General features: G+C 65.3%; 49 protein-coding genes (1 of these 49 cut by a window edge). 17 read left to right on the top strand and 32 right to left on the bottom strand.

Annotated elements, in window-relative coordinates; genetic code table 11:
- The 13 genes from murC to Q4E25_RS01875 all read right to left on the bottom strand — a co-directional run.
- Positions 1 to 373, bottom strand: the beginning of a protein-coding gene (murC, locus tag Q4E25_RS01935; RefSeq protein WP_303153443.1) for a UDP-N-acetylmuramate--L-alanine ligase. It extends 1097 nt beyond the left edge of the window; the window shows 373 of its 1470 coding nt (coding positions 1-373); the start codon lies at positions 371 to 373; the stop codon falls past the left edge of the window.
- Between the two features lie 85 nt (positions 374 to 458).
- Entirely contained in the window at positions 459 to 1535 is a 1077-nt protein-coding gene (gene murG, locus Q4E25_RS01930; protein ID WP_303153440.1) for an undecaprenyldiphospho-muramoylpentapeptide beta-N-acetylglucosaminyltransferase, read from the bottom strand.
- 61 nt (positions 1536 to 1596) lie between these two features.
- Positions 1597 to 3093, bottom strand: a complete 1497-nt coding sequence (locus Q4E25_RS01925) for an FtsW/RodA/SpoVE family cell cycle protein (protein WP_303153438.1) — start codon at positions 3091 to 3093, stop codon at positions 1597 to 1599.
- Between the two features lie 40 nt (positions 3094 to 3133).
- The gene (murD, locus tag Q4E25_RS01920; RefSeq protein ID WP_303153436.1) at positions 3134 to 4579 is read right to left on the bottom strand and encodes a UDP-N-acetylmuramoyl-L-alanine--D-glutamate ligase; all 1446 of its coding nucleotides are present in this window, start codon (positions 4577 to 4579) and stop codon (positions 3134 to 3136) included.
- 71 nt (positions 4580 to 4650) lie between these two features.
- The gene (mraY, locus tag Q4E25_RS01915) at positions 4651 to 5763 is read right to left on the bottom strand and encodes a phospho-N-acetylmuramoyl-pentapeptide-transferase (RefSeq protein WP_303153434.1); all 1113 of its coding nucleotides are present in this window, start codon (positions 5761 to 5763) and stop codon (positions 4651 to 4653) included.
- Positions 5764 to 5786: 23 nt separating this feature from the next.
- Positions 5787 to 7322, bottom strand: a complete 1536-nt coding sequence (murF, locus tag Q4E25_RS01910) for a UDP-N-acetylmuramoyl-tripeptide--D-alanyl-D-alanine ligase (protein WP_303153610.1) — start codon at positions 7320 to 7322, stop codon at positions 5787 to 5789.
- 2 nt (positions 7323 to 7324) lie between these two features.
- Positions 7325 to 8938, bottom strand: coding sequence for a UDP-N-acetylmuramoyl-L-alanyl-D-glutamate--2,6-diaminopimelate ligase (locus Q4E25_RS01905; RefSeq protein ID WP_303153433.1), 1614 nt, complete (start codon positions 8936 to 8938; stop codon positions 7325 to 7327).
- Positions 8939 to 9048: 110 nt separating this feature from the next.
- On the bottom strand, positions 9049 to 10917 hold the full coding sequence (locus Q4E25_RS01900) for a penicillin-binding protein 2 (RefSeq protein ID WP_303153608.1): 1869 nt from the start codon (positions 10915 to 10917) through the stop codon (positions 9049 to 9051).
- 335 nt (positions 10918 to 11252) lie between these two features.
- Positions 11253 to 12107, bottom strand: a complete 855-nt coding sequence (locus Q4E25_RS01895; protein WP_303153430.1) for a hypothetical protein — start codon at positions 12105 to 12107, stop codon at positions 11253 to 11255.
- A complete protein-coding gene (gene rsmH, locus Q4E25_RS01890; RefSeq protein ID WP_303153426.1) occupies positions 12104 to 13189 on the bottom strand; it encodes a 16S rRNA (cytosine(1402)-N(4))-methyltransferase RsmH in 1086 nt (361 codons plus the stop codon). The genes Q4E25_RS01895 and rsmH overlap by 4 nt, the downstream gene beginning before the upstream one ends.
- Before the next feature lie 176 nt (positions 13190 to 13365).
- Positions 13366 to 13800, bottom strand: a complete 435-nt coding sequence (gene mraZ / locus Q4E25_RS01885) for a division/cell wall cluster transcriptional repressor MraZ (RefSeq protein ID WP_303153424.1) — start codon at positions 13798 to 13800, stop codon at positions 13366 to 13368.
- Between the two features lie 711 nt (positions 13801 to 14511).
- On the bottom strand, positions 14512 to 14907 hold the full coding sequence (locus Q4E25_RS01880; protein ID WP_303153421.1) for a DUF3040 domain-containing protein: 396 nt from the start codon (positions 14905 to 14907) through the stop codon (positions 14512 to 14514).
- 148 nt (positions 14908 to 15055) lie between these two features.
- On the bottom strand, positions 15056 to 15502 hold the full coding sequence (locus Q4E25_RS01875) for an SAV_6107 family HEPN domain-containing protein (RefSeq protein ID WP_303153419.1): 447 nt from the start codon (positions 15500 to 15502) through the stop codon (positions 15056 to 15058).
- Between the two features lie 335 nt (positions 15503 to 15837).
- Between Q4E25_RS01875 and Q4E25_RS01870 the strand changes: the two genes are divergently transcribed.
- The 3 genes from Q4E25_RS01870 to Q4E25_RS01860 all read left to right on the top strand — a co-directional run bounded on the left by Q4E25_RS01870 (position 15838) and on the right by Q4E25_RS01860 (position 19178).
- Positions 15838 to 16416, top strand: a complete 579-nt coding sequence (locus Q4E25_RS01870; protein WP_303153417.1) for a GNAT family N-acetyltransferase — start codon at positions 15838 to 15840, stop codon at positions 16414 to 16416.
- Positions 16417 to 16488: 72 nt separating this feature from the next.
- Positions 16489 to 17595 (top strand): polyprenyl synthetase family protein, encoded by a 1107-nt coding sequence (locus Q4E25_RS01865; protein WP_303153414.1) that lies wholly within the window; start codon positions 16489 to 16491, stop codon positions 17593 to 17595.
- A 14-nt stretch (positions 17596 to 17609) separates the two neighbouring features.
- Positions 17610 to 19178 carry an alpha-(1->6)-mannopyranosyltransferase A gene (locus tag Q4E25_RS01860; protein WP_303153413.1) on the top strand — a complete coding sequence of 523 codons (1569 nt, stop codon included), beginning with the start codon at positions 17610 to 17612 and terminating at the stop codon, positions 19176 to 19178.
- Here the strand turns inward: Q4E25_RS01860 and Q4E25_RS01855 are convergent.
- Complete coding sequence (locus tag Q4E25_RS01855; RefSeq protein ID WP_368502594.1) at positions 19175 to 19567, bottom strand: Rv2175c family DNA-binding protein; 393 nt, start codon at positions 19565 to 19567, stop codon at positions 19175 to 19177. The two genes, Q4E25_RS01860 and Q4E25_RS01855, sit on opposite strands and share 4 nt — an antisense overlap.
- A 56-nt stretch (positions 19568 to 19623) precedes the next feature.
- On the opposite strand from Q4E25_RS01855, the gene Q4E25_RS01850 reads away from it, so the two are divergent.
- A complete protein-coding gene (locus Q4E25_RS01850; RefSeq protein ID WP_303153410.1) occupies positions 19624 to 20982 on the top strand; it encodes a protein kinase in 1359 nt (452 codons plus the stop codon).
- Here Q4E25_RS01850 and Q4E25_RS01845 read toward each other — a convergent pair.
- The 14 genes from Q4E25_RS01845 to Q4E25_RS01780 form a co-directional block, all read right to left on the bottom strand.
- Positions 20979 to 22367, bottom strand: coding sequence for a class II 3-deoxy-7-phosphoheptulonate synthase (locus tag Q4E25_RS01845; RefSeq protein ID WP_303153408.1), 1389 nt, complete (start codon positions 22365 to 22367; stop codon positions 20979 to 20981). The genes Q4E25_RS01850 and Q4E25_RS01845 overlap by 4 nt on opposite strands.
- Before the next feature lie 49 nt (positions 22368 to 22416).
- Positions 22417 to 22923 carry a polyadenylate-specific 3'-exoribonuclease AS gene (locus tag Q4E25_RS01840; protein WP_303153405.1) on the bottom strand — a complete coding sequence of 169 codons (507 nt, stop codon included), beginning with the start codon at positions 22921 to 22923 and terminating at the stop codon, positions 22417 to 22419.
- An 11-nt stretch (positions 22924 to 22934) separates the two neighbouring features.
- Complete coding sequence (locus Q4E25_RS01835; protein ID WP_303153402.1) at positions 22935 to 24110, bottom strand: acyltransferase family protein; 1176 nt, start codon at positions 24108 to 24110, stop codon at positions 22935 to 22937.
- Positions 24111 to 24113: 3 nt separating this feature from the next.
- Positions 24114 to 24860: a 1-acyl-sn-glycerol-3-phosphate acyltransferase gene (locus Q4E25_RS01830; protein ID WP_303153400.1), complete on the bottom strand. Its 747-nt coding sequence runs from the start codon at positions 24858 to 24860 to the stop codon at positions 24114 to 24116.
- Positions 24861 to 24940: 80 nt separating this feature from the next.
- Positions 24941 to 25897 carry an ROK family protein gene (locus Q4E25_RS01825; RefSeq protein ID WP_303153398.1) on the bottom strand — a complete coding sequence of 319 codons (957 nt, stop codon included), beginning with the start codon at positions 25895 to 25897 and terminating at the stop codon, positions 24941 to 24943.
- A gap of 90 nt (positions 25898 to 25987) precedes the next feature.
- Positions 25988 to 27109: a glycosyltransferase family 4 protein gene (locus Q4E25_RS01820; RefSeq protein WP_303153396.1), complete on the bottom strand. Its 1122-nt coding sequence runs from the start codon at positions 27107 to 27109 to the stop codon at positions 25988 to 25990.
- Between the two features lie 63 nt (positions 27110 to 27172).
- Complete coding sequence (locus tag Q4E25_RS01815) at positions 27173 to 28258, bottom strand: C40 family peptidase (RefSeq protein ID WP_303153393.1); 1086 nt, start codon at positions 28256 to 28258, stop codon at positions 27173 to 27175.
- 196 nt (positions 28259 to 28454) lie between these two features.
- The gene (locus Q4E25_RS01810; RefSeq protein WP_303153390.1) at positions 28455 to 29081 is read right to left on the bottom strand and encodes a C40 family peptidase; all 627 of its coding nucleotides are present in this window, start codon (positions 29079 to 29081) and stop codon (positions 28455 to 28457) included.
- Positions 29082 to 29947: 866 nt separating this feature from the next.
- Complete coding sequence (locus Q4E25_RS01805) at positions 29948 to 31570, bottom strand: cytochrome bc complex cytochrome b subunit (protein WP_303153387.1); 1623 nt, start codon at positions 31568 to 31570, stop codon at positions 29948 to 29950.
- Positions 31570 to 32790, bottom strand: coding sequence for a ubiquinol-cytochrome c reductase iron-sulfur subunit (locus Q4E25_RS01800; RefSeq protein ID WP_303153385.1), 1221 nt, complete (start codon positions 32788 to 32790; stop codon positions 31570 to 31572). Before Q4E25_RS01800 ends, Q4E25_RS01805 begins: the two co-directional genes overlap by 1 nt.
- On the bottom strand, positions 32787 to 33674 hold the full coding sequence (locus Q4E25_RS01795; RefSeq protein ID WP_303153383.1) for a c-type cytochrome: 888 nt from the start codon (positions 33672 to 33674) through the stop codon (positions 32787 to 32789). The genes Q4E25_RS01800 and Q4E25_RS01795 overlap by 4 nt, the downstream gene beginning before the upstream one ends.
- A 71-nt stretch (positions 33675 to 33745) precedes the next feature.
- Complete coding sequence (locus Q4E25_RS01790; RefSeq protein WP_303153604.1) at positions 33746 to 34330, bottom strand: heme-copper oxidase subunit III; 585 nt, start codon at positions 34328 to 34330, stop codon at positions 33746 to 33748.
- 578 nt (positions 34331 to 34908) lie between these two features.
- Positions 34909 to 35340 carry a cytochrome c oxidase subunit 4 gene (locus tag Q4E25_RS01785; RefSeq protein ID WP_303153380.1) on the bottom strand — a complete coding sequence of 144 codons (432 nt, stop codon included), beginning with the start codon at positions 35338 to 35340 and terminating at the stop codon, positions 34909 to 34911.
- 18 nt (positions 35341 to 35358) lie between these two features.
- The gene (locus tag Q4E25_RS01780; protein WP_303153377.1) at positions 35359 to 36438 is read right to left on the bottom strand and encodes a cytochrome c oxidase subunit II; all 1080 of its coding nucleotides are present in this window, start codon (positions 36436 to 36438) and stop codon (positions 35359 to 35361) included.
- Between the two features lie 503 nt (positions 36439 to 36941).
- On the opposite strand from Q4E25_RS01780, the gene asnB reads away from it, so the two are divergent.
- A complete protein-coding gene (asnB, locus tag Q4E25_RS01775) occupies positions 36942 to 38864 on the top strand; it encodes an asparagine synthase (glutamine-hydrolyzing) (RefSeq protein ID WP_303153374.1) in 1923 nt (640 codons plus the stop codon).
- A 146-nt stretch (positions 38865 to 39010) separates the two neighbouring features.
- Here asnB and Q4E25_RS01770 read toward each other — a convergent pair whose 3' ends face one another.
- The gene (locus Q4E25_RS01770; protein ID WP_303153372.1) at positions 39011 to 39355 is read right to left on the bottom strand and encodes an iron-sulfur cluster assembly accessory protein; all 345 of its coding nucleotides are present in this window, start codon (positions 39353 to 39355) and stop codon (positions 39011 to 39013) included.
- Positions 39356 to 39534: 179 nt separating this feature from the next.
- Between Q4E25_RS01770 and Q4E25_RS01765 the strand changes: the two genes are divergently transcribed.
- Positions 39535 to 40227 (top strand): DUF3043 domain-containing protein, encoded by a 693-nt coding sequence (locus Q4E25_RS01765; RefSeq protein ID WP_303153370.1) that lies wholly within the window; start codon positions 39535 to 39537, stop codon positions 40225 to 40227.
- A 26-nt stretch (positions 40228 to 40253) separates the two neighbouring features.
- On the top strand, positions 40254 to 41282 hold the full coding sequence (locus Q4E25_RS01760; protein ID WP_303153367.1) for a nicotinate-nucleotide--dimethylbenzimidazole phosphoribosyltransferase: 1029 nt from the start codon (positions 40254 to 40256) through the stop codon (positions 41280 to 41282).
- A 22-nt stretch (positions 41283 to 41304) separates the two neighbouring features.
- Here Q4E25_RS01760 and Q4E25_RS01755 read toward each other — a convergent pair whose 3' ends face one another.
- Positions 41305 to 42402 (bottom strand): branched-chain amino acid aminotransferase, encoded by a 1098-nt coding sequence (locus Q4E25_RS01755; protein ID WP_303153364.1) that lies wholly within the window; start codon positions 42400 to 42402, stop codon positions 41305 to 41307.
- Positions 42403 to 42513: 111 nt separating this feature from the next.
- Between Q4E25_RS01755 and Q4E25_RS01750 the strand changes: the two genes are divergently transcribed.
- Complete coding sequence (locus Q4E25_RS01750; RefSeq protein ID WP_303153362.1) at positions 42514 to 44013, top strand: leucyl aminopeptidase; 1500 nt, start codon at positions 42514 to 42516, stop codon at positions 44011 to 44013.
- A gap of 12 nt (positions 44014 to 44025) precedes the next feature.
- Here the strand turns inward: Q4E25_RS01750 and Q4E25_RS01745 are convergent, their stop codons facing one another.
- Complete coding sequence (locus tag Q4E25_RS01745; protein ID WP_303153359.1) at positions 44026 to 45300, bottom strand: glutaminase; 1275 nt, start codon at positions 45298 to 45300, stop codon at positions 44026 to 44028.
- 28 nt (positions 45301 to 45328) lie between these two features.
- Between Q4E25_RS01745 and Q4E25_RS01740 the strand changes: the two genes are divergently transcribed.
- The gene (locus tag Q4E25_RS01740) at positions 45329 to 45871 is read left to right on the top strand and encodes an isochorismatase family protein (RefSeq protein WP_303153356.1); all 543 of its coding nucleotides are present in this window, start codon (positions 45329 to 45331) and stop codon (positions 45869 to 45871) included.
- On the opposite strand, the gene Q4E25_RS01735 is transcribed toward Q4E25_RS01740, so the two are convergent.
- On the bottom strand, positions 45868 to 46275 hold the full coding sequence (locus Q4E25_RS01735) for an oxidoreductase (RefSeq protein WP_303153355.1): 408 nt from the start codon (positions 46273 to 46275) through the stop codon (positions 45868 to 45870). The two genes, Q4E25_RS01740 and Q4E25_RS01735, sit on opposite strands and share 4 nt — an antisense overlap.
- Positions 46276 to 46403: 128 nt before the next feature.
- Between Q4E25_RS01735 and sucB the strand changes: the two genes are divergently transcribed.
- From sucB to Q4E25_RS01695, 8 genes are all read left to right on the top strand, one after another.
- The gene (sucB, locus tag Q4E25_RS01730) at positions 46404 to 48440 is read left to right on the top strand and encodes a 2-oxoglutarate dehydrogenase, E2 component, dihydrolipoamide succinyltransferase (RefSeq protein ID WP_303153354.1); all 2037 of its coding nucleotides are present in this window, start codon (positions 46404 to 46406) and stop codon (positions 48438 to 48440) included.
- A gap of 177 nt (positions 48441 to 48617) precedes the next feature.
- On the top strand, positions 48618 to 49763 hold the full coding sequence (locus tag Q4E25_RS01725) for an MFS transporter (RefSeq protein WP_303153351.1): 1146 nt from the start codon (positions 48618 to 48620) through the stop codon (positions 49761 to 49763).
- An 86-nt stretch (positions 49764 to 49849) separates the two neighbouring features.
- Positions 49850 to 52711: an aminomethyl-transferring glycine dehydrogenase gene (gene gcvP, locus Q4E25_RS01720; protein ID WP_303153349.1), complete on the top strand. Its 2862-nt coding sequence runs from the start codon at positions 49850 to 49852 to the stop codon at positions 52709 to 52711.
- A 3-nt stretch (positions 52712 to 52714) separates the two neighbouring features.
- The gene (gcvT, locus tag Q4E25_RS01715; RefSeq protein ID WP_303153346.1) at positions 52715 to 53827 is read left to right on the top strand and encodes a glycine cleavage system aminomethyltransferase GcvT; all 1113 of its coding nucleotides are present in this window, start codon (positions 52715 to 52717) and stop codon (positions 53825 to 53827) included.
- 42 nt (positions 53828 to 53869) lie between these two features.
- Complete coding sequence (gene gcvH, locus Q4E25_RS01710) at positions 53870 to 54259, top strand: glycine cleavage system protein GcvH (RefSeq protein WP_303153343.1); 390 nt, start codon at positions 53870 to 53872, stop codon at positions 54257 to 54259.
- Positions 54260 to 54356: 97 nt separating this feature from the next.
- Positions 54357 to 55166: a lipoyl(octanoyl) transferase LipB gene (lipB, locus tag Q4E25_RS01705; RefSeq protein WP_303153342.1), complete on the top strand. Its 810-nt coding sequence runs from the start codon at positions 54357 to 54359 to the stop codon at positions 55164 to 55166.
- Between the two features lie 122 nt (positions 55167 to 55288).
- Positions 55289 to 56353, top strand: a complete 1065-nt coding sequence (gene lipA, locus Q4E25_RS01700) for a lipoyl synthase (protein ID WP_303153603.1) — start codon at positions 55289 to 55291, stop codon at positions 56351 to 56353.
- A 117-nt stretch (positions 56354 to 56470) separates the two neighbouring features.
- Positions 56471 to 57253, top strand: a complete 783-nt coding sequence (locus Q4E25_RS01695) for a DUF4191 domain-containing protein (protein WP_303153339.1) — start codon at positions 56471 to 56473, stop codon at positions 57251 to 57253.
- The last annotated feature ends 418 nt before the right edge of the window (positions 57254 to 57671 follow it).

Genomic DNA, 57671 nt, shown 5'->3' with positions numbered 1-57671 from the left:
AGGTCTTGCCGTGAGTGCCGGCCAGGAGCACCTGACGGTAGCCGCTCATCAGCTCAGCGAGGAGGTCCGAGCGGCGGATGACCGGAATGCCAGCCTCGCGGGCGGCGACCAGCTCGGGGTTGTCCTGCGGGATGGCCGCGAACGAGGTCACCACCACAGTGGGCTCCTGGCCTGCCAGGGTGAGGTTCTCCGCCTTGTGGCCGATGCTTACCTTGGCGCCCATCGTGCGCAGGACCTCCACCGGGGTGGAGTCCTTGACGTCGGAACCGGTGACAATGGCGCCGCGGTTGACCAGGATGCGGGCCAGCCCGGACATGCCGGAGCCGCCGATGCCCACCAGGTGGACGCGGGAGAGGTCATAAGTGTCAGTCATGGGTGAATAGTCCTTCGTCGGCCGTGATGTTTTCGCCGTGATGTCTTCTCAGGCGTGATAAATAGGTAGGAGTCTGATTATCCGGCTAGTGCTTGGCGCACGCAGCGGCGATGCGGTCCGCGAGCTTCTCGGCCACATCACCAGCGGGGCTGGCCTGGGCCGCGGCCTGCATGGCCCGCCAGGTATCGGGATGATCAAGAATAGCGCGCACCTCCTGGCTCAGGCGGGCGGGTGTAAGTTCGGCGTCGGGCACCTGGATGGCCGCCCCGGCGGCGACCTGCTCGCGGGAGTTGAGCGCCTGCTCGCCGTTGCCAATTGGCAGCGGGATGTAGATGGCCGGCAGGCCGGCGGCGGAGACCTCCGCCACCGTCATCGCGCCTGAGCGACACACCATAACATCGGCCACCGCGAGCGCCCCGGCCATGTCATCGATGTAGGGCAAGGCGGTGTAGTGCTCGTGGTGCTCGGGCGCAGCGTTCTTCTTGCCGTAGGCGTGCAGCACCTGGAAATCCTGGGTGAGATCCGCAATCGCACCGGCCACGGCGGTGTTGATGCTCACCGCGCCCTGGGAGCCGCCGGTGATGACCACCGTGGGGCGGGAATCATCCAGGCTCCAGCGCTGCCGTGCGGCCGCCGCGATGCTGCCATCGGGATCCTGGCCCAGGCCCGGACGTACCGGGATGCCCACGACCTCCCCCGGCATGCCGGAGTTGGCCTGCGCGTTGAGCCCCACGCCGCCCAGGCGCACGCCCAGCTTGTTGGCCATGCCCGCCAGGGCGTTGGTCTCCAGCACAAAGAAGGGCAGCCCCAGGGACTTCGCGGCCAGGTAGGCGGGCGCGGCCACGTAGCCGCCGGTGCCGAAGACGGCGTCGGCGCCGACGTCCTTGAGCACCTGACGGGTCTCGCGCACAGACTTGGCCACGGTGAAGGGAAGCTTAAACAGCGCCGCGTTGACCTTGCGCGGCACGGGCACCGGGGTGATCATCCGCAAGTCCACGCCGCGCGCCGGAATGATGTCTCGCTCCAAGCCCCGCTGGGTACCCAAGGCGGTAACCCGCGCCCCGTGGCGCTGGCGCAGTGCCTCCCCCACCGCAAGAGCTGGTTCGATGTGTCCGGCAGTGCCGCCACCTGCAATGACGACTGACAAAGGCGTGGAATTCATGCACTACAGGCTACCAGCGCGGGCCTGCATTCTCGGCGCTCGCCGCGCCTTAGGCGCTGGGCTATCGGCGCTCACCGCGCCCGCGGCGCCTGCCCTGCTGCTGGCCCCGGCCGTACTGCCCGGCCTGCCCGGCCCGGCGGCGCTGCCCCGGCTCGCGCGGCTCCTCCTGGCGCGGCGCACGGGTGGTTACCGCCTGACCAAAGCGGGCCTCGCGGCGGCTGCGACCTTCGCGCTCGCCGCGGGCGGAGCCCTGCACGCGGCGCTGGTGGCGGCCGCTGCGCCGCGTGCTCTTCTCACCCGGGGCCTGCGGCTCCGGGATGAAGAAGATGCGGTCAAAGACGGGGCGGCCGTAGCTCTGCATGGCGGAGATCTGCATTGGCTCGTGGCGTGCGACGTTGCACAACAGGCCCATCGAACCGATGGTGATGATCGCCGCCGTGCCGCCGGCGGAAATCATGGGCAACTGAATGCCGGTGACCGGCAGCACACCGATCACGTATCCGATATTGATGAAGGCCTGCACCACCACGCCCACGGTCAGCGTGGCCGCCATGAGGGACTGGTACTGGTTCTGCGCGCGCTTGGCCGTGCGCAGGCCCACGTAGCCCAGCACGGCGAACAGACCGATAACCAACGCGCCGCCCCACAGGCCGAGTTCCTCGCCAATGATGGCGAAGATAAAGTCGTTCTTGGCCTCCGGGAGGTAGAACCACTTGGCACGGGACTGGCCAAGCCCCACGCCCCAAAAGCCACCGTCAGCAAGCGAAAGAAAGCCCTGGTAGGCCTGGAAGCCGGTGTCCTGGGTATCGGTGATGTTTCCGCGCAGGGCGTCGAAGTAGGTGTGGAAGCGATCCGAGCGGAAGCCGCCGCCCAAAAAGACCGCGACCATGCCCACCGCACCTAGGCCCAGGATGACCGCTGGTACGCGCCAATCCACCCCGGCGAAGTAGAGGGTAAAGACCACCATGATGGCAAAGGAGGCGGCCATGCCGGCGTCGCCCTGCAGCACGATGAGCAGCAGCATGAAGCCCGCGATGAGCGAGTACATGATGAAGGGATCACTAATCGTGTTCTTCTTGTGGCTCTTATCCGCCAGCGCGGAGGCACCGTAGAGCCCCACCGCCACGCGGGCGATCTCCGAGGGCTGGAAGGAGAATCCACCCACGCTGATCCAGGACTGCGAGCCCACCTCCGCGCGGCCGGTGCCCACGCCGGGGATGAGTACGGCGATGAGCAAGAGTATGGACAACAGCAGGAACCACGGGATGAACTTGCGCAGCGTGGCGGGCGGAATGCGCAGGCCTAGCCAGAACACCACCAGGCCCAGCGCCACCAGGATGCACTGGCGGATGGCGGCGGACCACGGGTTTTGGCTCTCAGTGACGGAGGTGGCCATCGAGGAGGAAAAGGCCATGAGCACGCCGATGCCTACCAGGGAGAAGATCACAATGCGCAGCATCTGGTAATCAAAGCCCGGCTGGGAGCTGAACTGGGCGCGCAGGCCGCGCAGACCACGCCCGGTGCTCGGCGGGCGCTGCTGCGAGGAAGTGACTGTCACGGTGACTCCTAGGGTTGCGTGCGAGGGTTGCGTGCGGGATCTAGCGTGCAAGGCGGCGAACAGCCGCGGCGAAGAAGTCTCCACGCTGCCCCATGCCGGAATACATATCCAACGATGCCGCAGCCGGCGCCAAAAGTACGGTATCGCCGGCTTCGGCGTGTTGCACCGCGGCGGCCACCGCCTGCTCCATGGCCTCAGCGGGGTCCGTGGAGTCGATGACGCTGACCGGCACGGTGGGCGCGTACTTTGCCAGGGCGTCGACGAGCAGCTGCTTATCGACGCCCATCACCACCGCCGCCTTCATCTGCAGGCCGTGGGTGCGCAGCAGCTCGGTGACGTCCGCGCCCTTGAGCTGGCCGCCGGCCACCCACACCACGGAGTCCAGCCCGCGCAGGGCCGCGGCGGCGGCGTGGGGGTTGGTGGCCTTGGAGTTATCGATGTAGCTGACCCCGTCGGCGTTGTGCACCACCTCGCCGCGGTGCCCGGCCACGGTATAGGCGGCCAGCCCCGCACTGATGGACTCCGCCCCAGCACCGGCGGCAGCAGCGGCGGCGGCCGCTGCGCCCGCGTCAAGGATGCCCGCCAGGCCCGCCGGCTCGATGCGGGTGACGTCCTCGACCACGGTGGCCGTCATCCCGGCGACGTCGTTGATGAGCAGCGCTCCTGCGCGCACGCCCACCTCGCCGGGCGCGGGCTCGCCGGCGCTAAAGGCGTAGGCCGGCTCCATCTCGGGGCCGCGGAAGCGAGCGGCGTAGTCGCGCACGTGGGCGTCGTCGCGGCCAATCACGGCGCGCTCGCCGCGCAGGATCTTGGCTTTGTCGCTGGCGTAGTTCTCAAAGGAGCCGTGCCAGTCCAGGTGATCGTCGGCCAGGTTGAGCAGCACCCCGACCTCCGGGCGCAGCTGGGAGGACCAGTGCAGCTGGAAGGAGGAGAGCTCCGCCACCAGCACGTCGATGCGCGGGGTGGCCGCCAAGGCGTCGAAGGCGGAGACCCCGATGTTGCCCACGGCCTGGGCCCGGCGCCCGCTGCGGGTGGCATCGGCCTCCATGATTGCGGCCAGCATGCCAGTGGTGGTGGTCTTGCCGTTGGTGCCGGTCACCGCCAGCCACTGGCGCGGGGCGCCGAAGACCTCGGCGCGGTCGAGGCGGTAGGCCAGTTCGACGTCGCCCAGCACCTCCAGGCCCACCTCGTGGGCCGCGCACAGCAGCGGGGAGCTCGGTGCCCAGCCCGGAGAGGTGACCACGCGGGAGAACTCGGAGAGCTCGGCCAACCCCAGTGCGGCCGGATCCACGGTGTCCACCTCCAGCTGGGCGCTGAGCGCCTGGCGGGTCGCGGAGTTGGAGTCGGCCACGGTGACGTCAGCGCCCAGCTGGCGCAGGACCGCCGCGCAGCCCCGGCCGGAGACTCCCCCGCCGGCCACCAGGATGGGCCCGCGGAGAAACTCCGGCAGTGTGGATTCAGCACGAGTGGTTGGTGTAGATGGCATGATGCGCGCTTTCCAAAATTCTTTCTGAGGGAACAAAGGCCCGCGCGCAGGCGGGCCAGGAAGTAGTTGTGTTAAGCGCCGAGTCCGATCCCGGCGGCGGTGAGCCAGTCACCGTAGAAGATGGCAGCACCCGCCATCGCGGCCATGGCCGCCAAGAGCCAGAAGCGGATCACCACCGCGGTCTCAGCCCAGCCACCGTTCTCAAAGTGGTGGTGAATCGGGGCCATGCGGAAGAAGCGCTTGCCGGAGGTACGGAAGACCACGATCTGGATGACCACGGAAACCGTCTCGATGACAAAGAGCGCGCCGATGATGATCATGAGCAGCTCGGTGCGGCTGGTCACCGAGAGGCCGGCAACCAAACCGCCGAGTGCCAGCGAGCCGGTATCGCCCATGAAGATCTTGGCCGGGGCGGCGTTCCACCACAGGAAGCCCAGGCAGCCACCCAGGCCGGCGGCGGCCAGCACGGCCAGATCCAGCGGGTCGCGCACCTGGTAGCAACCGGCGCTGAAGTCCACCGCGCAAGCGTTGCGGAACTGCCAGAAGGTCATCATGGAGTACGCGCCCATGACAATAGCGGTCACGCCGGCGGCGAGGCCGTCAAGGCCATCGGTGAGGTTGACCGCGTTGGACCACGCAGCGATGAGGATGTACATGAACACCAGGAAGATGATGGTGCCCACAATCGGCCCGCCCACCGCGATGTCGAAGGTCTTGATGTCGCGGATGAAGGAGAGGTTGGTCGAGCCCGGGGTCAGCCCGTTCTCATCCGGGAACTGCAGCACCAGGAAGCCGAACGCCAGAGCGACGACCAACTGGCCCACCAGCTTGGCGGTCTTGTTCAGGCCCAGGTTGCGGGCTTTGAAGAGCTTGATGAAGTCATCGGCAAAGCCCAGCGCGCCCAGGCCCAGGGTCAGCCCGAGCACGAGCAGGCCGGAGGCGGTAAAACCGCCGTTTCCGGTGACCTGACCGTAGATTCCCACCACCAGGTAGGCCACGAGAATGCCAGCGAGGATGGCGAGTCCACCCATCGTCGGGGTACCGCGCTTGCGCAGGTGGGACTTGGGCCCGTCTTCGCGGATTTCCTGTCCCTTGCCCGCGTTGGAGAAGTAGCGGATCAGCACCGGGGTAGTAAAGATTGCCACGAGGAAGCTGACCATGCCCGAGATGATGATCTGAGTCACGTGCTTGTAGTCCTTTCTAGCGGTCAGCTGCGGTTCAGCTGTTCCGCGACGAGCCAGAGTCGTTGGGCGTTGGAAGCCTTGACCAAGACCACGTCCTTGGCCTGCCGGCTCGACCAGTGTTCGACCCCAGCCGGGGCCACGCGCACGATGGCATCGACTGCCGAGGCAGCCGCGGCGGCATCCGCGCACATCTTAGTATTTATACCCCGTGCGGCGGCCGCCTCCGCCATCGCCCGAGCGTTCTCGCTCTCACCCACGGCGACGAGGTAGTCCACGTGGTACTTCGCCAGCTCCTCACCGAGCTTGCGGTGAGCCTCCAGGGCGTCCTCGCCCAGCTCGCCCATCTCACCGAGCACGGCAATAGAGCGCGCGTCCGGGCGGGCGGCCGCGGTATAAGCCAGTGCGGCAATCGCCGCGCGCATGGAGTCGGGGTTGGCGTTGTAGGAGTCATCGATGAGCGTGACCCCGTCCGGGCGGGTGCGCACGTCCATGCGGTGTTCCGAGGCGATTCGGTGACCGGACAGGGCGTTGGCCACCAGCTGCGGGCTCAGGCCCAGCTCGATGGCCGCGGCTGCGGCGGCCAACGCGTTAGAGACCTGGTGTGCGCCGAAGACCTGAAGCTTGACCGGCAGCGGCGCCGAGCCCGGGGTGTGCAGGGTGAAGGAGGCCCGGGCGACGTCGTCCAGCTCCACGTCCGTGGCAAAGTACTGGGCGTCCGGTCCCCCGCCGCGCTTGCCGACGGCCGAGTAGTACACCACCTTCGCATCCGTGCGCGGCGCCATGGCCGCGACGAAGGGATCGTCGGCGTTGAGCACGGCCACACCGCCGGCCGCCGCGCCCGGCAGAGCCTCGACGAGCTCGCCCTTGGCCTTGGCGATGTTCTCGCGGGAGCCGAACTCCCCCAGGTGGGCGCTGCCCACGTTGAGCACCACGCCGATGCGCGGGGCGGTAATCCCGGTGAGGTGGCGAATGTGGCCGATGCCGCGGGCGGACATCTCCGCCACCAGGTACTCGGTGTGCTCGTCGCAGCGCAGCGCGGTGTAGGGCAGGCCGATTTCGTTGTTGAAGGAACCGGGCGGCGCCACGGTCTCGCCGGCGGCGCGGAAGATGGTGGCGATGAGGTCCTTGGTGGAGGTCTTGCCCGCCGAGCCCGTCACGCCGACGATGTTGAGGCCGTGCTCTGCGCTCAGCCGCTGGGTGACGGCCCGCGCCAGGGCGGACAGCGCGGCCACCACGGCGGCGGCGGAGCCGTCCTCGTCGTGGGCGTAGATGTCGGCGTTGGCGCCGTCGCCCTCGACGCGGCCCTGCGGGGTGACTACAACGCTGGGCACGCCTACCGGGCGCGCGGCGAGCACCGCGGCCGCGCCCTTCTCGATGGCGGTGACGGCGAAGTCGTGGCCGTCCACCCGGGCCCCGGGCAGGGCCACGAAGAGTCCGCCTGGGGTGACCTTGCGCGAATCGAATTCAACGAAGCCGGTGATCTGCGCGGAGGGATCGTCCACGCAATCTAGGTACCCACCGGTAATCTCAGCGATCTCGCTGAGGCTTAAGGCAATCATCATTACTCCTGGGTCAGGTCGTGGGAAGGCGTGTCGTGGAATGAGTTGCGGCTGTTGTCACCGTACCCCGAGTGGGGGCGCATGGCCTCCAGAGCGCGGGCGAGCTCCTCACGGTCATCGAAGTGGTGGACCTCATCGCCGATGATCTGGCCCACCTCGTGGCCCTTGCCCACCACAATGACGGCGTCACCCGGGCGGGCCCAGGCCACGGCCTCATCGATGGCGGCGGCGCGGGAGCCAACCTCGCGGATGTCTGCATCCGGGCGGGCCTGGCGCGCGCCGGCGAGGACGGCGGCGCGGATGGCCGCAGGGTCCTCGGTGCGGGGGTTATCGTCGGTGACCACGGTGAGGTCGGCACGCTCGGCGGCCGCCGCCCCCATAAGCGGGCGCTTGGTAGCGTCGCGGTCACCGCCAGCGCCCACCACCACCGCGATGCGCCCGTCGGTGCCGGCCAGCTGGCCACGCAGAGTGTCGAGCACCGCGGCCACGGCGGCGGGCTTGTGGGCGTAGTCCACCACGGCCACGAAGTCCTGGCCGCGGTCGATGCGCTCCATCCTTCCGGGCACGGCCACCGCCTCGATGCCGGCGATGAACTTGTCCATGTCCACGCCCACCGCCGCGGCCATGCCGGTGGCCAGCGCGGCGTTGGCGATGTTGAACTCGCCCGGCATGGGCAGGTGGAAGCTGCGCTCGAAGCCCTCTCCCTGCGCGGGGCGGAAGCTCAGGCTCACGCTCTGCGCGCCCGTGGGCTCGGTGGCGATCTGGCGGGCACTGATGATGCTGGCCCCGGCCTGCAACTGCTGTGGGGTGGCCTGCAGGGACTCCTCGCGGGTGCTCACCAGGGTCAGCGGCAGGGCCGCTGCACGCTCGGCCATGCGCCTGCCCCACTCGTCGTCCACGCAGATGACCGCCCGCTCGGCGGCCTGGGGGCCGTCGAAAAGCGCGGCCTTGGCCTCGAAGTACTCCGCCATGGTGTGGTGGAAGTCCAAGTGATCCTGGCTGAGGTTGCTAAACCCGCCCACCGCGAACTGGGTGCCGCGCACGCGCCCCAGGTCCAGCGCGTGGGAGGACACCTCCATGACCACGTGTGTCACCCCCTCGGCCACCATGCGGGCGAAGAGCTCCTGCAGGGTCGTGGCCTCCGGGGTAGTCAGCTTGGTGGGCACCGGCTGGCGGTTGATCCTGGTCCCAGTGGTGCCAATGAGCCCCACGGAGTGCCCCGCGTTGAGCAGACCGGCCTCCAGGAGGTAGCTGGTGGTCGTCTTGCCGGAGGTGCCCGTCACCCCCAGCATGGTGAGCTGGCGGGCGGGGTGGCCGTAGATCTCCGCGGCCACTAAGCCCAGCACGGCGCGGATGTCCTCCACCACGATGATGGGGCGGGTCTCACCTGCGGCCTGCAGGATCTCGAGCCCGGCGGCGTCGGACAGCACGGCCGCGGCCTTAGTTTGTGCGGCGAACTGCGCGCCGTGGGCGCGGGTGCCGGGTAGCGCCGCGAAGAGGCCTCCGTCCGGCAAGGTGGTGGAATCAAGCCCGCAGGCGGAGACCTCCACGGTGGGGTCCCCGATGACGCGGCCACCGGCGATCTCGGCCAGCGTCTGCAAATCTACTTTCTTCACGTGTCTTCCCTTTCTCAGGCTTTCTGTGCTGTGGGCCGTGGGCTGTGGGCTGTGAGCTGCAGCGGTTATCGAGTCCACGGGCAGGCTTGTTTTCTTATTCTCTTATTCGCTTATTCGGCGCGCAGCGTCAGCCGCGGCGCGGGTTCGGAGGTGGGAATGTTGTCGCGGTTGAGCAACCACGAGGCAACATCGGTGAAAATCGGGGCGGCGGACTGCCCACCGGAGCCGTCGTCGTTGACGCCGGACTGCGGCTCGTCGAGCATGATGGCCATGACAAAGCGGGGGTTATCGGCGGGTGCGATGCCGGCGAAGGTGATCCAATACTTGGAGTTGGAGTACGCGCCGGTCTCCTCGTCCACCTTCTGGGCGGTGCCGGTCTTGCCGGAGAGCTGGTAGCCCTCCACCTTGGTGTTGCCGGCGGTGCCGTTTTGCACGCCAGCGGGATCGTTCTGGAACACTGCGCGGAACATGTCCACCACAGTCTTCGCGGTCTCGGCGCTGACCACGCGGGTGCTCTCCGGCTTCTCCAGCTCCTCGGTGGAGCCGTCCGGGTTGGTCACCTTGGAGATGATGCGCGGCTCGATACGCTCACCGCCGTTAGCGATGGCCTGGTAGACCGAGGCCATCTGCAGCGCCGTCCAGGACTGGCCCTGACCGATGGGCAGGTTGGCAAACGTGCCGCCCGACCACTGGGACTCCGCGGGCACGAGGCCGGCGGACTCGTTGGGCAGCTCGATGCCCGTGGTGGAGCCCAGGCCGAACTTCTTCAGATAGTCCGCGTAGGTCTCCTGCCCCAGGCGCTGGGCCAGCATCAAGGTGCCAACATTGGAGGACTTACCAAACACGCCCGTCGTGGTGTACGGCTCCACGCCGTGCTGCCAGGCATCGTTGACGGTCACACCAGCCATGTCGATGGAGCCGGGCACGTCGAGGACCTCGTCCGGGGTGGTCTTGCCCTCCTCCAGTGCCGCGGCGGCGGTGATGATCTTGGCCACCGAGCCCGGCTCGAAGGGGTGGGACACGCTGCGGTTATCGAAGGACTTCTCCTCCTTGAGCTGCTTTTCGATGTCCTTATTGGGATCAATGGTGCCGGTATTGGCCATGGCGAGCACCTCACCGGTGGCCACATCGAGCACCACCGCCTGGGCGTTCTTGGCCTTCGAGTTGGCCTTGGCCTTCTCCAGTTTCTGCTGGACGTAGGTCTGCAGATCCAGATCGAGGGTCAAGGTGACGGACTTGCCGTCGGTGGCGGGCACCTCGTCGCGCAGCGTGCCTGGGATGGGCTGGCCATCGCGGGAGACGTCCTCCGTGGAGCTGCCGTTGATGCCCGTGAGGGTGGTATCACCGGAGGCCTCGAAGCCGAACTGGCCCTGGCCATCCATGGAGACCTTGCCCAGCACGTTTTCCGCAATCGCCCCGTTGGGGTAATGGCGGATGTGTTGCTCGTCGGCGGCCAGCCCGTGGTACTTCTGGGAAATCTCCACCGCCACGTCCGGGTCCACGTTGCGCACCAGCACCTCGTACTGAGTATCAGCCAGCAGCTTGTCCATGATCTGGGCGGAGTCAACGTCCTTGGTGTCCAGGCCCGCCTCCTTGAAGGCGGCCGGGATGCCCTGGGCCATGTCCTGCAGGCGCTCCTGGACCTTCTTATCCAGGTACTCCTTCTTGCCCTCCTTATCCGCGGCCAGGTAGGAGGTCTCGCTCTTGGCGTCCGTCTCCTCCTGCTCGCGCAACTCCTCGCGCAAACGCGTGGGTGACACCGTCAGCGAGCGGGCGCGCATGGTGTAGGCCAGCTGCTTGCCGTCGCGGTCCAGGATGTCACCGCGGCGCGCGGTGTCCACGTACACGCGGGAGCGCTGGGCGATAGCCTTCTCCGCCAGCTCCGGGCCCCACACAATCTGCACCCAGGCCAAGCGCCCCATGAGCACCACCATGGTGACCATGAAAAACGCCACCACGTGCTTGACGCGCCTGCGCATCAGGCCCTGCTGGGCCACGCCCTTCTTGCCGGTGCGCGGGTCGACGTCCCGCGTGGCCGGAACGACGCGCTCCGTACGGCGCCGCGCGGTGGCCTGCCCCGCTGCGCGTGGCATCGCCGAGCCAGTGCGGACGCGGCGCTGATCATGGCGTCCGTGCTCCCCGCGCGAGCCGCGTCCGCGGCCACCAGATTGTGGTGGAGTCACAAGTCACCTTTCTTCGTACAGCAAGTTCGATGTGCAGAGAGATCTACTTAGGAATTGTGCCCTATCAAACACGAATGCCCGCGCAGGCACACGCGGGCAGGTATCGGCATTTATCGCAGCCTGGTCATGATCTAGCCGCGGGCCTCATAGGGCGCCGAGGCCGGAATGTTGGGAAGCTCCACGGACTCCTGCGCGGGCTGCGGGGCCTGGTGCTGGTTCCCACGCTCATCCTCGTGCTCGGTACGGGAGTCCGCGCCGGAGTCCGGACGGGTCTCCGCGTCAGTGCGCTGGGTGCTGCCCGGGCGGGCGTTGAGGTTGCCGGAGACATCCTGGGTGGCGCGCGGGTCGCTGGAGACCTGGCCCGGGCGGACCGGATCGCCGTTGACGTCGATAACGGATTCCTTCTCCGGCGTGGCCTCCCGCAGGTGCTTGACCTCGCCGTCGCCGGCGACGTCCACGATGCCCGGCTGCACCGGAATGCCCATGTTGGCCTCGTGAGCGCGGCGGGCCACATCAGCCGCCGAGCGCACGTTTTCCAGGTCACGATTGAGCGTTTCCAGCTGGTTATCCAGCTGGGCGTCGCGCGCGGTCAGCTCCTGGACCTTAAAGGTCTGCGCGGTGGAGACGCCAGAAAGCCACATAGACATCACCACACCCGCAATGAGCAAGCACAGCGCGATAACGGACATCCTGACAAAGAGCGAGTTCTTCTTCGGCGTCGGGTGCAGCTGACGCCCGCGGATGCTGACCACCTGCTGCGAGCCCAGGCGGTTGCCACGGAAGGCCTCGCTAGTGCGGCGCTTCGGCACGGTGCCGCGGTGCGGCGTGCGGCTAGGCAGCGGCGTGGTGCGGCGGGCGCGCTCGAGTAGCGCCGTGGCCTGGCCGGTCTCGGGCCCAGTGGTGAAGTCGCGGCTAGCGCCCATGGTGCGCGCCCCTTTCCTCTCGCGGGTGCGGGTGGTTGTCTGATCAGCAAAAAGATTGGTCATGGTGTGCCTCCCGGTGGCAGGAAGGTGAAGTCCCCTTCCACCCTCTCGATGGCGCGCACGCGGACGGAGGCCGCGCGGGAGTTTTCTGCAATCTCCTCCTCGCTAGCCTTTTCCGCTCCCCGCGTGACCACACGGAAGTGCGCCTGGGTGCCGGGCAGGTCCATGGGCAGACCGGCGGGAGTGGTCGAGGTGCTCAGCTCCTTGAACGCGTGCTTGACGATGCGATCTTCCAAGGACTGGTAGCTCATAAACACCGCGCGCCCACCGACGGCGAGAGCCTGGGTGATCACAGGCAGCACCTGCTCGATGGCCTCCAGCTCGCGGTTGACCTCCACGCGCAGCGCCTGGAAGGTGCGCTTGGCGGGGTGGCCACCGGTGCGGCGGGTCGCAGCCGGGATGGTGGCGTACAGTAGCTCCACCAGCCGCCCGGAGGTAAGGAATGGCTCCTTCTCGCGCTCTTTGAGCACCGCGGAGGCAATCTTGCCGGCGAAGCGCTCGTCCCCGTAGGTCTTGAGGATGCGCGCCAGGTCACCGTGGCTATAGGTGTTAAGGATGTCCGCCGCAGTCACGCCCTGGCTGGGGTCCATGCGCATATCCAGCGGGGCATCTGTCTTGTAAGCAAAGCCGCGTTCCACCTGATCCAGCTGCATCGAGGAGACGCCCAAGTCAAAGAGAGCCCCAGCGACGCCGTACTCGCGGGCGAGGGCGAAAACCTGGCCCTCCCCCTCCGCGATGGCGGAGCCGACCTCATCGAAGCGCGCGTTCACGCCCACAAACCGCTCCCCGAAAGGGGCAAGGCGCTCAGTAGCCGCGGCAAGCGAGGCACCATCGCGGTCCACACCAATGACGCGGGCCTGGGGGAAGTTCTGCAGGAAGTACTCGGTGTGCCCTCCTGCGCCCAGGGTGCCGTCAACGATCACCGCGCGGGAACCAGCGGCCTCCACCCCCGGGGCCAGCAACTGCGCCATGCGGGCGCGCATCACTGGGACGTGGCCGTGGTTTTCGGCAACGTCGTAGCTCACGCCAGCGCCCTCACCGGCGCTCACGCCACCCGTATTGTTGTGCTCAGTGAACTGCCCCATGGCCATCCCCCTCTCCCAGCTTGTTGACCTCGATACCCAGTCGGTCGATACCCCAGCCTGTCGTTAAAAAGTGAGTACGTATAGAGCCCTGTCCGAGGCAGGTTTCTGATGTCGGGGAAGTACACCAGAGCATCCGCCTCGGGCAGAGTCCTTACACGCACTCATGCACGCGAGCCTTAGAGCAGGCCCGCCAGTACGTCGTCGGCGTCTGCCGCCGAGTAAGCATCTTCAGTTTGTGCCTGGTACTCAGCCCACGCGGCTGCGTCCCAGATTTCGAGAAAGTCCACTGAACCCACCACTACGCATTCCTTGGTGAGGTTTGCGTACTCGCGGTGCCCAGCCGATAGCGTGATTCGGCCGTGCCCGTCCGGACGCTGCTCGTCCGCACTTGCTGCCAAGTTGCGGATGAACGCACGCGCGTTGGGGTTCGTACGTGAGACTGCGGCTGCCTTCCTGGCTCGTGCGGCAAACTCCTCCCGCGGATACACCGCGAGCGAGTGGTCCTGGCCTTTGGTGACCATGAGGCCATCAGCCAGTTCCTCACGAAACTTCGCTGGAAGCGTTAGACGCCCTTTGTCATCGAGCTTCGGAGTATAGGTACCGAGAAACATCCCGGGTCCACCTTCCTGCACTCGATAACTCCGGTTTCCTCACACGGACAAGACCAAGCGATAGCCTTCCCCGCTGCGCCCCACTCTACCCCACTTTCCCCCACTCGCCCCACCTTTACCCACGTGTCAAGAAGATCGACCCAACATACCGCCAGCTCAACGCATGTTTTCCTAGTGGGAAGTTTTTCCCAACCCACCCTTGACAACCCCTCTCACACGCCACCTTCCCCACTTCTTACACACCCATGACTTAGCCCCCTCAGACACCTCTATCCCCACCCAACACAGCTGTACTGGCGCTATAGCAGCCTGCCGACGCCACCCTCCCCCACCATCCCCACCACACACCACCGAAACCGCCCATCCCCGGCACACGGTGGGGCAAAGTGGGGAAGTGAGGCGAAGCGGAGCCCACAGGGCCAGCACCGTGTACCCAACCCCCGGCACCACACCGCTATCCCCGCCACGACCCCGCCACAACTCCGTCGCCGCGGTACGTTTTGACGGGAAGTGAAAATTGCAAACGTTTCCGCAACCCGATAGCCGCAAAAACGTACCGCGGCGCCTGAAGAAAACACCCTCCACACCCAGCGCGAGACTCGCCGGCCCGGTGCGAGCAATAAAAAAATACCCACACCCTCCATTCAGAAGGTGTGGGCATCTCAGTCCACAGTGCGCAGGTAACTCCGCAGCGCACAAAAAGCGAGTGCGCTAGCGCTCCTCAAAGCGGCGGCGGAAGTTCTCCTCCAGACGATTGCCCATGCCGCCAGACTTGGCGTCATGCCGGCGCCCACCCCGCGTGCCCGCGCCCACCTTGACGGCTTCCTTATCGGAGTGGCCACGCAGCATCCACACACCGGCGGCAAACATCACCAAGAAGCCAAGAACAGACAGTGCAGCGAACCACAGGGACTGCTGGGACAGGGCCACGCCGCCGATCAGCATGCACAGGCCGACGACAACGAGTGCAACTCCACGGAGAGTGAAGGCACCACCGCCGCCCAGCGGTGATTCTTCAGAAACATTGGAGCCAAACTTAGGATCATCGGCAAGCAGGGACTGCTCAATTTCGCGCAGCATTTGCTTTTCGTGTTCAGATAGGGACACTGTGTCCTCCATTGGGATCAGGGGCCGATTGCTTATCTATTTAGTCCAACGTCCAGATTAACCAGTTAGTTCCCGCACATACTACACAGGGGCCACACATGCCGTGTTGCCGCGCCGAAAAATGCAGAGATAACAGCGTGAGCAGGCCCTAAGCAGCCAGGGCGCCGTAAGTGACCTCCGCCTCAAGCAGGTCAATGAACTCCGCGGTCAGCCCCATAAGGGAGTACACCACCTCCGGATCAACCGAAGCATCCAAGCCGTTGCCCACACGGGAACGCACGCGAGAGTACTTCTCAAACTTCTCCGCCCACCGCTTTTCCTCGGCGCCAACCAGGGCCAGCTGATCCCAAGCACTGGTGGGCAAGCGGCGACGGCCCGCCACCGCCGAGCCAGCCACGCACGCCCCCGCAGCACGCAAGGCCGCACGATAGGCCATCTCCAGCGCCTGCTCGAGGCGACCACTAGCCGCCTCCTGACGTGCGCTTTCCAGAAGTTCCCGAGCCTGAACCAAGAAGCGGTCACGGCGCGCCCAGCGCGCCCCTCCTTGCGAGCGAGCTCGGGTTCCACGCGCAGTCGCAGAAATAACGTGTGCCATGACTTCTCCTCCTTTTCTTTCTCATCAGGCTCCGTACGGAACGCGGTGTTCACGGTCGCAGTCTTGACAACCATCACTGATGGTCAATGTTGAAATATTCGCTGTGTTCTTTACGCCAGAGACTCTAAGTAGCCATCCGGACATCCACCTTTCATGTTAGTTCATGTGTTCGAACCTGGCAATAGTCCTAGCTCAGAAAAACTCTAGAATTCGAACACGCGAGCCTGCTGGCGACGCTCGCCAGATCGCTCCCCGCCCGGCACGCCCTTTCCTGCACGCTGCCGCCCGGCCGCTTCTGCTTTCGCTGGACCGAAAAATCTGCTGAGATAGAGGCCGTGACCTACTCAATTCGCCGGCTCAGTCCCCAGGAGTTCGCCATCGCGGCGCCTGCCCTGGTTGATATCTACATCGCCGCGATGAGTTACTCCCCCTCCATCCGCGCCACCACCATCTCCCGGTGGAAGGAGGACATCATGCGCCCCGGCTTCGCGGCCGTCGCCGCGGTGGACGAGTATGGCGTCGCCGGCTTCGCCTACGGCTTCCTGGGGTCCCCGGATACGTGGTGGGACAGGCAACTGCGCCGCGGCCTAGCCGAGCGCGGCGGTGCTAACCCCGCCCAAGAAGAGATGCTGCGCAGCTACTTCGAGCTCGCAGAAATCCACGTCATTCCGCATGCCCAGGGCCACGGACTCGGCACTGCGCTGCTCACCCAGCTGGCGTGGAACCTGCCCGCTCAGCACATGTTGCTCTCCACGCCGGAAGTGCCCCGCGAGGCCAACGCCGCTTTTAGCCTCTACCGCCGCATGGGCTTTGAGGACTTCCTGCGCCACCTCATGTATCCAGCAGACTCCCGCGCCTTTGCCATCTTGAGTGCCACGCTCCCCCTCAACACACACCCCGAGCCCCTTTCCTAGCTCAGCACACAAGCCTCGCCGCCCGCCGACGGGTGTGCGGGGATTCACCGGCTACCCGGTATCGTGTCATGTGTGAGTGAGTCAAAGAATCCCAGCGTCGATGTTCCCAGCCTCGATACCATTCCCGAGGCCGTGCACAGGGAGCTTCGCCACTTCCTCGATGCGCGCCGCGCGGAGATCACCGAGATCGGCCAGCCCGTCACCACCTCCATTGAGTTCTTGGAGTCCTTTGTCCTGGGCGGCGGCAAACGCATCCGCCCGCTCTACGCCTGGGCGGGTTTTGTGGGCGCGGGTGGCCTGAAGGGGGCGGAGTCGCCTGAGGCCATGCTGCGCGCAGCCTCCTCCCTGGAGTTCATCCAGGCCTGCGCGCTGATTCACGATGACATCGTCGATGACTCCGATACCCGGCGCGGCAATCCCACCGTCCACCGCGGTGTGGCCGCCCGCCACCGGGACCTGGGGCACCTGGGCAACTCCGAGTTCTTCGGCCAGTCCATCGCCATCCTGGTGGGCGACATGGCGCTGGTGTGGGCCGAGGATATGCTGCAAGATTCCGGCCTAAGCGCCGCGGCCCTGTCCCGCGCCCGCGCGCCGTGGCGTGGCATGCGCCAGGAGGTCATCGGCGGCCAGATCCTCGACATCGCCCTCGAGGCCACCGGCTCCGAGGACCCAGCGCTGTCTGACTCCGTCAACCGCTTTAAGACCGCCGCCTACACCATCGAGCGCCCGCTGCACCTGGGCGCTGCCATCGCGGGCGCTGATGCTTCGCTTATCGACGCCTTCCGTGGCTACGGTCGCGACATCGGCATCGCGTTCCAGCTGCGCGATGACCAGCTGGGGGTCTTCGGCGATCCCGCCATCACCGGCAAGCCCGCCGGCGACGATCTGCGCGAGGGCAAGCGCACCGTCCTTCTCTCCTTAGCGCTCCAGCGCGCCGACGAACAGGACCCGGCGGCCGCCGCAACGCTGCGCAGGCTCATCGGCAACACCGAGGATCCGGCAGAGATCGCCCAGATGGCCCAGATCATCGCCGACTCCGGCGCACCCGAGCTGCTGGAGCAGCGCATCGACGCGCTCACCCAGTCCGGTCTGTCCCACTTGCACGCGGCCCAGGTGGATCCCGAGGTCACCGCCACCCTGGAGGCACTGGCCATCAAGTCCACTGCCCGCCGGATGTAGGAAGGCCCGTGCCCATGACCACGACGAGCACTCACGATCCCGGTCCGCAGGCCACGGATCCCGCCGCCCCACAAAAAGAACGGAAAGAACAGAAGCGGAAGAAGTACTACACGCTGCGCGTGCCCAACGCGCTCATCGTCGGCCTGGTGTCCTCGATCATCCTCATGCTCGCGTCCTTCTCCGGGGGCGCTACCCGCAACCGCGGCGGGGTGCTCGAGGCCTTAAACATCAGCTTCTTTGCCTACGGCCACGGCCGCAACGTCGGCATGGTCCTCTACTGGATAGGGCTTTTCGGCCTAGTGGCCGCGTGGGTGTTGGCCGGGCGCCAAGTCATCGCCCCGCAGATGAAAGCGCCGAGTGTAAACGGCGGCGTGCGCCGCCTCCGCACCATGCTGGTGGCCTGGGTGGCGCCGCTGGCGCTAGCCGGGCCGCTGGCCTCCCGAGACGTCTACTCCTACCTCATGCAGGGCTCCATGGTGCGCGACGGCTTCGACCCTTACATCGAGGGCGCCGCGGTCAACCCCGGGCCCTTCCTGCTGGAGGTCTCCCACGACTGGCGCAACACCACCACTCCTTACGGCCCGCTGCACCTGTGGATGGGCGAGGGAGTCACCCGCCTCGTGGGTGAGAACGTGGGCTGGGGCATCATCGTCTACAAGATCATCTCCCTGCTGGGCTTTGCGGCGATTGCCTGGTCCGTGCCGCGCATCGCCCGCGCGCTGGGCTCCGATCCGGCGCTGGCCCTGTGGCTGGGCGTGGCCAACCCGGTCATGCTGCTGCACCTCATCGGTGGCATGCACAACGAATCCGTCATGGTGGGTCTGGTCTCCCTGGCCATCCTGGCCGCCGTGCACCAACGCTTCCTTCCCAGCATCCTGCTCATCGGCGTGGCTGTGGCCATGAAGGCCACCGCTTTGATCTTCGCGCCCTTCTTGGTGTGGCTCATCCTGCTGCACTACTGCCCGCAGGGCACCTCGTGGGTGCGCTGGGCACTGGTCTTCGTGCTCAGCGGCGTGCTCACCTTAGCTGGCGTTGGGCTGACGGTGGCGGTGATCACGTGGGCGTCGGGAAGCTCGTGGGGATGGCTCTCACAGATTTCCGGTAACTCCAAGGTGGTCAACCCCCTGGCAGGGCCCACGCTGGCCGCCGACGTCCTTGTCCCCCTCTTCCAAATCTTTAACCCCGAGATCACCTACAACGGCGTACTCGGCGTGCTGCGTTCCGCGGCCGCGCTGCTCATGCTGGCCGGGCTCGTGGTGGTGTGGTGGCTGGGCCGTGGCTCGAAGCGCCGAGCCATCGCCGCGACGGCCGGCGCCTACCAGGTGGCGTTCATCTTCAACTCGGTCACGCTGCCCTGGTACTACGCCTCCATCTTCTCCCTGATGGGCACCTTCCGTCCCTCCCTCAAGCTGGTGAAGCTCACCACGGGCGTGGCCATCTTCATGGGCGCGGCCTTTGCAGGCGACGGCAACCACCAGCTCTACAACTGGTGGTGGGACATCGGCATGGTGGTCATTGCCTGGTTGGCCTGCCAGTGGATCTTCGACGGCGTGCCGGAAAACGGCGCGGCGAACGCGAGCTAGAACGCCAAGGCCTGCGCGCGGCGGATCACCTCGCGCGCCAGGTGGCCGTGCAAGGCGTCGATAGGCCGGCCCGGCAGGGAATCATCCTCAGTGAACAGGTGGGCCAGGATTTCCGGGTCGCTAAAGCCGCCGTCGGAAAGCACGGTGATGGCGCCGGAGACGTACTTGGAAATCGCGCCCTTCTCGTTGAAGAAGGCCTCGGGCACAAAACGGTGGCCCTTCTCGTTGCGCCACGCGATGAACTTGCGGGCGTTGAGCAGATCGAAGACGCGGGTCACCGGGAGGTTGAGGCGCTCGGCCATCTCCTCCATGCTCAGGAGCTTTTCATCGGCCAGGAGCCCCGCGACATCGGCAAAGTCTAGTGCGCTGGAATTATCTGGATTAGTCACAGACACCACCTTAGCGGGCTCACACTTTGTCGCCGCCATCAGCCATACTGGTGTCCATGACAAGGCTGGAAGTAGGCGACATCCTCGAGGGGCGTTATCGCATCGATCAGCCGATCGCGCGCGGAGGCATGTCCACCGTGTACCGCTGCGTCGACATGCGCCTGGGCCGGGCAGTTGCCGCCAAGGTGATGGATGAGCGCTACCAGGACGATCCCGTCTTTGTGAAGCGCTTCGAGCGCGAGGCCCGAGCCATGGCCCAGCTGCAGCACCCCAATCTGGTGGGCATCCACGATTTCTCCTCCGATGGCATCCCCATTTACCTCATCATGGAGCTCATCACCGGCGGCACCCTGCGGGAGCTGCTCGCCGAGCGCGGCCCCATGCCCGCCCACGCCGCGGTGGCGGTCATGCGCCCGGTGCTCACTGGACTGACTGAGGTGCATTCCGCCGGCCTGGTGCACCGCGATATCAAGCCCGATAACGTGCTCATCACCGGCAACCACCGGGTCAAGCTCGGTGACTTTGGCCTGGTGCGCTCCGCGCGGGCGGAGGCGGGCAGCAATGGCCAGATCGTGGGCACGGTCAGCTACCTCGCCCCGGAACAGGTCAACGGCGAGGACATCACCCCGGCCTCGGACGTCTACTCCGCCGGCATCGTGCTCTTCGAGCTGCTCACCGGCACCGTTCCCTTCAGCGGCCCCACCCCGCTGGAGCACGCGATGGCCCGCCTGCACGCGGATGTTCCCGCTCCCAGCGCGCGGATTTCGGGGGTGCCCAAGCTTGTCGACGCCCTCGTGGCCACCGCCACCGCCCGCGAGCCCCGCCAGCGTTTTGCCGACGCGCACGAGTTCCTCGACGCTCTTGATGACGTCGCCCATGAACTCGCCCTGCCCGCCTTCACCGTGCCCATCCCCCGCAACTCCGCGGCAGCGCGCACCGCGGCCAAGCCCACGGACTTCGCCGGCACCGGCAACACGGCGGTCTTCGAGGCCACGTCCACCTTCGCGGAGCAGAAGCCCCCGCAGGAGGAGCCGCCGCAGCCTGATCCGGCACCTGAGGCCGAAACCCAAGGCATGTGGCGCGAGCCGCTGAGTTTTGAGACCCGCCTCGATGAGCCAGCACCCGCGCCCGCGGCACCGCCCTATGCTCCCCCGGCGCAGTTCCCGGCCGCCCCGGCGCCGCTGCCGCACAACGCTGCCCCGCTGCAACACGACGCACTAGCCCCTGCCGGGCAGAATCGCCCGGCAGGGGCCGAGGAAGAGCCAGCCGAGCGGCCAGTGAGCAACCGCAGCCCGTTCGCCCTGGCGGGCTTTGTGGTGCTGGTTGTTCTGGCCACGCTGGCCGTGGCCGTAGCAGCCTGGTGGTTCGGCTCCGGCTACTACGGCTCGATGCCCACCTTCTGGCGGGCTTACTAGTTGCGCAGCATCTCCGCGATGAGGAAGGACAGCTCCAGCGACTGCTGGGTGTTCAGGCGCGGGTCCACGGCGGACTCGTAGCGGCCCGGCAGATCCAGGTCCGTGATGTCCTCGGCGCCGCCCAGGCACTCGGTGACATCCTCGCCGGTGAACTCCAAGTGCACTCCGCCCGGGTGGGTGCCCAGCTCGCGGTGGACCTCGAAGAAGCCCTGGACCTCGTCCACGATCTTGTCAAAGTGGCGGGTCTTGTAGCCGTTGGACGCGGTGAAGGTGTTGCCGTGCATGGGGTCGGACTGCCAGACCACCTTGTGGCCGGAGTCTTCCACTGCCTTGATGATGGGCGGCAGCACGGTGCGCACCTTGTCGTGGCCCATGCGCGCGATCATCGTCAGGCGGCCCGGCTCGCGGTTCGGGTCGAGGCGCTCGGCGTACTCCACGGCCTGCTCCGGGGTCACGCCCGGGCCGAGCTTGATGCCCACCGGGTTGGCGATGAGCGCCGCGAACGCGACGTGGAAATCATCCAGGCCGCGGGTGCGCTCACCAATCCACAGCTGGTGCGCCGAGAGATCGTAGAGCTTGGTCTCGCCGTTGGAGTCCACGCCCAGGCGCAGCATGGAGCGCTCGTAGTCCTTGAGCAGCGCCTCGTGGGAGCAGTAGATCTCCGCAGAGCGCAGGGTCTCATCGGAGACTCCGCAGGCATTCATGAAGGCCAGGCCGTTTTCAATCTCCATGGCTAGCGCCTGGTAGCGCGCGCCGGCCGGGGAATTGGCCACGAACTCGCGGTTCCACTCGTGCAGGCGGTAAAGATCAGCGGTCCCAGAGTGTGTCAGGGAGCGCACCAGGTTCATCGTCGCCGCGGAGTTTGCGTAGGCGCGAATCATGCGGGCGGGGTCGTGGCGACGGGACTCCTCGGTTGCCTCCACGCCGTTGACGATGTCACCGCGGTAGTTGAAAAGGCCCTGCCCGTCCAGATCGGAGGAACGCGGCTTGGCGTACTGGCCTGCGATGCGGCCGAGCTTGACCACCGGGGTGGACGCGCCGTAGGTCAACACGACGGCCATCTGGAGCAGGGTCTTAATGTTGCCGCGGATGTGCGGCTCGGTGTTGGACTCGAAGGTCTCCGCGCAGTCACCGCCCTGCAGGAGGAAGGCTTTGCCCAGGGCGACGTCGGCAAGCTTGCGCTTGAGCTCCTCGATCTCTGGGGCCACGACGATGGGCGGCACCGACTCGAGGATCTTGCGCACGTTGTCCGCCTGGGTGCGGTCCCAGCTCGGCTGCTGCTTGGCCTCGCGGGCAATGACATCCTGAAACTTCTCGTTGATGCCATCGGGCAGGGGCGGAAGATCAGGCAGGGCTTCTTTAGGAATATCTACTGTCCAACTCACATGGGATATTAAACCACCCATGAGGGGGTGTGCGTGGGCTAAGGGCGAACTAAATAGCCCGGTTGCCCTTGGACAGCGGCAAATGCTGCTCGCAGACGCGGAATTTGGCCAGGTTATGGCGGGCGTCGACAAGAGCATCGTGGTTGCCCTGCGGCACCGCCGGCAGCTTGGGACGGCCGGCAAACTCCCAGTACTGCTTGAGCTCGCGGGTGTAGCGCGGCAGCACACGCGGCAGCCCCGCCATGTCCCCCCACAGCTGGGCCACGACCACATGGTCATAGGCACCCACCCACGCCCACAGCTCCACCGGCGTGGAGCTGCGGGTGAGAAACTGCAGCAGCTCCGTGCGGATGGTCTCGCGGGACTTCCACACCGGATCCCCCGGGCTGGGAAGCTTGTCCAAGACGTTCTCCCGCACCCAGGCGTTGGCCTTGGCGGGATCGAAGTCGGTGGAGACCGCGTAGTACTCGCTGCCGTCTTCTCCTACGACACCGATCGAGACCAGCTCGATGGTCGATCCATCCTCAATAAACTCGGTGTCATAGAAGTAACGCACGAGACTTGATGCTAGTCGCTCCCCCGCGGGGAAAGCTCACTCGGGGGCACTAAACGCGGGCTACGGCTGCCGCGCTCGCACAGATGCACAATTGACGGCGGGCGCATGGTCCATTTGAGTACCGGGATCTTCTGGATGTACCACAGGGCCAGCGAGGCAATCGCGCAGTAGATGGTGCACATGAACAGCCAGAACCACGTGCTCTCCAGCGGCCACTGCCCTGCCAGGGTGACCTCATGCGGGAACTTGGCCATGTAGAAGCCATAGAAGAGCGTCAGGCCCAGCGGGTGGCCCAGGTAGATGGGCAGGGTGTGCGAGCCGATGAAGCGCAGGGCCGTGGAGAGCACCGGGATGTAGGAGATGGCCACGGCCAGGGCGATGCCCACGGGGGTCTCGAAGATCTGCTCCACCGTGCGCACCAGGATGTGCACGTCCTCGCGCGCCAGAGTCTCCGCGCCAAGGAAAGGCCAAGGAACGGCAACCTCGCCGCTGTAGTTATCCCAGGCGCGGCGGGTGAAAAAGCCCACCGCGTACGCCGCCACGGTGCCCGAGTAAGCCCAGAAGCTGCGGGAGTCCCACCGCCCCTTGAAGGGAGCTTCGATGGCATCGGCGAAGGCCGTAATCCACTCGCGGAAGAAGGCCGCGCCCACAAAGACCGGCAGGAACATCACGGCCTTGGCAATGGAGGTGTACTCGGCCTGCCAGGCCATGAAGAGCACCGGCGTAAAACTCAGCGCGAAGGCCGCCCAGCTGGGCAGCGTGCGCACACACCACAGGAAAATATTGAAGAGGATCAGCGAGTGGAGGAACCACGCCATACTGTGGCCCACCAGCATGCTGCCAAAGAGCTGCGAGAAGTCAAAGATGGGATCCCCGAAGACCCAGTGGTACTCCACGCGCTTGAGCTGCTGCTCGATGAGCATCCACACCACGTAGGGAACCAGGAAGTACCAGAGCCGGCGGGCAAAGAGCTGCGGGAAGCTGAATTTGAGCACCTTGCGGGAGAAATACCCACTGACCAAGAAGAACAGCGGCAGGCGCAGCGGGTCAAGCCAGACGTTGAAGGCGGCCAGCCACGTCTCCTGGGATTCCGGGACCTGCAGGGTGATGTGCAAAAGCACCACGCCCAGGATGGAGATGCCTTTCGCTACGTCCGGCCAGGCCAGGCGATGAGAAAGCGAACTCAACTGTTAGTGCGCCTCCCCACCGGGCTCCGCGCCACGCGGATACCCATGGCCTGCATTGAGGGAGGCCTTGACCTCCGAGGCATAGAAATCCACGTAAGGGTTGCCGGACAGGTCAGACAGGGTGTGCATGACGTAATCGGTGAACTCGCGCGCGGTGGCGCGATCCTCCGGATCCAACCCGCGATCGCGAGCCCAGGCCAACGGATCGATGGGCGTGCCCAGCCGCATGCCCACCTTGACAGGGCGCGGGATCCACGAGCCGATGGGGTTGGCCTTGCGTGTGCCGATCATGGCGATGGGGATGACCTTCTCACCGGTGGCGAAGGCGATGCGCGCCATGCCGGTGCGTCCCTTGTAGATGCGCCCATCCGGCGAGCGGGTGCCCTCCGGGTAGATGCCGAAGAGATCGCCGCGGGCGAGAATGCCCTTGGCAGTGTCCAGCATGGCGTCACCAGCCGCCTCATTATCGCGCTCCACAGGCACCTGGCCCACCGAGCTGAAGAACCAGTTCTGCATGCGGCCCACCAGGCCCGGGGTGGTGAAGTACTCGCTCTTGGCCAGGAAGGTGATCTGGCGTGGGCACATGAGCGGGAAGTAGAAGGAATCCATCACTGCCTGGTGGTTGGAGACCAAAATGGCTGGACCTTCCTTGGGGATGTTATCCATTCCCTCGGCCCACGGGCGATTCCAGACGCGCAGGGCAGGGCCGAAGAAGATGTGCTTGAAAGCCCAGTACCACTTGTTTTTCATCGCTATTTCATTCCCGTCATTTCTTAGCGGACACCAGCGCCGAGTGCTGGATGCCCAGCGCGGTTCGACCCAGCGCGGATCTACGCCGAGGCAACGTGGCTTGCGTGCCGGGCGAGATCAGCCACGCCGATTATACCTGCTGCCGAGCCCAATTCGGCCGTGGCGACGCGGGCCAGCGGCCGATGCCCCGCCCCGACGATCTGCTCAGACATGCCGCGCACCGCGGTGTCGAGGTAGAGATCCGCGTCCTGGGACACGCCGCCGCCGAGCACGATGAGCTCCGGATCCAGCACGTCAGCCACCATGGACAGGCCCCGGCCCAGCCACTGGCCAAAGTTCTCCATGACGGCCGCGCCCAGTGGGTCGCCCTGGCGCGCGGCGGCGGCAATCTGCTCCCCGGTGGGGTTGGCCGGCAGGCCGGTCTCGTAATCCCCCCGCAGCTCGGCGAAGGTATCCGGCAGGGCGGTTCCGGAGGCATAGCGCTCCAGGCAACCGCGCTTGCCGCAGGAGCACTGGCGGCCGTTGGGCACCACCACGAGGTGACCGAACTCCGGGGCGGTGCCGAACGCGCCGCGGTAGATGGTGTTGTGCGTCATGAGCGTGGCGCCGATGCCGGTGCCCACCGCGAAGAAAACCCAATCCTGCGCTCCGCGGCCCGCGCCGAAGCGGCCCTCGCCCCAGGCGGCGGAGTTGGCGTCGTGTTCCAGGCGCACCGGCAGGCCTAGGCGCTCGCTGAGGATCTCGCGCACCGGGGCGTCGCGCCACGGCAGGTGTGGGGCGAAACGCACGGTCTCACACTGCGGGTCTAAAAAGCCCGCCAGGGCCAGCCCCACGCCGGAGATCTCGTGGTGGCGCGAGAGGGTCTCCACGGCCTCGACGATGTCATCCTCCAGCTGGCGGGCCTCCTTGGCCGTGGCCACGCTGTAAGTGTCAACGATCTCTCCTTCGAGGTCGATCACGGCCGCGCGAAGGTTCGTGCCGCCGATGTCGAAGCCGATGGTCAGCCCCTCATCGGGAGAGAAGGTTTGTTCAAGCATGAATAAAAGAATATACCGCCACCCCGGCGAGGTCACATCCGCGCGTGCGCTGCGCGAAGTCCCGCGCCAGCCAGCCGGCGGCCACGGCTGTTATCCCAGCAGCTCACGCAGACGCCGACCCATGATCTCCCACGTCCAGTTCTCCTCCACGTGGCGCCTGCCGGCCTCTCCCAGTGCTCTGGCGCGGGCCTTATCCCCCAGCAGCTCCACCAGCGCGGCCTCCAACTCGTGGACGCTGCCACCGCGCACGACGACGCCCGTCTCCGCCGTTACCGTCTCCGGCGCGCCGCCTGAATCCCCAGCGATCACAGGCAAGCCAGCCGCCTGCGCCTCGAGATAAACAATGCCCAAGCCTTCGACGTCAAGGCCTCCGCCGCGGGTGCGCGCCGGCATGGCAAAGACGTCCGCGGCGTGCAGCGCCTGGCGCAGCTCGGCCGTATCACGCGCCTCGCGGATGAGGGCGTCCGGGCAGTACAGGCGGGCGAGCTCGCGCAGGGTGGCCTCGTAGCGGCCGCGGCCGATGAGCAGCAGCTGGGCGTCCGGAAAGCGGCGGCGCACCGCGGGGAAGGCGCGTAGCAGCTGGTCCTGCCCCTTGCGCGGCACAAAGCGGGAGATGCACACCACCACCGGCCCCTCCCCCAGCCCGAAGTGCTGGCGCGCGGCCTGTTTCTGCGCCGCACTGGCCGGGGAGAAATCCTCCAGGTTCACCGCGGAAGGCAGGTGGACCCAGCGCGGGTGCGGGCCGAAAGCCCGGCGCAGGCGCCCCAGCGTGTACTGCGAGATGTACGTGACGTAATCCGCGTTGTCACCAATGCGCCGCAGGGCCTGCCGGGCGCCGGGCAGCATGGACCAGCCCACCTCGTGGCCGTGCGTGGTGGCGATGACGCGCCGCGCGCCGGCTGCTCGGGCCTGCGGGGCCATGAGTGCCAGCGGCGCCGCCGCCCCGAACCACACGGTGTCGATGCTGTGCTCGCGGATGATGCGCTGCATTTCCCGGGCAGTGTCCGGGGTGGGCAGCATGACCCTGCGCGGCCAGCGGATGACGCGGTGGGGTTGGGAGGCGTCGTAAAGCCGCGCAGCCTCGGCGTCCTGGGTGGAGGCAAAGACCACGACGGACTCGGGGTCCAGGGTTGCCAGGAAGTCCCGCAGGTAGGACTGAATCCCGCCGATAGTGGGCGGGAAGTCGTTGGTTACCAGCAGTGTTCGAGCCATGCGCACTACTTTAATGGCGTGCACACCTTTCGGCCCCATCGGCGCTCGCGGCTTGACGACGCCCTAATAGCGCGCCGCGCCCTGAATGGGCATGGAATCCACCGGGACCACCTGCACCGGCACGCCGTAGGTGGAGGCGTGCACAATCTTGCCCTCGCCGATGTACATGCCCACGTGGGTCACCCCTGGGTAGTAGCCCACGATGTCGCCGGGCTGAAGCTGATCCAGGGGCACCGGGGTACCACCTGCGATCTGTGCTTGTGAGGTGCGCGGGATGGTCTTGCCCTGCTGCTGGTAGCTCCACAGCATCAGCCCGGAGCAGTCGAAGGCATCGGGGCCCGCCGCGCCCCAGCCGTAGGGCGCGCCCAGCTGGCTCACCGCGGCCTTGACGGCGTCGGAGCCCGAGGCGCCGATGAGCGCGGCGATATCCACGTCGCTACTGCTGCCGAAATGGCGGATCCACAGCTCCCGTTGCTCTGGGCTGAGCCCGTCGACCTCGGCCTCAATCTCCGCCTTCTGCGCGTCCAGATCGGCACGCTCGCGCAGCAACTGCTCGTGCTGCTCATCCAAGGCGCGTTTCTCGGCCTCGGCCTGCGCTACCGCCTCCTGCGCGCGCTCGTGAGCTGTGCGGGCTGCGGCCGTGGCCTGGGACTTGGCCTTGAGCTGGCGTTGTGCGTGCGCGGATAGCGCCCCGAGGTAGCCCAGGCGCTCCACGGCGGAGCCGGCGCTCTCCGAGTCCATCACCGTGGCCACGGGCCCGCGCCGCTCGTAGCGGTAGCGCGACTGCGCCAGCATGTTGATGCGCTGCTGCTCGCGGCCCTGCCGCTCTGCGGCGGCCTCCGCCTCGTGCTGGGCCGCATCCGCGCGCCCGCTGAGCTCATCGATGCGCCGCTGCGTCTCAGCGAGCTTATCCTCCAGGCCCTTGACTTCCTCGTTCTTGGCGGAGACGCGCTGGGCCACGCCCGCGAGCTTCTCGACGAGCCTCGCCACATCCGCATCAGCCCCCGGTTCCGCCGGAGCCACGGGGCCGGGCCCCTCGGGCTCAGCCTCCTGAGCGATGGCCGCCGGCGTGGTGCCCGCCACGCAGGCAGCGACCAACACGGTACCCGCGGCGGCGCGAAGGCCACGGCGGGAAAAGTAAGACTTCACGGTGAATATCCCCAGATAGTGCGAAACGTCGGACCCAATGTGCAACGCGCAGTGCCCTGCACGGCCCTACACGTTCATTCAACCTTGTTGACCCTACTCCACCGGGCTGAGAAATGGTGAAAGCCTCCCTGCTCGCCCAGGAAAGAGAGCGAGCAGGGAGGCGTGAAACGAAGTTTGCGTTGAACCAGCCGGCTGCTTAGAAGCGGACCGCGGAGTGGATCGGCATGTAGTTCAGGTCGCGCTCCTGAACCGGCACGCCGGAGTTGAGAGCGTCGATGATGGTGCCGTTACCGGTGTAGATGCCCACGTGGGATGCGCCGGAGTAGTAGACGATGACATCGCCCGGCTGCAGCGCGTCCAGCGCCACCTGGGTGCCGCCGGAGGCCTGGCCCTGAGAGGTGCGCGGGATCTCCACGCCAGCCTGGCGGTAAGCCCAGGAGGTCAGGCCGGAGCAATCGAAGGCGCTCGGGCCGTTGGCGCCGTAGACGTAGGGAGCGCCGATAACGGAGCGGGCAGCATCCAGGGCCTTCTGGCCGGCGGTCTTCTGCGGAGCCGGCGCCGGTGCGGGGGCCGGAGCCGGGGCAGCAACGTTGCCGCCCTCGTTGGCCTTGAGGCTCGGGACGTAGTTCTCGATGTTCGGAACCTGGTTCAGGTTCGGAACGTTCTCGAGGCCGGCAACCTCGAAGCGGTAGTCAGTGTTAGGGATGACAACCTCAGCAGCGTTGGCGACACCCGGGACGGTGACAGCTGCGGATGCTGCGACAACAGCGGTGGTTGCGATGCGACGGGAAGTAGTAGTGCCCTGACGACGGTGCTTAGCCACGAATAAAACTCCAAATTCTTCCTGCGCGCCTACCTTCACTGCACAACCACTCACGCGGACCGATTCCTTACTGTGGTCCCGTAACTGGTGCCAGCCCCCTATGGGCGGCGGTGCAGCGGAGGCTCTGACCCGGAAGGGCCTAGCGTTCGTTGGCAGCCCGTTCCTGTAGGGCCACCTCCGCTCGACCCCAAATCAGGAGGGGCCAGATGCGGCGCGAAATTTTCAGTTCGTATTGAGCACCGTTGGTAACTCAATGTCTCGAATAGGTTACGAAATCATCACAACCGCTGTCGAATTTTCGCAGCTATCGCGTCGCCGTTATCGTCCCGTTATCAACCGTTTACCCAATCGAAACTCTCTAGCGAGGTTACCAACCTTTGCGCACGCGCTCCCCCGAAAAATTGGAATGACCAGCAGTTTAGCAGAGCCTAAGCATTCCAACCAAATAGGCCCACAGGCAAACGCCGCGTAGCGCAATATAAGCCACAACTATTATATGTGACCTTTCACACACCGCCCATTCTCACGGCCACATCCGCCCCGGTATTCGCACTAGTAACACGCCTGCGAGTGCTCCGCTCCTCCCACGCCGGCGCCCCGGCGCTGCCTCTGCCCCACCTTTGGCGGTGCGGAAACTTTCAGTAACCACGCCGGTACGCTTTCGCTAGAAAAGGCCCTCAAACACCCCAAATCTCGCGCGTCCTCGCGAAAACGTACCGTCTGAGCCTCCATGCCCCCTGCAATCCACATAACCCGTCGGGGCGCACAGGCACCGCCCTACAAGCACGAAGAAGCCCGCTCCCCTTCCTTATCTAATAAGAATAAGGGGGAAACGGGCTTGTGAGCGTGTTTCTGTGGCTCAGGCGCTAGATGCGGCCGTTCTCTTCGTCCTCGCGGCGGTTAGCCTCGTTGAGCTGACGGAACATCTCCGTCTCCTCAGCGTGGTTCTCTTCCTGAATCTCATTGACCTTGCGGACGATGGACTCATCATCAGTGGAGAAGATGCCGCGGGTCTCGGAATCGGCGAGGCCGAGCTGGTTGAGCTGCTTCGGAACAGCGGCGCCAGCGTACTCCAGCGGAATCGGGTGGCCGTTCTCGTCCACCGGGCCCAGCGGCTGGTGAACCTCGATGAAGGCACCGTTAGGCAGCTGCTTGATAACACCGGTCTCGATGCCGTGCTCCAGGACCTCGCGGTCGGAGCGCTGCAGACCAACGCAAATGCGGTAGGTCATGAAGTACGCAATCGGCGGGAGAACGATGAGACCAATGCGGCCAATCCAGGTCATCGCGTTCAGCGAAATCTGGAAGAAGTGAGCGACGTGGTCGTTACCACCGGACATGGTCACCAGCAGGAAGAAGGTGATTGCGGCGGCACCGATGGCGGAGCGCACCGGAACGTCGCGCGGACGCTGCAGCAGGTTGTGGTGAGCGTCGTCGCCAGTCAGCTTCTTCTCGATGAACGGGTAAGCAATCAGCAGGACAACCATCAAACCACAGAGCAGGGCGACCCAGAATGCGGAAGGAATGGTGTAGTTGCCAAAGTAAAGCTCCCACGCCGGCATGACGCGAGCAACACCGTCAGTCCACAGCATGTAGATATCCGGCTGGGAACCAGCGGAGACCTGGGACGGGTTGTACGGTCCAAGGTTCCAGATGGCGTTGATGGTGAGCAGACCAGACATCAGGGCCAGGACACCGGCAACCATCATGCCCATGCCAATTGCCTTGGTGGCGAAGACCGGCATGATGCGCACGCCGACGACGTTGTTCTCAGCGCGGCCCGGTCCCGGGAACTGGGTGTGCTTCTGGAACCAGACCATAATGAGGTGAGCTGCAACCAGAGCCAGGATGATACCCGGCAGAACCAGCACGTGCAGGATGTAGAAGCGGTCCAGCATCAGGTCGGACGGGAAGTCGCCACCGAAGATGGCCCAGTGCATCCAGGTACCGATGATCGGCAGACCCAGGATGATGGCGGACATGATTCGCAGACCAACGCCGGAGAGCAGGTCATCAGGCAGGGAGTAGCCGAAGAAGCCCTCCATCATGCCCAACAGGATGAGCGCGCAACCGATAATCCAGTTTGCCTCACGCGGGCGGCGGAACGCACCGGTGAAGAAGATGCGCAGCATGTGCGCAACCATGGACATCATGAACATCAGCGCAGCCCAGTGGTGCATCTGGCGGACGAAGAGGCCGCCGCGAACCTCGAAGGAGAGGTCCAGAGCAGTCGCGTAAGCGCGGGACATCTCCACGCCGTTGAGCGGGGTGTAGGCGCCGTCGTAGATGACCTTGGTGATGGACGGGTCAAAGAAGAGCGCCAGGTAGATACCGGTCAGGATGAGAATGATGAAGCTGTACAGCGCCATCTCACCGAGCATGAAGGACCAGTGGGTCGGAAAGACTTTGTTCAGCTGGGTACGCAGGACGCCGGCAGCGCTGTAGCGCTCGTCCATGTTGTTACCCATCTTGGCAAGTTTGTTACTCATTATGACTTACGCTCCCAGAATGCAGGTCCGACGGGCTCAATGAAGTTGCCCTTGGCAACCAGGTAGCCTTCGTCGTCCACCGTGATCGGCAGCTGCGGCAGAGCACGGGCGGCCGGGCCGAAGACCGGCTTGCCGTAGTGCAGGGCGTCGAACTGCGACTGGTGGCACGGGCAGAGAATGCGGTTGGTCTGAGCCTCGTACAGAGAGGTCGGGCAACCAATGTGGGTACAGATCTTGGAGTAGGCGTAGTAATCGCCGTAGTGGAAGTCCTCCTGGCCCTGGCGCTCGATAGCCTTCTGCGCATCGGAGTGACGCAGACGGATCAGCATGACCGCGTTGCGGTTGCCGTGAATCGAGTGCATGTGGTTCTCGTAGACGTCCTTGTCCTCGGACCACAGCTTGCCGTCGTTGACGTCGGACTCAGCCAGCGGGAAGACAGTCTCCATACCGCCGGCAGCGAGGTCCTCGGGGCGAACGCGCACGAGGCGGGCCAGGCCGCGGGTGGTGTAGTGAGAACCAGACTCGCCGTGGTGCATCTCGGCGATGGTACCGGTGTCGCGAGCCAGGTAGAGCTTGACGCCTTCCTCGTGCAGGGTCCAGCCGGAGGTCCACAGGGTGCCGTCGCCGGCGTAGTTGAGCTCGTGGGTCTTCTTCCACGGGTTCTTGATAGCGCCGCCCAGCGGAGCAATCACAGTCAGGCCGAAGAGAACACCCGCGGTGCCCAGCAGGCCCTTGATGGTGGTGCGGCGGCCCAGAGTGGAGGTCTGCCAGGAGTCATTGAGCAGTGCGGTCAGGGTACGGCGGTCAACTTCCTCAGAAGGACCGTCGTGGCGACGCTGCACGGAGATCTCTTCCGGCAGGATCTTCTTGACATACTGGACAATGGCAAAACCCAGACCCAGGATGGTCAGGCCGGAGGTCAGGCCCAGCAGCGGGGTGTAGAGGGTGTGCCACCACAGGCCATCCTCCCCGAGCAGGCGGTACTCCCACGGCCAGAACAGGTACACGCCCAAGAAAGCGATACCGGCAATGACCGAGATCAGCAGCCAGATGGTGATGTTGGTGGCCGCACGCTTTTCGGCGGGGTCACCCGCCACCGGGAAGCGCTCCTTGCGGTAGGCCACGGTGACGTCGTCAAGCTCGGTGCCCAGAGCAGCGAGCTCGTCGTTGCTCATCTTGTCGAGCTCTGCGTCAGTGTAGTTCTTCTTTACATTGCTCATGAGCGCGATCCAATCCACATAGCGGCAACGCACAGAAGGCTGATGCCGATGATCCACATTGCCAGACCCTCAGCAACCGGGCCGAGACCGCCGAGGTCCCAACCGGCCGGAGACGGGGTTTCCTTAGCAGACTTGAGGTAGGCGATGATGTCCTTCTTCTCGTCTGCGGTCAGCTGGCGGTCGGAGAACTTAGGCATGTTCTGCGGGCCGGTCAGCATGGCCTGGTAAATCTCCTGCTCGCTAGCCGGAGCCAGCGGCGGGGCGAACTTACCGGAGGACAGCGCGCCGCCCTTACCGGTGAAGTTGTGGCAGGATGCGCAGTTCATGCGGAAGAGCTCGGAGCCCTTAGCCACATCTTCTGCCTGAATCTGGCCGTTGTAGTTGGCGCCACGCAGGGACTCCTGAGCAACGTTGCCGTTCTCGTCGTAGACGATGTCCGGTCCACCACCGTTGGCTGCCACGTAGGCGGCCAGGGCGAGGGTCTGCTGCTCGGTGTAACGCGGGGTCTTGCGCTCAGCCTGTGCGTCGTTCGACATCATCGGCATGCGGCCGGAGTGCACCTGGAAGTACACGGAACCGGCACCAACGCCGACCAGCGACGGACCGCGGCCCTCAAGGCCCTGCAGGTTAGCGCCGTGGCAGGTGATACAAGCGACTTCGTAGATGTCCTTACCCTCTTGAACGAGAGCCTGGTCATCCTTCTGAGCGGTAGCCACCTGTGCGTCCGGGGTCAGGGCGGAAGCCAAGACGCCGGCACCGGTGAGGCCAATGCTCAGAGCAAAGGCGCCAGCAAGAGTGCGCTTCGCCTTGCGGCGACGGCGGGTCTTCTTAGCCGCGGCAGCGGTGCTGTCCACTGCGGCGGGCTGCTGGATGTTATCCATCATTGTCCTTTAGATAACTCGTACACGGAAATGACTGGCTGTAGTCCCGAAGGATTTCTCCGGGCGGCTACCGCCTACTGAACTAGGTAGATGACTACGAACACGCCAATCCAGACAACGTCGACGAAGTGCCAGTAGTAGGACACTGCCATCGCCGCGGTTGCCTGTGCCGGCGTGAACTTCGACTTGGCAATACGCGCCATGATAATGCAGAACGCAATAAGGCCTGCCGTCACGTGCGCGGCGTGGAAGCCGGTCAGGATGTAGAAGACCGAGCCAAACACGCTGGCCTGAACAGTCACACCGTGCAGGATCAGCTCCGTCCACTCGAAGGCCATGATGCCCAAGAAGACAACACCCAACGCGATGGTCACCGAGTACCAGACGCGGAGCTTAAATACGTCACCCCTTTCTGCTGCGAAAACGCCGAACTGGGAGGTCACGGAGGAAAGAACCAGGACCGTCGTGATGACAAAGCCCATCGGCACGTTAATGTGCGCGGTGTGCTCGGCCCAGTCGCCCTCTTGACCGTTTGCACGCGAGGTGAACCACATCGCGAACAACCCAGCAAAGAACATCAATTCCTGAGACAGGAACACGATGGTGCCGACGCTGACCATGTTGGGTCGGTTCAGCGCGGCAACACGTGGTGCTGCCATACCTTGGTTTGAAACTACGCTCGTCACGCATATCAGTATGGCCGGTCAGCACGGTGAAGTCACCTCATCACCCCCCGATATTTTTCGCCTTTCTGCACTTCTTTCCGCACCGTTCGCCCCACGAACGACATCAGAAGTATTTCTGGGTTGTGCGGGAGCTTTTTGACGCGAATTCCGACGCCACATCGCTGCAGGTAATCCGCCAGATTTGCACAACTCACCGTTTCACCTGCCCCGCGCGCAAGGAAATCTTGAAAGGTACAGGCCGCGTTCGCAACCAGTTTCCCCCAATCAATCCATGAGATAAATCACAGCTCAGTTACGGCCGAAAGGCACTGGTTTGCAACTTTCGGTTGACCCCCGTAAAAATACCGATTTACGTGCTACAACTTCCCGCCGAGCGCGAGAATTCTCCGCCTTTTGGCGCGCGTCCCTCCCCCGCCGGCACAGCTTTTCCGGAAAATTTCGGATTCTGGGGAACTTTTTACCACGCTTTGCGACGCCCCGATCACCAATGCCCCTGCCACCGAAACGGTAGCAGGGGCAAGAGAAGTGTTGGAAAGGCTAGCGGCTAGCGGCTAGTGCTTTTCCTTCGGCAGACCGTACTGGAGGGACAGGCCGGTCACGGAGGCCACCAGCAGGACTGCGCCGAGGGCAATCAGCCAGTAGTAGAGGAAGATGACGCCCAGGCCCAACACGGCGATGGAGCCGGTCATGGCCAGCGGCCAGATGGAGCTCGGGGAGAAGAAGCCGAGGATGCCAGCGCCGTCCTCAGTCTCTGCCTCTTCCCAGTCCTCAGGGGCAACGTCGACACGCTTGTCGGTGAAGTTGAGGTAGACACCCAGCATCATGCACAACAGGAAGGCGAGGACCAGGCCGACGAGGCCCGCCCACTCGGTGCCGTACATGTAGCCGTCATCCTTGACAAAGTTCACGCCGAGGACGTAAACGATGAGCGACACGAACAGGTAGGTCGCAATGGAGAAGAAAATCTTAGATGTTGCTCGCATTGTGTATCAGTTCCCTTCTTATGCCGCACTCTTCGTGTCGACAAAGTTGTCGGCATCGCGGGTGTCACGCTGAGAGTTGAACGGAGAGGTGGTCACTGCGTAGGGCTCCTCGCCAATCTCAGCCAGAGCCTCAGCGTTGGTTGCCTCCGGGTTCTCCTCGCGGAACTTGAGGTACTGGTTGAAGGCATCGCGGTCCACAACGCGGATCTCGAAGTTCATCATGGAGTGGTAGGTACCGCACATCTCAGCACAGCGGCCGACGAAGGCGCCCTTCTCCTCAATCTTCTCAATCTGGAAGCGGCGCTCCTGGGAGTTGGCCTCCGGGTGAGCGTAGACGTCACGCTTGAACAGGAACTCCGGAACCCAGAAGGCGTGGGAGACGTCGCCAGAGGCGAGACGGAACTCAATCGGGGTGTCCACCGGGAGAACCAGCACCGGGACCTCTTCGGTGGTACCGACGGTCTCGATCTTGTTGAAGTTCAGGTAGGAGATGTCACCCATGGACTTACCGTGGATCGGGTTCGGGTTCTTCACACCCTCCGGATCCTTGGAGGACTTCTCAGCCAGCTTCTGGCGGGCCTCGTCAGCACCCTCGTAGTTCTCGCCGTTCACCTTGTTCTCGGCGTAACCGAACTTCCAGTTCCACTGGTATGCGGTGACGTCAACGGTGACCTCTGGGTTCTTATCCAGCGCGGTGACCTTCTGCTGCGCCTGAACAGTGAAGAAGAACAGGCCCATGATGATGATGACCGGGATAATGGTCAGAGCGATCTCCAGCGGCACGTTGTATTGCAGCTGCTTCGGGAACTCGCCCTTGCCTTCCTTCTTGGCCCTCTTCGCGCTCCAGCGGAAGATGGCGGTGAGGAACAGGCCCCACATCACAAAACCGATAATCCAAGCGGCGACCCAGACCCAGATCCAGAAGTTGTACATAGAGTGCGCCTCAGGGGTGACACCCTTCGGCCAACCGAAGCCCAGGAGGTTCTCCATGGCTTCCGGCGCTGCTACGTCACAACCCGCCAGGGCAAAGCCGCCAAGAGCGATTGCGCCAGCTAGGCCCGCCTTGCGGGCGAAGTTGCGCTGCTTACGCTGTCCCACGTGTGTTCTGCCTTTCTGTCCACACTAACTTCTCGAATACTCACAGAGCATTCCCACCCAATCAGGATAGTGGATCGACCTTGAATTTCAGACCTTTTTGCAGGTGCCTGATTGGCCAATCCCAACCCAGTAAGCACTGAACGCATGGGATGTTACCTGCCCACCTGCATAAGGTCACAACCTCCTTCTTCCCCACCCCCACTTTGCTATGACCCAATTCACAGGCCGAGGGCTTCGGCATCATCCGAAAGTTCGCACCCTTACGGGGAAGCTTTCAGGTGGCTTCATCCAGGGAATTTTCAGCTCGCCATTCCCCCGCCCCGCCACCGGCGCGAGCGAGGCTGTGAGGCGCCGGACCAGAGGGGCGTCGTCAAGCATGGCGTGCAAGAACCACGGCGCGGGGTTCGATCATCCGGGTCCGCTCCCCGTAAAGTGTCACGCAGTAGGACTGAGGCCGCCCTTAGCCTAAAGAACCCTAAACTTTCACAAGGAGCAAACACCTCATGTGTGGACTTTGCGGACTACTAACCGCCAACCACAACGCCGCCGAGTACATCGAGGCCCTCGAGGCCTCGTTGCAGTGCATGCGTCACCGCGGCCCGGATGCCGCCGGAACGTGGCATGACGAGGACGCCGCGTTTGGCTTCAACCGCCTTTCCATTATCGATTTGGAACACTCCCATCAGCCGCTACGCTGGGGCCCGCAGGACAACCCCGAACGCTACGCCCTAACCTTCAACGGCGAGATCTACAACTACGTGGAACTGCGCAAGGAACTGCAGGAGTCAGGCTATTCCTTTAATACTGAGGGCGACGGCGAACCCATCGTCGTGGGCTACCACCATTGGGGTGAGGATGTGGTGCACCACCTGCGCGGAATGTTCGGATTTGTCATCTGGGACACCGAAACCAAGACCACGTTTGCCGCCCGCGACCAGTTTGGCATCAAGCCGCTGTACTACGCCACCACCGAGTCCGGCACCATCTTCGCCTCCGAGATGAAGTGCATCCTGGAGATGGCGGAGCCACTGGGTCTAGACCTCAGCCTTGATAAGCGCGCCATCGAGCACTACATCGACCTCCAGTACGTGCCGGAGCCGGAATCCCTGCACGCCAACATCCGCCGCGTGGAATCCGGCTCTACCGTGACGCTGCGCCCGGGCGAGGACGTGATGAACAAGCGCTACTTCTCCCCGCGCTTCCCCGTCAAGCAGGTGCCGGCTGGCCAGGAGCAGGAGCTCTTCGACCGCATCGCCCGCGCCCTGGAGGATTCCGTGGAGAAGCACATGCGCGCCGACGTCACCGTGGGTTCCTTCCTCTCCGGCGGTATCGACTCCACCGCCATCGCGGCCTTGGCCAAGCGCCACAACCCCAACCTGCTCACCTTCACCACTGGCTTCGAGCGAGAGGGCTACTCGGAGGTCGACGTTGCCGCGGAGTCCGCGGAAGCCATCGGCGTGGAACACATCGTCAAAATCGTCTCGCCGGAGGAGTACGCCGAGGCCGTGCCGAAGATCATGTGGTACCTGGACAACCCGGTGGCGGATCCCTCGCTGGTACCGCTCTACTTCGTGGCCCAAGAAGCTCGCAAGCACGTCAAGGTGGTGCTCTCCGGCGAGGGCGCCGACGAGCTCTTCGGCGGTTACACCATTTATAAGGAGCCGCTGTCCCTAGCACCCTTTGAGAAGATCCCCTCTCCCCTGCGCCGCGGGCTGGGCCGCCTTTCCACCATCCTGCCGGAGGGCATGAAGGGCAAGTCCCTGCTCAACCGCGGCTCGATGAGCATGGAGGAGCGCTACTACGGCAACGCCCGCTCCTTCAACTTCGAGCAGATGCAGCGCGTCATCCCGTGGGCCAAGCGGGAGTGGGACCACCGTGAGGTCACCGCCCCCATCTACGCACAGTCCGAGGGCTTCGACCCCGTGGCCCGCATGCAGCACCTGGATCTCTTCACCTGGATGCGCGGTGACATCCTGGTCAAGGCCGACAAGATGAACATGGCCAACTCCCTCGAGCTGCGCGTGCCCTTCCTGGATAAGGAAGTGTTCAAGGTGGCTGAGACCATCCCGCACGATCTCAAGATCGCCCACGGCACCACCAAGTACGCCCTGCGCAAGGCCATGGAGCAGATCGTTCCGCCGCACGTGCTGCACCGCAAGAAGCTCGGCTTCCCGGTGCCCATGCGCCACTGGCTGGCTGGCGACGAGCTCTTTGGCTGGGCGCAGGATCAGATCAACGACTCCCACACTGAGGACATCTTCAACAAGAAGGAAGTCCTGGAGATGCTCAAGGAGCACCGCGACGGCATCAGTGATCACTCCCGCCGCCTGTGGACCGTGCTCTCCTTCATGATCTGGCACGGCATCTTCGTGGAGGGCCGCATCGATCCCAAGATCGAGCAGCGCGACTACCCCGTCAAGCTTTAGGCCCCACGCGCCTCCGGTCGGACAGCCAGTCGGAGGCAAATACGCAACTAAAACAAGGCCTCCTTCCCCGCCCACACAGCGAGGAAGGAGGCCTTGCCCTTTCAATCACCACAAGCGCGCAGAGCCCAGGCGCGCGCTACAGGGTTTTAGTTGAAGGAATCACCACAGGCGCAGGAGCCACCGGCATTCGGGTTATCGATGGTGAAACCCTGAGCCTCAATGGTGTCAGAGAAGTCGATCTTGGCGCCGGTGAGGTAAGGCACGGACATCTTGTCCACCACCAGGTTCACGCCGCCGATGGTGTCCACCTTGTCACCATCAAGGGTGCGGTCATCGAAGTAAAGCTGGTAGCGCAGGCCAGCGCAGCCGCCGGGCTGAACGGCGATGCGCAGGGAGAGGTCATCGCGGCCTTCCTGATCAAGCAGGGCCTTTGCCTTCGCAGCAGCGGCCTCAGTCAAGATGACACCGGTTGCGGATGCCGGAGCGGTCATGGTTTCTCCTCACATTTTCTACGGAAATTCTGGGCACTACCCTACCCCGCCCTCCGCCAAGATTAAAGGCGGCAACACGCGGCAAGGATGGTTCAGGGCCCGTGGTCTACGTGCTGTGCAACGCGCTGAGCCCGGGGCCTATTCCCACCTCAGGCCCCTCACCTTGTAGTCTGAACTGCGTGAAACTTCCGTGGCAAAAAGATGAACAGAACCCCTCCGAGCAGCAGGCCCCCACGCCCGCGCCGAAGTCTTCCACCCCTGAGAAGAAATACCCCAAGGGGTACACGCCGCCCAAGGGTCGCCCCACTCCCAAGCGCGATGCGCAGGAGATCGCCCGCGGCGTCAAGCGCGATCCCAACGGCATGTCCGATGCCCAGCGCTACCAGCACCGCAAGGAGCTGAAGAAGTCCATGTCCAAGGAGGAGTGGAAGGAATTCAAGCGCAAGGAGCGCGAGGAGTCCCGCGAGCGCAACAAGGTCATGCAGGAGCGCATGGCCGCCGGCGACGAGCGCTACCTGCTCGCCCGCGACCGCGGCGAGGTGCGCCGCTACGTGCGCAACTGGGTGGATTCCCGCCGCTTCCTCAACGAGTGGGTCATGCCCTTTGCCATCGTGCTGCTGATCCTCATGTTCTTCGGCACCGCAAACCCGAACCTGTCCAACATCATCTCCATCGCGTCGATGGCAGTCATCCTGGTCTTCGCCGTCGAGGGCGTCATGCTGGCCCGCCGCTGCAACAACGCGGTGCGCATCAAGTTCCCCGGCACCACCGAGGCCGGCTTCGGCTTGGGCTTCTACGCCTACTCGCGCGCCAGCCAGCCGCGTAAGTGGCGCACTCCCCGCCCGCAGGTTGAGCGCGGCGCCAACGTCTAGTTTCCACGGCTTTTGGAGAGCTCGCAATGCCAGAGATTACTGCCGTCCCGCAACCTGACTTCCAGGCCCGCAGCGCCATTGCCACAGCGCTGGCCACCTCGGTGCGCGGCGCGTCCTTTGGGCGCCTGAACTCGGTAGCCGCGTGGCTCGGCGCCTGCCAGGGAACGGCCCCCGCCGGTCGGATTGACCGCGCGCGCTTGGTCATCTTTGCCGGCCGTCATGGCATCGCCAGCCGCGAGGTGGAGGGCGTGGGCCTGTCCGCCTTTGCCCCGGAGTCCGACGAGGAACAAATCGCCGAGCTGCATTCCGGCGCCGGCCCTCTGCACACCGCCGCCCGCCGCGCGGGCGTGGGCATCGAGCTGGTGCAGTGCCCGCCCTCGGCCCCCATTGACGTCGAGGAGGCCATGAGCACGGAGCTTTTCGAGGAGGCCTTCGCCGTGGGCCAGGCCGCCGCCGACCGCGAGATCGACGCCGGCGCGGATCTCCTCATCCCCACCGAGCTGGGCGTGGGCGGCAGCACCGTGGCCGCCACCATCATCGGGCGCCTCAGTTTTACCGAGCCGGTGGCCATCGTGGGCCCGGGCTCCGGGGTGACCGATGAGATGTGGAAGACCAAGGTCACCGTCATTCGCGATGCCATGTTCCGCACCCGCAACCTGGAGGGCCTCGAGGTTGTCCAGTCCGCTGGCTCCCCCAGCGTGGCCGCCCTGGTGGGCTTCATCTACCAGGCTGCGCTGCGCCGCACCCCGATGCTTGTCGACGGCCCCCTCACCGCCACCGCCGCGGTCATCGCCGAGCGCATCGCCCCCGGCGTGAAGGGCTGGCTGCTAGCCACCAGCGTGACCACGGAGCCCGCGCACGTGCTCGCGCTCAAGGAGCTGGAACTCGAGCCGCTGCTCAGCCTGGATATGCGCGCCGGCCAATCCCTCGGTGCTTTGATGGCCATGCCGCTCATCGAGACCGCTGTGGAGCTGGCCGGCGAGGAATTCGCCGTCCAGACCCGCGCAGGGCAAAGCCCCGAAGGCGACGAGGCCTCCGCCTCCCCCAAGGCCTAACTCCCCCCCCTAGTTCTCGGCGCTACTTCACCAGCGTGTGCAGCCAGCCGTGGGTGTCTTCCACGCTGCCGCGCTGGATGCCGGTGAGGCGCTCGCGCAGGGCCATGGTGGTCTCGCCAGGCTCGTTGTTGTTCACCACAAAGTCGGTGTCGTTGCCCATGACGTGGCCCACCGGGGTGATGACAGCCGCGGTGCCGCAGGCAAAGGCCTCGGTCATCGCGCCGGAGGCCACATCCTCGGCCCACTCCTGGTAGGTGATGCGGCGCTCTTCGGTCTTGAGCCCCATGTCCTCGGCCACCTGGAGCAGGGACTTGCGGGTAATGCCCGGCAGCAGTGAGCCGGAGAGCTTCGGGGTCACCAGGGTCTGGTCCTCGCCCTCGCCGTAGATAAAGGCGAGGTTCATGCCGCCCATCTCCTCGATGTAGCGGCGCTCGATGGCGTCCAGCCACACCACTTGGTCGCAGCCCTTCTCCGCAGCCTGGGCCTGAGCCAGCAGGGAGCCTGCGTAGTTGCCGGCGAACTTGGCCGCGCCCGTGCCACCAGGAGCCGCGCGGACGTAGTCCGTGGACAGCCACACGGAGACCGGCTTGACGCCGCCGGTGAAGTAGGCGCCGGCCGGGCTGGCGATGACCACGTAACGGTAGGAGCTAGCGGGGTGAACGCCCAGGGAAACCTCGGTAGAGATCATAAAGGGGCGCAGGTAGAGGGACTCTTCGCCGCCGGCGGCGGGGACCCAGTCACGGTCGACGTCGACAAGCTGGCGCAGGGACTCGATGAACTCCTCCTCCGGCAGCTCCGGCATGGCCATGCGCTCGGCGGAGGCGATGAGGCGCTGGGCGTTCTCCTCCGGGCGGAAGGTGGCGATGCTGCCGTCGGGCTGACGGTAGGCCTTGATGCCCTCGAAGATGGCCTGGCCGTAGTGGAAGACGTTGGAGGCCGGGTCCATGGAGAAGGGCTCGTAGGGGCGAACTTGGGCGTCGTGCCAGCCCTTGTCCTCGCTCCACTCGATGGTCACCATGTGATCACTAAAGTGCTTGCCAAAGCCCGGGTTGGCCAGGATCTCCTTCAGCCGCTCGGGGGAGGTGGGGGTGGACGTGCGGGTAACTGTGTAATTCAACATGCCCACAGGCTACCCCTTGGTTTTTGCCTTAGCAGCCAAATTCGAGATCCAAATTACAGGTAGAGTATTTGGCGTAGAACCTTAATCGACTGTGATTTTCAAGGAGGACTCGTGGCTTCTTCCACGTTTGATCTGCCCGCCCGCGGCGCTGTCCCGTCCGTTGAGCTATCCAAGAAGGCCCCGAAGAAGGCTGACGCCATCCTCATCCCCGCTTTCGCCGGCGAGGACGGCCTCGAGCTGCCCGGCACCGACCTGCTCGATTCCGCAGCGGTGCGCGCCACCTACGAGGCACTTAGCGCCGTCGGCGCCACCGGCCGCGCGGGCGAAATCACCCGCGTGCCGGCTCCTCAGGACTCCAAGGCTTCCCTGGTCATCGCCGTGGGCCTGGGCGAGGCCGAGTCGCTGGATTCCGAGGCCCTGCGCCGCGCTGCCGGCAGCGCGGCCCGCTCCCTGGCTGGCGTGGGCACCGTGGCCACCACGCTGGGTGACTTCGGCATGAGCGCCGCCGTCGAGGGCGTCATCCTGGGCGGCTACACCTACCGCGGCATCCGCTCCTCCGAGGCGGCCAAGTCCGAGGCCCCGGCCTCCTTCGTCTTCGTCGCCGGCAAGTCCGCCGCCCAGGAGTTCGAGGCCGCCCGCATCACCGCGGAGTCCGTGGTGCTGGCCCGCGATCTGGTCAACGTTCCCTCCAACGAGCTCTACCCGGCAAGCTACGCCGAGTTCCTCTCCGCGCAGGCCAAGGAGGCCGGCCTCAAGGTGGAGATCCTCGATGAGAAGGAGCTGGCTGCCCAGGGCTTCGGCGGCATCCTGGCCGTGGGCAAGGGCTCCCAGCGCCCGCCGCGCCTGGTGCGCCTGACCTGGGCGCCGAAGAAGGCCACGAAGTCCGTGGCCCTGGTGGGCAAGGGCATCACCTTCGATACCGGCGGCATCTCCCTCAAGCCGGGCAACGGCATGTGGGACATGATTTCTGACATGGGTGGCTCCGCCGCCATGGCCGCGGCCATCATCGCGGCCGCCAAGCTGGAGCTGCCGGTCAAGGTGGTGGCCACCCTGCCGCTGGCGGAGAACATGCCGGATGGCGCCGCCACCCGCCCGGGCGATGTCATCACCCACTACGGCGGCCTGACCAGCGAGGTGCTCAACACCGACGCCGAGGGACGCCTCGTGCTTGCCGACGCCATCGCGCGCGCCAGCGAGGACAAGCCCGACTTCCTGCTGGAGACCGCCACCCTCACCGGCGCGCAGATCGTCGCCCTGGGCGCGCGCACCGCGGGCGTCATGGGCTCCGACGAGCTGCGTGACCGCATCGCTGAGATCGGCCGCGAGGTGGGCGAGAACGCCTGGGCCATGCCGCTGCTCGAGGAGCACGATGAGGAGGTCAAGTCCCAGGCCGCCGACATCCGCAACATCAACGCCAAGCGCGAGGGCGGCATGGAGTTCGCCGGCACCTACCTGCAGAAGTTCGTGGGCGAGGGCATCGAGTGGGCTCACATCGACGTCGCCGGCCCGTCCTGGAACGGCGGCGCTCCCCGCGGCTACACCTCCAAGCGCGCCACCGGCGTTCCGGTGCGCACGGTGGTCGCCGCCCTCCAGGAGATCGCTGAGGCCTAAGTAGCCACGTTCCTACTCCTGCGGATCGGTGATGACGTAGTCTTCCCGGTCCGCCAGCGGCACCATGGTGCCGTCGGACATCGCGCGGTCGGTGACGATTCCCTTCTCATCGAACAGCGCCACCTCATTGCCTTCGTCGCGCAAGCGGCGGAGGCTTTCTTTGAGCATTTTGCGCCCCATCTTGTGTAGACCGGTGACCAAGGAGAAGTCCAGCGCGAGCTTCTTTCCGGAGAACTGGCGTTGCGTCAGCTCGTAGAGCACGGCCTCGGCGGCGGTGAAGTTAATGTGACCCTGCAGGCGGATGATGGCGATCTCCTCGTCCTCATCCACCGTGCGCACCGGGTACACGCCGAAGCGCTTCTCCGTGGACATCAGGTGCAGGCCCATGTCCTCGGAGAAGAGCTCGAAGGCCTCCACCCCGCGCACGCTGTTGCCTTGCTCGTTGAGCCGCGGGGAGAAGGTGGCTACGCCCAGCTGCCCCGGCAGGGTGCCCAGCAGGCCGCCGGAAACCCCGGACTTCGCGGGGATACCCACCTCCGCCATCCACTTGCCGGCGCCGTCGTACATGCCGCAGGAGCTCATGCCCGCCAGGGTCAGGCGGCACACGTCGGCGTCGAGCACTTTCTCCCCTGTCACCGGCTGGCGCCCACCGTTGGCCAGCGTGGCGGACATGATGGCCAGATCGCGCACGTCGACGGACAGCGAGCACTGCTTGATGTAGGAGAGCACGGCGTCGTGAGCCTCGTCTTGGATGACTCCGTAGCTGCGCAGCATGTGGGCGATGGAGAGGTTGCGCTCGCTGTTTTCTAGCTCGGAGTCGCACACGGAGTCGTCGATCAGCAGCTCGCGGCCTGCCAGCTGGGACATGAAGCTGCGGATGCGCTCCACGCGGTCCTCCACCGTGGAATCCACGCCGTTGATGATCTGATTGACGGCAATAGCCCCAGCGTTGATCATTGGGTTGACCGGCCGGTTGTCCTTGCCCAGTGAGAGTTCGTTGAAGGCTTGGCCGCTGGGCTCCATTCCCACCACCTCGTTGACGGCCTCCCGGCCCAGCTCCTGCAGGGCCAGCGCGTAGACGAAGGGCTTGGAGATGGACTGGATGCTAAACCGCGTCTCGGCATCGCCGGCACAGTACAGGTGCCCGGTCACCGAGCACAGCGCCACGCCGAGGGTCTCGGGGTTGGCGTCCGCTAGCTCCGGGATGTAGTCAGCCACCTGCCCGTCCCGGTTATCGCGCACGGAGTCGAGAATTCTGCCTAGGTAATACGGAATCGGAGTCTGCATGCCCTCCAAGGGTATAGACTTCTGCCTCATGAAGCCCACGCTGATTATTGTCGATGTCCAAAATGATTTCTGCCCGGGCGGGGCGCTGGCCACTGCCCGCGGCGACGAGGTCGCGGAGAAGATCGCTGGCCTCGTCCCCGACTACGACACCGTGATTGCCACCCAGGATTGGCACATTGAGCCCGAGGGACACTTCTCGGAGAACCCCGACTTTGTGGATACCTGGCCGGTGCACTGCGTCGCCGAGACCGAAGGCGCGGCCATGCACCCGGCGCTTGCCCAGGCCCCCATCGCCGCCTTCTTCCGCAAGGGCGCCTACACCGCGGCCTACTCCGGCTTCGAGGGCGAGGCCGAGGGCATCCCGCTGGCGCAGTGGCTGCGGGAACATGGGCACGAGGCGGTGGACATCGTGGGCATCGCCACCGATCACTGCGTGCTGGCCACCGCGCGCGACGCCCTCAAAGAGGGCTTGCGTGTGCGCGTGCTGCGCGAGTACTGCTCGCCTGTCGACGACACCCGGGGCGAGGCCGCCTTGGAGTCCCTCGCGGCGGCTGGGGCGGAGATTATCTAGCTGCCGCTGCCTTCGCCGCCGCGCTGGCGCTCTTCGAAGCGTCGGCGGCGCTCGCGTTGCTCCTCGCGCTTGCGCAGGATGCGTTCACGCTCGATACGCTCGCGCATGCGCTGCGGATAGCCAGTCTCCTCGACGTCATAGACGTCGCAGCGCAGAAGCTTGGCCACGGCATCAATGCCCTTCGGCCCTCCGATGCGGCGGCGGATGAAGGCGCCGTTTTCATCGACGACTACCACCGACATCTCGTTGACCACCGTCTCCGGCTCCACGAAGGCCTCGATGTAGGCCCGGCCGCGGGCCCAGTCCGCCAGCTCGCGGGCGTCCTCAGCGCGGATGGTCTCACCTGGTGCCCGCGGGGGACGCAGCTGCGATGCGGAACGGTTGCGGCGGAAAGGGTTGAACATAAAACACCACCCTACCCGGTGGGGCGGGTGGGCTTATCAACCCCACTCATGCACGCCTTGAGGCGCTTCGCGGTAGGATTGGACACCAGCGTTTGAACAATTCCGACTTTCGAGGAGTCTTATTACTTATGGCACACTCCGTTGTGATGCCCGAACTGGGCGAATCCGTAACCGAAGGCACGATTACCCAGTGGCTGAAGGGTGTCGGTGACACTGTCGAGGTCGACGAGCCGCTGCTCGAGGTCTCCACAGACAAGGTCGATACCGAAATCCCCTCCCCCGTTGCCGGCACCATCCTCGAAATCAAGGCTGAGGAGGATGACACCGTCGACGTCGGCGCTGTGATCGCCATTATCGGTGACGAGGGCGAGTCCGCTGACTCCGGTTCCGCCGATGAGGCACCGGCTGAGGAGGAGGACAAGGCTGAGGAGTCTGAGTCGAAGTCCGAGGAGAAGGAAGAGTCCGCACCGGCTTCCTCCGGCGAGGCCACCGACGTCGTCATGCCCGAGCTCGGCGAGTCCGTCACCGAGGGCACCATCACCCAGTGGCTGAAGTCCGTGGGTGACACCGTCGAGGTCGACGAGCCGCTGCTCGAGGTCTCCACCGACAAGGTCGACACCGAAATCCCCTCCCCGGTCGCCGGCACCATCGTAGAAATCGTCGCTGACGAGGACGACACCGTCGACGTCGGCGCCGTCATCGCCCGCATCGGCGACGGCTCCGCCCCGGCCGCCAAGCAGGACGACAAGGCCGCAGAGAAGACAGAAAAGGCAGAGCCAAAGGCAGAAGAAAAGAAGGAAGAGCCCGCACCGGCTTCCTCCGGCGAGGCCACCGACGTCGTCATGCCCGAGCTCGGCGAGTCCGTCACCGAGGGCACCATCACCCAGTGGCTGAAGTCCGTGGGTGACACCGTCGAGGTCGACGAGCCGCTGCTCGAGGTCTCCACCGACAAGGTCGACACCGAAATCCCCTCCCCGGTCGCCGGCACCATCGTAGAAATCGTCGCTGACGAGGACGACACCGTCGACGTCGGCGCCGTCATCGCCCGCATCGGCGACGGCTCCGCCCCGGCCGCCAAGCAGGACGACAAGGCCGCAGAGAAGACAGAAAAGGCAGAAGAAAAGAAGGAAGAGCCCAAGGCCGAGAAGAAGGAAGAGCCGAAGAAGGAGGCACCGGCAGCCGCTGAGGCTCCGAAGACCACCGAGCCTTCCACCAAGGTCAACAACGGCGACGACATCCCGTACGTCACCCCGCTGGTGCGCAAGCTGGCTGAGAAGCACGGCGTGGATCTGAGCACCGTGACCGGTACCGGCGTCGGCGGCCGCATCCGCAAGCAGGACGTGCTCGCTGCTGCTGGCGAGGGCGAGGCACCGGCAGCTACCTCCGGTTCCTCCGACCCGCGCGCCCGCTGGTCCACCAAGTCCGTGGATCCGTCCAAGGCTGAGCTCATCGGCACCACCCAGAAGGTCAACCGCATCCGCGAGATCACCGCGTCCAAGATGGTCGAGGCCCTGCAGATCTCCGCACAGCTCACCCACGTGCAGGAAGTCGATATGACCGCCATCTGGGATATGCGCAAGCAGGCCAAGCAGGCGTTCATCGACAAGTACGGCGCCAACCTCTCCTTCCTGCCGTTCATCGTGAAGGCCACCGTTGAGGCGCTGGTTTCCCACCCGAACGTCAACGCCTCCTACAACCCGGAGACCAAGGAGATGACCTACCACGCGGATGTCAACGTCGCCATCGCCGTTGATACCCCGAAGGGCCTGCTGACCCCGGTCATCCACAAGGCACAGGAGCTCACCCTGCCGGAGATCGCCCAGCAGATCGCCGAGCTGGCTGACAAGGCCCGCAACAACAAGCTCAAGCCGAACGACCTCACCGGTGCCACCTTCACCGTGACCAACATCGGCTCTGAGGGCGCACTGCTCGACACCCCGATCCTGGTTCCGCCGCAGGCCGGCATCCTGGGCACCGCCGCTATCACCAAGCGCGCGGTCGTGGTCAACGAGAACGGCCAGGACGCCATCGCCATCCGCCAGATGTGCTACCTGCCGTTCACCTACGACCACCAGGTCGTCGACGGTGCTGACGCTGGCCGCTTCATCACCACCATCAAGGACCGTCTGGAGACCGCCAACTTTGAAGAGGATCTTGCCCTCTAAGGTTTCTTAGGCACACGGTTCCCTTAAGCCCCCGCCCGCACTGAGTTCTGACCGCTTACGGTCAGCTCGGTGGGCGGGGGCTTTCGTGTGGGCGGCGCATCCACCTCCGGCCCGCCCAAAGGACACACCCACACCCTTTATGTGACGCGTACAACAATACGGGTTAGACTGTCACGCATGCTGAAAAAAGAGTGGCTGCGCGTCGCCTTGGGAATGTTTCTCGTCGCCTTCGGCGCCAACCTATTCGCGCCGATGGTCGTCACCTACCAGCTGCACACCCCGCTGACCGTCCTGCACACCACGTTCCTCTTCGGCATCTACGCCGTGGGAATCATGGTGGCACTGTTCCTCGGCGGGCCGCTCTCCGATTCCTTGGGGCGCCGCGCCATCATGCGCCCGGCCATGCTGGCCACCATCACCGGCTCGGTGGTGCTGCTTGCCGGCTGGCGTGGCTTCTTCCTGCCGCTGCTGCTCGGCCGCTTGCTCATTGGCATCGCCGTGGGCCTGAGCATGTCCTCCGGTGCGGCGTGGATCAAGGAGCTGAGCACCCACATCCACGCCGGCGCGCGGCGCTCCTCCATCGCGCTCTCGGCGGGCTTCGCCCTCTCCCCGGCAGTCTCCGGTATCCTCGCGCAGTTTGTCCTCGCCCCTACCCTGGTGCCCTACCTCGCCCACATCCTGCTCGCGCTGGGCATCATCCCACTGGTGTGGACCGCCAAGGCAGGCCCCGCAGCCGGGCGCCCCGGTTCCTTCTTCCCACGCAGCCTGCTCACCCCGCACTTCCTGCCGGTTGCCGTGGCCGCGCCGTGGGTCTTCGGCTCCGCCACCACCGCCTTTGCCTTCCTGCCGAGTTTCCTCTCGGAGCATCTTGAGCGCCCCATCCTCGCCGCGGGCCTGACCGCCATGCTCACCATGGGCACGGGCGTGGGCGTGCAGCAGCTCGCCGGGCGGGTGCGGGTGACCACCACCCACGCCATGGTCTTCGCCACCGCGGGCATGGGCCTGTGCCTCTTTATCGTCGCCAACCACGAGCACCCGTGGACGGTGTGGCTGCTCCCACTGGCCGCCGTCGTCATGGGCGCCTCCTATGGCATGGGCATGCTCGACGGGCTGGCGCGCACCCAGGCGCTGTGCGATCCCGCGGAAGTGGGAGCGGCAACGGGGGTGTTCTATTCACTGACCTATCTGGGGTTCTTCGCGCCCTTCATCCTGTCTTTTTTGGGCCCTGCGGTGGGCTATTCATCCACATTCATCGTTGGCATCCTCGTGGCCGGACTCACCGCATTGTGGCTGTTCACCGCAGGCAGGGGTAACCGCAGATAACCGCATGAAACACCCTTTATACTTGGGGGCGGTTATACCCCATTTCGGGTATCTAACGATGTAGACCCACAAAGGAGATTGGACATATGGATTTCATCTCTCGCCATTTGGGCCCGGATTCTTCCGAGCAGGCGACGATGCTGAACACCGTGGGATACAGCAGCGTTGACGCTCTTGTCGACGCCGCCCTCCCCACCTCCATCCGCGCAACGTCCGCGCCGAAGCTGCCGGACGCGTTGAGCGAAGACGAAGCGCAAGCCACCCTGCGGGCCTACGCCTCCAAGAACGTGCTGCTGAAGTCCTTTTACGGGCAAGGCTTCTCCGATACCCTGACCCCGGCGGTCATCCGCCGCGGCTTGTTGGAGGACGCCGGATGGTACACCGCCTACACCCCCTACCAGCCGGAGATTTCGCAGGGCCGTCTGGAAGCGCTGCTCAACTTCCAGACCATGATCCAGTCCCTGAGCGGACTGCCCATCGCTAACGCCTCGCTGCTCGATGAAGCCTCCGCCACCGCCGAGGCCGTGGGGCTTATGGCCCGCGCCGTGCGCAAGGGCCGCCGCGTCATCCTGGATTCCCGCCTGCACCCGCAGGTGCTCGCCGTGGCCGCCGAGCGCGCCCGCGCCGTGGAGCTGGAGGTGGAGATCCTCGACATCCGCGAGGGCATCGTGGGCGAGGACCTGGTGGGCGCGGTCATCGCCTACACCGGCACCGAGGGCGATATCTTCGATCCCCGCCAGGTCATCGAGGAGCTGCACACCCGCGGCGGCCTGGTCACCGTGAACACCGACCCGCTCTCCCTGCTCATGCTGGAGGCACCGGGTACCTTTGGCGCGGACATCGTCATCGGCTCCTCCCAGCGCTTCGGCGTGCCGCTCTTCTTCGGCGGCCCGCACGCTGCCTACATGGCCGTGACTGACAAGCTCAAGCGCCAGATGCCAGGCCGCCTGGTGGGCGTGTCCAAGGACGCCGAGGGCCGCCCGGCCTACCGCCTGGCCCTGCAGACCCGCGAGCAGCACATCCGCCGCGAGCGCGCGACCTCCAACATCTGCACTGCGCAGGCGCTGCTGGCCAACGTGGCCTCCATGTACGCCGTCTACCACGGCCCGCAGGGTCTGAAGGAGATTGCCCAGCGCGTCCACGCCCTGGCAGCCACCTTCGCCGCCGCGCTGCAGAAGGCCGGCGTGGCCCTGGCGGCCGAGGAGTTCTTCGACACCGTCACCGCCACCGGCGTTGACGCCGCTGCCATTAAGTCCGCGCTGCAGGAGAAGGGCTACCTGGTCCGCGCCATTGGCAGCGATAAGGTCTCCGTCTCCTTCGGCGAGTCCGCCTCGCTGGAGGATGTCGCCGTGCTCGCCGTCGCCTTCGGCGCCGAAGCTCCGGAATCCGCGCTCGAGCCCGAGGCCGCTGCTACCGAGTCTTTCCCGGAGGCCCTGGCCCGCGCCGAGGCCCCGCTGGAGCACCCGATCTTTAACAGCATCCACTCCGAGACCCAGATGATGCGCTACCTGCGTACTCTGGCGGATAAGGATCTGGCCCTGGACCGCACGATGATCCCACTGGGCTCGTGCACCATGAAGCTCAACCCCACGGCCGCCATGGAGCCCATCTCCTGGCCGGAGTTCGCGGGCATCCATCCCTACGCCCCGGAGGAGACCACCGCCGGCTGGCGCGAGCTCATCGAGGAGCTGGAGGCCTGGCTGGCGGAGCTGACCGGCTACGCCAAGGTCTCCATTCAGCCTAACGCCGGCTCCCAGGGCGAGCTGGCCGGCCTGCTGGCCATCCGCCGCTACCACGTGGCCAACGGGGATCACGGCCGTGACGTCGTCCTCATCCCGGCCTCCGCGCACGGCACCAACGCGGCCTCGGCCACGCTGGCTAACCTGCGCGTGGTGGTTGTGGCCACCGCCGATGACGGCTCCATCGACCTGGCTGATTTGGACGCCAAGATCGAGCAGCACGGCGAGCACATCGCCGGCATCATGATCACTTACCCCTCCACCCACGGCGTTTTCGACCCCGAGGTGCGCGACGTGTGTGACAAGGTCCACGCCGCCGGCGGGCAGGTCTACATCGACGGCGCCAACATGAACGCGCTGACCGGCTGGGCGCGCCCGGGTGACTTCGGCGGCGACGTCTCCCACCTCAACCTGCACAAGACCTTCACCATCCCGCACGGCGGCGGTGGCCCGGGCGTGGGCCCGGTGGGCGTGGCCAAGCACCTCGTGCCTTTCCTGCCTACCGACGCCAACGATCCCCAGCGCGATCCCTCCCAGCCGGCCGCCATCGGCACCGGCGTTCCCTCCACCGCCACCAAGTACGGCTCCGCCGGTGTGCTGCCGATCTCCTGGGCCTACTTGGCCATGGTGGGTAGCGAGGGCGTCAGCTCCGCCACCAGCCACGCCATTCTGGGTGCGAATTACCTGGCGGCCTCCCTCAAGGATTCCTTCCCGGTGCTCTATACCGGCAACGAGGGCCTAGTGGCCCACGAGTGCATCTTCGACCTGCGCGAGCTGACCGACGCCTCCGGTGTCACCGCAGCCGATGTGGCCAAGCGCCTCGTGGACTACGGCTTCCACGCCCCCACCCTTTCCTTCCCGGTGGCCGGCACCCTCATGGTGGAGCCCACCGAGTCCGAGGATCTGGCCGAGCTCGATCGCTTCGTCGAGGCCATGCGCGCCATTCGCGCGGAAATCCAGGAGATCATCGACGGCACCATCGCCTACGAGGACTCCGTCATCCACAACGCCCCCTTCACCGCCCAGTCCGTGGCCACCGACGAGTGGGAGTACTCCTTCAGCCGCGCGCAGGCCGCCTACCCGGTGGATTCCCTGCGCCAGAACAAGTACTTCCCGCCGGTGCGCCGCATCGACGAGGCCTACGGCGACCGCAACCTCGTGTGCTCCTGCCCACCGCCGGAGGCCTTCGACCTGACCCAGGAGGATTAATCCATGACTGAACTGCTCAACTCACCGCTGCACGCAGAGCACGAGAAGCTCGGCGCATCCTTTACCGCCTTCGGCCCGTGGAACATGCCGCTGAAGTACGGCAACGAGCTTGAAGAGCACCGCGCTGTGCGCGGCGCCGCCGGCCTCTTCGATCTCTCCCACATGGGCGAGATCTGGGTCAGCGGCCCGCAGGCCGCAGAGTTCTTGACCTACGCCTTCATCTCCAACCTCACCACCCTCAAGGAGGGCAAGGCCAAGTACTCCATGATCTGCGCCGAGGACGGAGGCATCATCGATGACCTCATCACCTACCGCGTGGAGGAGGAGAAGTTCCTCGTAGTTCCCAACGCTGGCAACGCCGACATCGTGTGGGAGGCACTCAACGAGCGCGCCGCGGGCTTCGAGGTCGAGCTGCACAACGCCTCCCGCGAGCTCGCTCTGGTGGCCATCCAAGGCCCCAAGGCAGCTGAGATCCTCGTACCCTTGGTGGAGGAGGCCAAGCAGGGTGACGTCGACAAGCTGCCTTACTACGCGGCGATGAAGGCCCAGGTCTCCGGTCTGGATGCGCTGGTGTGCCGCACCGGCTACACCGGCGAGGACGGCTTCGAGGTCATCGTCGCCAACGCTGACGCCTCCGCGCTGTGGAACGCACTGCTCGAGGCCGGCTCCGGCGAGGGGCTCATCCCCTGCGGCCTGGCCGCCCGCGACTCCCTGCGCCTGGAGGCAGGCATGCCGCTCTACGGCAACGAGCTCAGCCGCGAGATCACCCCGGTGGAAGCCGGCATGACCCGCGCCTTTGCCAAGAAGGAGCAGGACTTCGTGGGCGCAGAGGAGATGCGCGCGCACGCCGAGCGCGGCCCCAAGGTGGTCATCACCGGCCTGACCTCCGAGCAGCGCCGCGCCGCCCGCTCCGGCTCCGAGGTCTTCGTGGGCGAGCAGAAGGTCGGCACCGTGACCTCCGGCCAGCCCTCCCCCACCCTGGGGCACCCGGTGGCCCTGGCGCTCATCGATACCAGCGCGAACCTGCAGCCTGGCGACTCCGTCGAGGTGGACATCCGCGGCAAGCGCTACCCCTTCGAGGTTTCTTCTCTGCCCTTCTACAAGCGCGAGAAGTAACCGCTACACTTTTTCACAAGCAACTACTGAAAGGACTCCGTCATGGCTACCCTTCCTTCTGACTTTTCCTACTCCGAGGACCACGAGTGGATTAACTCCTCCGCTGACGCCGCCGTCGGCTCCACCGTCCGCGTAGGCATTACCTCCGTGGCTGCTGACCGCCTGGGTGAGGTTGTCTTCGCCGAGCTGCCCGCCGTGGGTGACACCGTCACCGCCGGCGAGACCTGTGGCGAGGTGGAGTCCACCAAGTCCGTCTCCGACCTCTACTCCCCGGTCACCGGCACCGTCACCGCGGTCAATGAGGCCGTGCACGATGACTACGCCGTCATCAACAACGATCCTTTCGGTGAAGGCTGGCTCTTCGAGGTCGAGGCCACCGAGACCGACAAGCTCATGAGCGCCGAGGAGTACGCCGCAGCCAACGGCGTCTAAGGCACCACCTGCCTCATGCTGGGGAGCAGTGCTAGCGAAAGCTGGTACGTGCTCCCCTTTCTGATCTCCGCGCTTGCGGGGGCTAGACTTGGCAGGCATGACTGCTCCACGCGAACCATTCTTTCCCGCCGATCGCTCCATCCGTGACAGCTCCGAGCCCGTGGAGATTCGCCATTTAGGCCGCATGGACTACCAGGAGGCCTGGGACCTGCAGGCGGAGATTGCCGCCGAGCGCGCCGCGGGCGAGCGCGGGGACATCATCCTGGTGGTGGAGCACCCCAACATCTACACCGCGGGCAAGCGCACCCAGCCGGAGGACATGCCGGATAACGGCCTGCCCGTCATCACCGTGGACCGTGGTGGGCGCATCACCTGGCACGGCGAGGGCCAGCTGGTGCTCTACCCCATCATCAAGCTGGCGGAGCCGGTGGATGTTGTAGATTACGTCCGCCGCCTCGAAGAGGCCATCATCCAGGCCGTGCGCGAGATGGGCGTGACCACCGCCGGGCGCATCGACGGGCGCTCGGGCGTGTGGGTGCCGCACACCACCCCGGCCGCCGATCCCGCCGCCCCGAAGCGCGACCGCAAGCTCGGCGCGCTGGGTATTCGCATCACCCGCGGGGTGACCATGCACGGCCTAGCGCTCAACTGCAACAACACGCTGGAGTACTACGAGCACATCATTGCCTGCGGCATCGACGACGCCGACGTGTCCACCCTCTCCCTCGAGCTCGGCCGCGAGGTCACCATCGAGGACGCCGAAGCCCCGCTTATCGACGCCCTCCTGCGCGCCCTCTCCGGCGAGCTCGTCGTGGCAGATCACACCTTCGCCTCTGCCCCCGATCCCATCAAGCTGGCTAACGAAAAGGCACGTCAGGCGCGCCGCGCCCAGCAGGCGGGTTCATAAGCCACACCCGATGGAATACTTCCACGGGTAGAAAGAATTGAATAAAGAAGAGCCTTGAGTAAGCAAACCCCCCTCAACACGTAAAGTGAGATCCTGTGACTGTAAAGCCTGAAGGACGCAAGATGCTGCGCATTGAGAAGAAGAATGCGGAGTCCCCCATCGAGCAAAAGCCGCGCTGGATTCGCAACCAGGTGCGCACCGGCCCGGGCTACGAGGACATGAAGTCCCGCGTCTCCGGCGCCTCCCTGCACACCGTGTGCCAGGAGGCCGGCTGCCCGAACATCCACGAGTGCTGGGAGTCCCGCGAGGCCACCTTCCTCATCGGCGGTGACAAGTGCACCCGCCGCTGCGACTTCTGCGATATTGCCACTGGCAAGCCCAGCGAGCTGGACCGCGACGAGCCGCGCCGCGTGGCGGAGAACATCCAGGAGATGGACCTCAACTACACCACCATCACCGGCGTGACCCGCGACGACCTCCCGGACGAGGGCGCCTGGCTCTACGCCGAGGTGGTGCGCAAGATCCACGAGCTCAACCCGAACACCGGCGTGGAGAATCTCACCCCGGACTTCTCCGGCAAGCCGGACCTGCTCCAGGAAGTCTTCGAGGCCCGCCCGGAGGTCTTTGCCCACAACCTGGAGACTGTGCCGCGCATCTTCCGCCGCATCCGCCCGGCCTTCCGCTACGAGCGCTCCCTCGACGTCATCCGCCAGGCTCATGACTTTGGCTTGATCACCAAGTCCAACCTCATCCTGGGCATGGGCGAGAGCAAGGAGGAAATCGAGGAGGCCCTGCGCGATCTGCGCTCCGCCGGCTGCGACATCATCACCATTACCCAGTACCTGCGCCCGGGCCCGCGCTTCCACCCGATTGAGCGCTGGGTGCGCCCGGAGGAGTTCGTGGAGCACTCCCAGTTGGCCAAGGAGCTGGGCTTCGGCGGCGTCATGTCCGGCCCGCTGGTGCGCTCTTCTTACCGCGCAGGCCGCCTCTATGTGCAGGCCATGGAGGCCCGCGGACTGGAGCTGCCGGATAACCTCAAGCACCTGGCTGAGACTTCCCAGGGCGCTACCGCCCAGGAGGCCTCCACCTTGCTGGAGAAGTACGGCCCCTCCGAGGAGACCCCGGTGACCACCCGCATGGTCAAGACCCCGCAGCGCCCTGAGACCGCTGCCTCGACCATCCGCTAGTTGCTCCAGAGCCTCTGCGAGCATTTGCTCGTTACTCCGGATTTAACTCTGTGACGGCCCCGCTTCGGCTGGGGCCGTTTTTAACATTTCTCCCTCTTGACCTTTAAAGTAGGAATCATGGCACAAGACGATAAGGCAGCTCTCAAGGCTGCGAAGAAGCAAGAGCGCGCCGCGAAGCGTGAGCGCCGCAAGCAAACCCGCAGCCAGATGTGGCAGGCGTTTAACATGCAGCGCAAGCAGGACAAGGCGCTGATCCCCATCATGCTGGCCGCCTTCCTGGGCCTGGGCCTGCTGTTCTTCCTTATCGGACTGCTCTTCAACGGCCAGTGGTTCATGCTCATCATCGGCCTAGGTCTGGGCGCGATGCTGGCCATGTTCCTCTTTACCCGCCGCCTTGAGCGCGACATGTACAAGAAGGTCGAGGATCAGCCCGGCGTGGCTGGTTGGGCTCTGGAGCAGCAGCTGCGCAACACCGTTGGTGTGGTGTGGAAGGTCAAGACTGGCGTGGCTGCGACCCGCCACCAGGATCTGGTCCACCGCGTCATCGGCAACTCCGGCGTGGTCTTCGTTGCTGAGGGTGACCGCAAGCGCCTGCAGCCGACGATGAACACTCTGAAGAAGCGCGTGGACAAGCTGGCCGGCGGCGTGCCCGTCTACGAGATCTACGTCGGCAGCGGTGAGGACGAGGTGCCCGTGGCCAAGCTGCGCAGCAAGATCATGAAGCTGCCGCGCAACTACAACAAGGAGCAGACCTACGCCAACATCCGCCGCATTGAGGCCATGGATGACCTGCCGGGTACCACCCCGGGTCTGCCCAAGGGCCCGCTGCCGCGCCAGGCGCAGAACATGGCGGGCATGAACCGCCGCATGCGCCGCGCCCAGCAGCGCAAGGGCAAGTAGGCGCCAGCCTTTCAGACGCCACAACAGAACAACAGCCCTTCCCCACTGCCGAGGATTCTCGGTGCGGGGAAGGGCTGTTGCTTTACGCGCACCTCCCCGGGCTCTAGGCCAAGAAGCAGCGAAGACATAGACGCTTTCACGCGCTAAATCGAGCTTTCCCGTTTTCAGTACGTGTTCATCTAGCGCCGTTTCCCGTCCTTTATGTCTCCCAGCTTCAATTTCCGCCTCTGAATCGGCAGTTGTTGAGCAGGATTTTGAAGCTGGGAGACCCTAAGCCCGGATCCTGCCCATGCCGAGCCTTGCCTACGCCGAACTTTGCCGATATCCAGCGCGACGGCACCTCAAGGACCTCACGGACCTCCCGGACGCTATCTAACTTCTATTGAAAACGGGAAAGCTCGATTTAGGCAGAAAATCT

This window comes from Corynebacterium sp. (assembly GCF_030532325.1).
GTDB lineage: Bacteria > Actinomycetota > Actinomycetes > Mycobacteriales > Mycobacteriaceae > Corynebacterium.
The sequence above is the reverse complement of the archived record's forward strand: the minus strand, read 5'-3'. Positions and strand labels throughout refer to the sequence as shown.

Coding starts and splice junctions, on each gene's coding strand:
- murG (WP_303153440.1), bottom strand. CDS start 1,535: ATGAATTCCACGCCTTTGTCAGTCGTCATTGCAGGTGGCGGCACTGCC.
- murD (WP_303153436.1), bottom strand. CDS start 4,579: ATGCCATCTACACCAACCACTCGTGCTGAATCCACACTGCCGGAGTTT.
- murF (WP_303153610.1), bottom strand. CDS start 7,322: ATGATTGCCTTAAGCCTCAGCGAGATCGCTGAGATTACCGGTGGGTAC.
- Q4E25_RS01900 (WP_303153608.1), bottom strand. CDS start 10,917: ATGCGCAGGCGCGTCAAGCACGTGGTGGCGTTTTTCATGGTCACCATG.
- Q4E25_RS01895 (WP_303153430.1), bottom strand. CDS start 12,107: ATGACCAATCTTTTTGCTGATCAGACAACCACCCGCACCCGCGAGAGG.
- rsmH (WP_303153426.1), bottom strand. CDS start 13,189: ATGGGGCAGTTCACTGAGCACAACAATACGGGTGGCGTGAGCGCCGGT.
- mraZ (WP_303153424.1), bottom strand. CDS start 13,800: ATGTTTCTCGGTACCTATACTCCGAAGCTCGATGACAAAGGGCGTCTA.
- Q4E25_RS01875 (WP_303153419.1), bottom strand. CDS start 15,502: ATGGCACACGTTATTTCTGCGACTGCGCGTGGAACCCGAGCTCGCTCG.
- Q4E25_RS01860 (WP_303153413.1), top strand. CDS start 17,610: ATGACCACGACGAGCACTCACGATCCCGGTCCGCAGGCCACGGATCCC.
- Q4E25_RS01850 (WP_303153410.1), top strand. CDS start 19,624: ATGACAAGGCTGGAAGTAGGCGACATCCTCGAGGGGCGTTATCGCATC.
- Q4E25_RS01830 (WP_303153400.1), bottom strand. CDS start 24,860: ATGAAAAACAAGTGGTACTGGGCTTTCAAGCACATCTTCTTCGGCCCT.
- Q4E25_RS01825 (WP_303153398.1), bottom strand. CDS start 25,897: ATGCTTGAACAAACCTTCTCTCCCGATGAGGGGCTGACCATCGGCTTC.
- Q4E25_RS01820 (WP_303153396.1), bottom strand. CDS start 27,109: ATGGCTCGAACACTGCTGGTAACCAACGACTTCCCGCCCACTATCGGC.
- Q4E25_RS01805 (WP_303153387.1), bottom strand. CDS start 31,570: ATGAGTAACAAACTTGCCAAGATGGGTAACAACATGGACGAGCGCTAC.
- Q4E25_RS01800 (WP_303153385.1), bottom strand. CDS start 32,790: ATGAGCAATGTAAAGAAGAACTACACTGACGCAGAGCTCGACAAGATG.
- Q4E25_RS01795 (WP_303153383.1), bottom strand. CDS start 33,674: ATGATGGATAACATCCAGCAGCCCGCCGCAGTGGACAGCACCGCTGCC.
- Q4E25_RS01790 (WP_303153604.1), bottom strand. CDS start 34,330: ATGGCAGCACCACGTGTTGCCGCGCTGAACCGACCCAACATGGTCAGC.
- Q4E25_RS01785 (WP_303153380.1), bottom strand. CDS start 35,340: ATGCGAGCAACATCTAAGATTTTCTTCTCCATTGCGACCTACCTGTTC.
- asnB (WP_303153374.1), top strand. CDS start 36,942: ATGTGTGGACTTTGCGGACTACTAACCGCCAACCACAACGCCGCCGAG.
- Q4E25_RS01770 (WP_303153372.1), bottom strand. CDS start 39,355: ATGACCGCTCCGGCATCCGCAACCGGTGTCATCTTGACTGAGGCCGCT.
- Q4E25_RS01760 (WP_303153367.1), top strand. CDS start 40,254: ATGCCAGAGATTACTGCCGTCCCGCAACCTGACTTCCAGGCCCGCAGC.
- Q4E25_RS01755 (WP_303153364.1), bottom strand. CDS start 42,402: ATGTTGAATTACACAGTTACCCGCACGTCCACCCCCACCTCCCCCGAG.
- Q4E25_RS01745 (WP_303153359.1), bottom strand. CDS start 45,300: ATGCAGACTCCGATTCCGTATTACCTAGGCAGAATTCTCGACTCCGTG.
- Q4E25_RS01740 (WP_303153356.1), top strand. CDS start 45,329: ATGAAGCCCACGCTGATTATTGTCGATGTCCAAAATGATTTCTGCCCG.
- Q4E25_RS01735 (WP_303153355.1), bottom strand. CDS start 46,275: ATGTTCAACCCTTTCCGCCGCAACCGTTCCGCATCGCAGCTGCGTCCC.
- sucB (WP_303153354.1), top strand. CDS start 46,404: ATGGCACACTCCGTTGTGATGCCCGAACTGGGCGAATCCGTAACCGAA.
- Q4E25_RS01725 (WP_303153351.1), top strand. CDS start 48,618: ATGCTGAAAAAAGAGTGGCTGCGCGTCGCCTTGGGAATGTTTCTCGTC.
- gcvP (WP_303153349.1), top strand. CDS start 49,850: ATGGATTTCATCTCTCGCCATTTGGGCCCGGATTCTTCCGAGCAGGCG.
- gcvT (WP_303153346.1), top strand. CDS start 52,715: ATGACTGAACTGCTCAACTCACCGCTGCACGCAGAGCACGAGAAGCTC.
- gcvH (WP_303153343.1), top strand. CDS start 53,870: ATGGCTACCCTTCCTTCTGACTTTTCCTACTCCGAGGACCACGAGTGG.
- lipB (WP_303153342.1), top strand. CDS start 54,357: ATGACTGCTCCACGCGAACCATTCTTTCCCGCCGATCGCTCCATCCGT.
- lipA (WP_303153603.1), top strand. CDS start 55,289: ATGCTGCGCATTGAGAAGAAGAATGCGGAGTCCCCCATCGAGCAAAAG.
- Q4E25_RS01695 (WP_303153339.1), top strand. CDS start 56,471: ATGGCACAAGACGATAAGGCAGCTCTCAAGGCTGCGAAGAAGCAAGAG.